General features: G+C 39.5%; 46 protein-coding genes and 3 pseudogenes (1 of these 49 only partly in view). 24 read left to right on the forward strand and 25 right to left on the reverse strand.

Features of this window, described 5'->3' with window-relative positions; all coding sequences use genetic code 11:
* The 3 genes in view from tauC to tauA are tightly spaced (at most 9 nt apart) and all read right to left on the reverse strand, a layout consistent with a single transcriptional unit that may run on beyond the window.
* Positions 1-610: the 5' portion of a taurine ABC transporter permease TauC gene (gene tauC, locus ACH63V_RS04220; RefSeq protein ID WP_044102059.1), read on the reverse strand. It extends 260 nt beyond the left edge of the window; only the first 610 of its 870 coding nucleotides appear in the window; it begins with the start codon at positions 608-610; its stop codon lies beyond the left edge, outside the window.
* A complete protein-coding gene (locus ACH63V_RS04225; RefSeq protein ID WP_086497183.1) occupies positions 607-1401 on the reverse strand; it encodes a taurine ABC transporter ATP-binding protein in 795 nt (264 codons plus the stop codon). The genes tauC and ACH63V_RS04225 overlap by 4 nt, the downstream gene beginning before the upstream one ends.
* A gap of 9 nt (positions 1402-1410) precedes the next feature.
* A complete protein-coding gene (gene tauA, locus ACH63V_RS04230; protein ID WP_081038546.1) occupies positions 1411-2451 on the reverse strand; it encodes a taurine ABC transporter substrate-binding protein in 1041 nt (346 codons plus the stop codon).
* Between the two features lie 442 nt (positions 2452-2893).
* Here tauA and ACH63V_RS04235 point away from each other — a divergent pair, with 442 nt between their 5' ends.
* Complete coding sequence (locus tag ACH63V_RS04235) at positions 2894-4078, forward strand: hypothetical protein (protein ID WP_396462837.1); 1185 nt, start codon at positions 2894-2896, stop codon at positions 4076-4078.
* A gap of 61 nt (positions 4079-4139) precedes the next feature.
* Here the strand turns inward: ACH63V_RS04235 and ACH63V_RS04240 are convergent, their stop codons facing one another.
* From ACH63V_RS04240 to ACH63V_RS04255, 4 genes are all read right to left on the reverse strand, one after another.
* Positions 4140-5606 (reverse strand): MFS transporter, encoded by a 1467-nt coding sequence (locus ACH63V_RS04240; RefSeq protein WP_396462838.1) that lies wholly within the window; start codon positions 5604-5606, stop codon positions 4140-4142.
* A gap of 194 nt (positions 5607-5800) precedes the next feature.
* Positions 5801-7192: an LLM class flavin-dependent oxidoreductase gene (locus ACH63V_RS04245; RefSeq protein ID WP_396462839.1), complete on the reverse strand. Its 1392-nt coding sequence runs from the start codon at positions 7190-7192 to the stop codon at positions 5801-5803.
* Between the two features lie 178 nt (positions 7193-7370).
* The gene (locus ACH63V_RS04250; RefSeq protein ID WP_206242397.1) at positions 7371-8666 is read right to left on the reverse strand and encodes an acyl-CoA dehydrogenase family protein; all 1296 of its coding nucleotides are present in this window, start codon (positions 8664-8666) and stop codon (positions 7371-7373) included.
* A gap of 134 nt (positions 8667-8800) precedes the next feature.
* Complete coding sequence (locus tag ACH63V_RS04255; RefSeq protein WP_396462840.1) at positions 8801-9619, reverse strand: hypothetical protein; 819 nt, start codon at positions 9617-9619, stop codon at positions 8801-8803.
* A 653-nt stretch (positions 9620-10272) separates the two neighbouring features.
* Between ACH63V_RS04255 and ACH63V_RS04260 the strand changes: the two genes are divergently transcribed.
* The 7 genes and pseudogenes from ACH63V_RS04260 (at position 10273) to ACH63V_RS04290 (ending at position 16600) form a co-directional block, all read left to right on the forward strand.
* Complete coding sequence (locus ACH63V_RS04260; protein ID WP_396462841.1) at positions 10273-11718, forward strand: cytochrome ubiquinol oxidase subunit I; 1446 nt, start codon at positions 10273-10275, stop codon at positions 11716-11718.
* Positions 11711-12718 (forward strand): cytochrome d ubiquinol oxidase subunit II, encoded by a 1008-nt coding sequence (gene cydB / locus ACH63V_RS04265; protein ID WP_396462842.1) that lies wholly within the window; start codon positions 11711-11713, stop codon positions 12716-12718. Before ACH63V_RS04260 ends, cydB begins: the two co-directional genes overlap by 8 nt.
* 14 nt (positions 12719-12732) lie before the next feature.
* Positions 12733-12867: a hypothetical protein gene (locus ACH63V_RS04270; RefSeq protein WP_000749813.1), complete on the forward strand. Its 135-nt coding sequence runs from the start codon at positions 12733-12735 to the stop codon at positions 12865-12867.
* Positions 12868-12960: 93 nt separating this feature from the next.
* Positions 12961-14379: a PLP-dependent aminotransferase family protein gene (locus tag ACH63V_RS04275; RefSeq protein ID WP_396462843.1), complete on the forward strand. Its 1419-nt coding sequence runs from the start codon at positions 12961-12963 to the stop codon at positions 14377-14379.
* Positions 14380-14395: 16 nt separating this feature from the next.
* A pseudogene (locus tag ACH63V_RS04280) lies at positions 14396-14548 on the forward strand (MFS transporter); the annotation flags it as partial.
* A 189-nt stretch (positions 14549-14737) separates the two neighbouring features.
* Entirely contained in the window at positions 14738-15568 is an 831-nt protein-coding gene (locus ACH63V_RS04285) for an oxidoreductase (RefSeq protein WP_396462844.1), read from the forward strand.
* A gap of 39 nt (positions 15569-15607) precedes the next feature.
* On the forward strand, positions 15608-16600 hold the full coding sequence (locus ACH63V_RS04290; protein WP_396462845.1) for an AraC family transcriptional regulator ligand-binding domain-containing protein: 993 nt from the start codon (positions 15608-15610) through the stop codon (positions 16598-16600).
* A 3-nt stretch (positions 16601-16603) separates the two neighbouring features.
* Here the strand turns inward: ACH63V_RS04290 and ACH63V_RS04295 are convergent, their stop codons facing one another.
* Both ACH63V_RS04295 and ACH63V_RS04300 read right to left on the reverse strand, forming a co-directional pair.
* Complete coding sequence (locus ACH63V_RS04295) at positions 16604-17197, reverse strand: GNAT family N-acetyltransferase (RefSeq protein WP_396462846.1); 594 nt, start codon at positions 17195-17197, stop codon at positions 16604-16606.
* A 42-nt stretch (positions 17198-17239) separates the two neighbouring features.
* Positions 17240-17875, reverse strand: coding sequence for an FMN-binding negative transcriptional regulator (locus tag ACH63V_RS04300; protein ID WP_396462847.1), 636 nt, complete (start codon positions 17873-17875; stop codon positions 17240-17242).
* Between the two features lie 114 nt (positions 17876-17989).
* Here ACH63V_RS04300 and ACH63V_RS04305 point away from each other — a divergent pair, with 114 nt between their 5' ends.
* Positions 17990-19480 carry a PLP-dependent aminotransferase family protein gene (locus tag ACH63V_RS04305; RefSeq protein ID WP_396462848.1) on the forward strand — a complete coding sequence of 497 codons (1491 nt, stop codon included), beginning with the start codon at positions 17990-17992 and terminating at the stop codon, positions 19478-19480.
* A gap of 7 nt (positions 19481-19487) precedes the next feature.
* Here the strand turns inward: ACH63V_RS04305 and ACH63V_RS04310 are convergent, their stop codons facing one another.
* Positions 19488-20177 carry an LrgB family protein gene (locus ACH63V_RS04310; RefSeq protein ID WP_004792992.1) on the reverse strand — a complete coding sequence of 230 codons (690 nt, stop codon included), beginning with the start codon at positions 20175-20177 and terminating at the stop codon, positions 19488-19490.
* A gap of 12 nt (positions 20178-20189) precedes the next feature.
* Complete coding sequence (locus ACH63V_RS04315; protein WP_202732552.1) at positions 20190-20621, reverse strand: CidA/LrgA family protein; 432 nt, start codon at positions 20619-20621, stop codon at positions 20190-20192.
* 110 nt (positions 20622-20731) lie between these two features.
* Here ACH63V_RS04315 and ACH63V_RS04320 point away from each other — a divergent pair, with 110 nt between their 5' ends.
* The 3 genes from ACH63V_RS04320 (at position 20732) to yghU (ending at position 23278) form a co-directional block, all read left to right on the forward strand.
* A complete protein-coding gene (locus ACH63V_RS04320) occupies positions 20732-21637 on the forward strand; it encodes a LysR substrate-binding domain-containing protein (RefSeq protein WP_343569506.1) in 906 nt (301 codons plus the stop codon).
* A 120-nt stretch (positions 21638-21757) separates the two neighbouring features.
* Positions 21758-22384, forward strand: a complete 627-nt coding sequence (yfcF, locus tag ACH63V_RS04325) for a glutathione transferase (protein WP_396462849.1) — start codon at positions 21758-21760, stop codon at positions 22382-22384.
* A gap of 33 nt (positions 22385-22417) precedes the next feature.
* Positions 22418-23278 carry a glutathione-dependent disulfide-bond oxidoreductase gene (gene yghU, locus ACH63V_RS04330; RefSeq protein ID WP_396462850.1) on the forward strand — a complete coding sequence of 287 codons (861 nt, stop codon included), beginning with the start codon at positions 22418-22420 and terminating at the stop codon, positions 23276-23278.
* Positions 23279-23315: 37 nt separating this feature from the next.
* On the opposite strand, the gene ACH63V_RS04335 is transcribed toward yghU, so the two are convergent.
* A complete protein-coding gene (locus ACH63V_RS04335) occupies positions 23316-24236 on the reverse strand; it encodes a LysR substrate-binding domain-containing protein (protein WP_396462851.1) in 921 nt (306 codons plus the stop codon).
* A 125-nt stretch (positions 24237-24361) separates the two neighbouring features.
* Here ACH63V_RS04335 and ACH63V_RS04340 point away from each other — a divergent pair, with 125 nt between their 5' ends.
* From ACH63V_RS04340 to ACH63V_RS04360, 5 genes are all read left to right on the forward strand, one after another.
* On the forward strand, positions 24362-25099 hold the full coding sequence (locus ACH63V_RS04340) for an SDR family oxidoreductase (protein ID WP_396462852.1): 738 nt from the start codon (positions 24362-24364) through the stop codon (positions 25097-25099).
* Positions 25100-25335: 236 nt separating this feature from the next.
* A complete protein-coding gene (locus ACH63V_RS04345) occupies positions 25336-25845 on the forward strand; it encodes a rhodanese-like domain-containing protein (RefSeq protein WP_396462853.1) in 510 nt (169 codons plus the stop codon).
* An 18-nt stretch (positions 25846-25863) separates the two neighbouring features.
* Entirely contained in the window at positions 25864-26805 is a 942-nt protein-coding gene (epsC, locus tag ACH63V_RS04350; protein ID WP_111853681.1) for a serine O-acetyltransferase EpsC, read from the forward strand.
* 257 nt (positions 26806-27062) lie between these two features.
* Positions 27063-27995, forward strand: coding sequence for a family 2A encapsulin nanocompartment shell protein (locus ACH63V_RS04355; protein ID WP_005304322.1), 933 nt, complete (start codon positions 27063-27065; stop codon positions 27993-27995).
* On the forward strand, positions 27970-29931 hold the full coding sequence (locus ACH63V_RS04360) for a family 2A encapsulin nanocompartment cargo protein cysteine desulfurase (RefSeq protein ID WP_396462854.1): 1962 nt from the start codon (positions 27970-27972) through the stop codon (positions 29929-29931). Before ACH63V_RS04355 ends, ACH63V_RS04360 begins: the two co-directional genes overlap by 26 nt.
* Positions 29932-30187: 256 nt before the next feature.
* On the opposite strand, the pseudogene ACH63V_RS04365 reads toward ACH63V_RS04360, so the two are convergent.
* Positions 30188-30278: pseudogene (locus tag ACH63V_RS04365) on the reverse strand (hypothetical protein).
* An 88-nt stretch (positions 30279-30366) separates the two neighbouring features.
* Complete coding sequence (locus tag ACH63V_RS04370; protein ID WP_192836781.1) at positions 30367-31005, reverse strand: LysE family translocator; 639 nt, start codon at positions 31003-31005, stop codon at positions 30367-30369.
* A gap of 91 nt (positions 31006-31096) precedes the next feature.
* Here ACH63V_RS04370 and ACH63V_RS04375 point away from each other — a divergent pair, with 91 nt between their 5' ends.
* A complete protein-coding gene (locus ACH63V_RS04375; protein ID WP_396462855.1) occupies positions 31097-32032 on the forward strand; it encodes a LysR family transcriptional regulator in 936 nt (311 codons plus the stop codon).
* A 76-nt stretch (positions 32033-32108) separates the two neighbouring features.
* Positions 32109-32228: a hypothetical protein gene (locus ACH63V_RS04380; RefSeq protein ID WP_396462856.1), complete on the forward strand. Its 120-nt coding sequence runs from the start codon at positions 32109-32111 to the stop codon at positions 32226-32228.
* 43 nt (positions 32229-32271) lie between these two features.
* Here ACH63V_RS04380 and ACH63V_RS04385 read toward each other — a convergent pair whose 3' ends face one another.
* From ACH63V_RS04385 to ACH63V_RS04405, 5 genes are all read right to left on the reverse strand, one after another.
* Complete coding sequence (locus ACH63V_RS04385; protein WP_000209982.1) at positions 32272-33138, reverse strand: cysteine ABC transporter substrate-binding protein; 867 nt, start codon at positions 33136-33138, stop codon at positions 32272-32274.
* 82 nt (positions 33139-33220) lie between these two features.
* Positions 33221-34081 carry a transporter substrate-binding domain-containing protein gene (locus tag ACH63V_RS04390; RefSeq protein WP_000476779.1) on the reverse strand — a complete coding sequence of 287 codons (861 nt, stop codon included), beginning with the start codon at positions 34079-34081 and terminating at the stop codon, positions 33221-33223.
* A gap of 30 nt (positions 34082-34111) precedes the next feature.
* A complete protein-coding gene (locus ACH63V_RS04395; protein WP_004747520.1) occupies positions 34112-34843 on the reverse strand; it encodes an amino acid ABC transporter ATP-binding protein in 732 nt (243 codons plus the stop codon).
* Positions 34844-34845: 2 nt separating this feature from the next.
* Positions 34846-35511: an amino acid ABC transporter permease gene (locus ACH63V_RS04400; protein ID WP_000418066.1), complete on the reverse strand. Its 666-nt coding sequence runs from the start codon at positions 35509-35511 to the stop codon at positions 34846-34848.
* A complete protein-coding gene (locus ACH63V_RS04405; RefSeq protein ID WP_001104469.1) occupies positions 35501-36160 on the reverse strand; it encodes an amino acid ABC transporter permease in 660 nt (219 codons plus the stop codon). Before ACH63V_RS04405 ends, ACH63V_RS04400 begins: the two co-directional genes overlap by 11 nt.
* A 64-nt stretch (positions 36161-36224) precedes the next feature.
* Here ACH63V_RS04405 and ACH63V_RS04410 point away from each other — a divergent pair.
* Positions 36225-36335, forward strand: a pseudogene (locus ACH63V_RS04410) (hypothetical protein); the annotation flags it as partial.
* A 109-nt stretch (positions 36336-36444) separates the two neighbouring features.
* On the opposite strand, the gene ACH63V_RS04415 reads toward ACH63V_RS04410, so the two are convergent.
* The 3 genes from ACH63V_RS04415 to ACH63V_RS04425 form a co-directional block, all read right to left on the reverse strand.
* Positions 36445-36729 carry a GNAT family N-acetyltransferase gene (locus ACH63V_RS04415; RefSeq protein ID WP_001025680.1) on the reverse strand — a complete coding sequence of 95 codons (285 nt, stop codon included), beginning with the start codon at positions 36727-36729 and terminating at the stop codon, positions 36445-36447.
* Between the two features lie 143 nt (positions 36730-36872).
* Positions 36873-37832 (reverse strand): response regulator transcription factor, encoded by a 960-nt coding sequence (locus ACH63V_RS04420; RefSeq protein ID WP_032018081.1) that lies wholly within the window; start codon positions 37830-37832, stop codon positions 36873-36875.
* The gene (locus tag ACH63V_RS04425; RefSeq protein WP_396462857.1) at positions 37829-41293 is read right to left on the reverse strand and encodes an ATP-binding protein; all 3465 of its coding nucleotides are present in this window, start codon (positions 41291-41293) and stop codon (positions 37829-37831) included. The genes ACH63V_RS04420 and ACH63V_RS04425 overlap by 4 nt, the downstream gene beginning before the upstream one ends.
* Before the next feature lie 195 nt (positions 41294-41488).
* Here ACH63V_RS04425 and ACH63V_RS04430 point away from each other — a divergent pair, with 195 nt between their 5' ends.
* Positions 41489-43105: a purine-cytosine permease family protein gene (locus ACH63V_RS04430; RefSeq protein ID WP_396462858.1), complete on the forward strand. Its 1617-nt coding sequence runs from the start codon at positions 41489-41491 to the stop codon at positions 43103-43105.
* 57 nt (positions 43106-43162) lie between these two features.
* On the opposite strand, the gene ACH63V_RS04435 is transcribed toward ACH63V_RS04430, so the two are convergent.
* Positions 43163-43618, reverse strand: coding sequence for an Lrp/AsnC family transcriptional regulator (locus ACH63V_RS04435; protein ID WP_000376211.1), 456 nt, complete (start codon positions 43616-43618; stop codon positions 43163-43165).
* Between the two features lie 156 nt (positions 43619-43774).
* Here ACH63V_RS04435 and ACH63V_RS04440 point away from each other — a divergent pair, with 156 nt between their 5' ends.
* Complete coding sequence (locus ACH63V_RS04440; protein ID WP_396462859.1) at positions 43775-44386, forward strand: LysE family translocator; 612 nt, start codon at positions 43775-43777, stop codon at positions 44384-44386.
* Between the two features lie 71 nt (positions 44387-44457).
* Here ACH63V_RS04440 and ACH63V_RS04445 read toward each other — a convergent pair whose 3' ends face one another.
* The gene (locus ACH63V_RS04445) at positions 44458-45069 is read right to left on the reverse strand and encodes a LexA family transcriptional regulator (protein ID WP_263613479.1); all 612 of its coding nucleotides are present in this window, start codon (positions 45067-45069) and stop codon (positions 44458-44460) included.
* Between the two features lie 285 nt (positions 45070-45354).
* Here ACH63V_RS04445 and ACH63V_RS04450 point away from each other — a divergent pair, with 285 nt between their 5' ends.
* Positions 45355-45591 carry a hypothetical protein gene (locus ACH63V_RS04450; protein ID WP_191014963.1) on the forward strand — a complete coding sequence of 79 codons (237 nt, stop codon included), beginning with the start codon at positions 45355-45357 and terminating at the stop codon, positions 45589-45591.
* Between the two features lie 63 nt (positions 45592-45654).
* On the opposite strand, the gene ACH63V_RS04455 is transcribed toward ACH63V_RS04450, so the two are convergent.
* Positions 45655-46866, reverse strand: coding sequence for a KGG domain-containing protein (locus ACH63V_RS04455; RefSeq protein ID WP_396462860.1), 1212 nt, complete (start codon positions 46864-46866; stop codon positions 45655-45657).
* A gap of 483 nt (positions 46867-47349) precedes the next feature.
* Here ACH63V_RS04455 and ACH63V_RS04460 point away from each other — a divergent pair.
* On the forward strand, positions 47350-47678 hold a 329-nt coding region (locus tag ACH63V_RS04460; RefSeq protein WP_396462864.1), incomplete at its 3' end, for a DUF6367 family protein.

The raw sequence follows: 47678 nt of genomic DNA on the forward strand, positions 1-47678 counted from the left end.
CATGCCAAAATACTTGTGACTGACTTGCTCCTAGCGACAATGCCGCACGTTCACGATTAAGCTGATGGCTTAACACACCATGCGCACTACTAATGATGACAGGCGCCAAAATCGAGAAGAAAATCAAAAGTACTTTTGTGGTTTCGCCAATACCGAACCAAATTACGAGTAAGGGTAAATAAGCTAACGGCGGAATTGGACGTAATAATTCAACCAAAGGATCTAGAACAGCGCGAACCCATTTGTTCAGGCCCATCCATAAACCTAGTGGTACACCAATTACAACAGCAGCAATCAAAGCTAAAAATACACGAGAGATACTGGCTGCTAAGTGTTGCCACAAAGTAGCCTTCATAAAGCCTTCTTGGCTGACCGATATAAATTTTTGCCAGACTGCCTGTGGGCTCGGTAAAAACAGTTCAGGTACGACATGCAAAGCAGTAATGAGGAACCAGAGTGCAACCACACTTCCCACACTAATTATGCTAACTGCCAAAGTGCGATGCTTCTCAAAAAATGACGATAGAAATGAAGCATTTTCTGTTTGCACATCTGGCTTAAGTTTTAGCCCTGCTTTGTCATATTCATAGACGTTATCTTTAGTACTCATGTGGTTAACGCCTCCTTACCGCTTTGTTTTTGTGCTCTTAAACTTTCAAACAGCTGCTCTCTGAGCTGAATAAATTGTGGGTCCGATTTAATTGAGCGAATAGACTCGCCCTGACGATATCGATTAGCAAAATCGAGATGTAGAGTTTCTACAATTTTGCCTGGATGCGCTGTCATTAGAACTAACTGATTGCTGAGCAATAATGCTTCTTCAATATCATGAGTAATTAAAAAGAAGCTTTTATTTTGTTGAATCCATAAATCGAGCACTAACTGCTGCATGTTTTCACGCGTAAAAGCATCTAATGCCGCAAAAGGTTCATCTAATAAAATAAACGGCGCGTGACTAATCAAAGCTCTGGCAATACCAACACGTTGTTTCATACCACCGGAAAGTTCCCAAATATTGGCTTTTTCAACGTGACTTAAACCTACAATTTTTAAAATTGCGTTCACTTGTGCTTCGATATCCGCGCGCTTTAAACCTTTTAACTGCAAAGCGAAGCCAACATTATCTGCAACATTCAACCAAGGAAGGAGTGCATGATCCTGAAACACGACAGCGCGGGTTACGTCTGGTCCATTTACTACTTCATGATTTACAAGCACATCACCTGAACTCGGCTTTTGAAAACCTGCCAAGATATTAAGCAAAGTTGTTTTGCCACAACCTGACTCGCCCAAAATCACGGTTAAAGAACCTTCTTCAATCGTTAGGTTAATGTCTTGTAAAACTGGCTTTTGCTGTTTAGGAAAAGTCAGATGAATATGTTTGGCTTCTAGTACACTCATGACAACTCCTTAAGGCTGCAAAAATGAAGAATTCACATTGCCTTTATAATCGGCTTTCAGTTGATCAACCTTGCCCTGACCTTTTAAGAACTTCGCTGTATCAAAAATATTTTGCGCGAATTCACCATCTAACGTTTGTTTTTGCTGAGCATGGTCAAGGTAAATGTTTCCACTTAATAAAAGCGGGATATCTTTTGGATCAGAACCTGTAAGCTGTGCAATTTTTTGCACGTTATCGGCATCTTTAACGTAAGCGGCTGGATCTTGATTATATTTTTCAAGCTGCTCAAGCGTAGTTTTAACAAAAGCTTTTAAGAAATCAGGATTTTTCTCTGCAAAATCTTTACGCACAACCCATAAGTCATAAGTTGGAGCGCCCCATTCACCGACTTGTTTCGAGTCAGTTAAAACCGTACCAGATGCTTTAGCTTTACTTAAAGCAGGTTCCCAAACATAGGCAGCATCAATATCACCACGTTCCCAAGCAGCTGAAATTTCAGGTGGACGCAAGTTAATAATTTTTACTTTATCTTCTGGAATGTTCCAATGTTTAAGTGCCGACAAAAGACTGTAATGCGTGGTTGAAACAAACGGTACAGCAATGGTTTTGCCAATTAAATCTTGAGGAGTTTTAATGCCTGATTTATTACTTACCACTAATGCTTCAGATCCACCAAGTTTTGATGTAATTAAGAATACTTCAATCGGTAAATCACGGCTTGCCGCAGCAGCAAGTGGACTTGAGCCAATATTGCCAAGTACGACATCACCTGAAGCAAGTGCGTTTACAACATCTGAACCCGCATCAAATTTTTTCCATTGAATGTTACGTTGACTATGTTTTTCATATTCCCCATTGGCCTGCGCAACTTTGCTTGGGTCAACCCCAGTTTGGTAGGCAATCACGACAGGTTTACTGTCGCGAACTGAAGCACTTGTATTATTGTCTTTCTTATTTTGCCATACGATAAATGCAACAATTGCTACAACCACAATTGCCGTGATAATCAACGGTTTGGTCTTTGTGCTCATAATTTCATGATCTTTCAATAATATAAGCTCATGGTATGCAGCTGGCTTTATAATGAAAAATAAAAAAATATGAGTTGCTTATCTATTTTTGATAAATAACTTTTTCATATAAGTTTTTATCTTTTGGTAAAAAGCAAATATCAAGCAAACTTACAGGTTAGCCATAAAATTAAAATACATATATATCAATAATTAAAAAGGATATTCAAAAAACACATGATGAGAAAAACCTGACATACCTACTCTAATTATTTTATCCTACTCATTTCGTCATTTTTATTTTTTGCTTATCGCATCCAGAGTTTTGCATCTAATTAATTTTCATTCTTTATATATAAAGTTAAGATGTTATTATCTTTTTATCTTAAAACTTCTGCAAAAATTAAGATTTGGACAAATCTTTTTCTGGTTTATACATGACGCAAATTTAATTTTTATTTTTAAGAGGAGAAAAATTCTTTTGTTTAAACATTCTCAATTTTTGAAAAAAACATTAATTACAGCGTCTTTAATTACATTTAGCCTTTCAAGTCATGCGGCTCTCACCTTTGGTATTGCTGAAGAAGGTCAACTTAAAGTAAGTGGTACTGTTCGAGCTAAATATGTTTATGACTTTGACTCTGATCCCACTACCAGTAAATTGTCCTTTAATGACGCGGTATTATGGCTGGACTACAACTCCCCGAAATGGATTGGCCGACTAGATTATCGGGTTTATGAATATTACGGGCGTTTAGGCGATGCCAATTGGCTTACCGATGCGTGGTTGGGTTATAAAATTAATGACAACAGTAAAATTATTGCGGGCTTAAACCCAGTTCCTTTTGGCTTAGGTCGCTTTTGGGGAAATACTTATTATTTAGGCATTGCCAATAGTGCAGGTTGGGAAGATGTACATAACCTTGGGGTAAAATATGATTTCAATGATGGAATCAATGAAGCACAACTCGCCTTTTATCCTACCGATGGTGGCACCTATAGAGGTAAAAGCAAAGACTCGAGTCGATTTAGTATCAATCCTGTCAATGCGGATGACTCAGTACCACAAGGCACCAATACTAAAGAAAAAAACTCGATTGTTGTTCGCGGTGCTCATACCTTTAAAAATGTCTTAGGCCAAGAAAATTTCTCTACCCAACTGGGCGCCTCTGCATGGTACTCCACCATTGAAAATAAACGTTCAGGGCAAGATGGCGATCGCCAAGTCTATTCAGTTTTTAGCAATACCAATTATAACCAATGGAATTTACAGCTTTTGGCTGGTTATCAAGACATTGATAATGCCGACACTGAATATAAAGATCACCTGACTTTGGGTGGTTTCGATTATTCATTTAACTCGGCAACCAAAGGTCAGATTTATTCAGCCGAACTGAGCTATTTATTTCCTCAGCAGTTTGGCCCAATTACCTCTGTTCGCCCCTACCTAAACTATAGTTCTTATCGAAAAGAGCAAGATGGCTTTAAAGATTCAACCCGTTTTATTCCCGGCATTGCCTTTAACTATCAAAAATTGACAGTACAAGCCGAGTTGCTGGTGGGTAAACACGATCCATATCTAGGAGACAGTGAAGGCCTTGCGGCTGGTGGAAGCAATGATAAATGGAATAAAAAAGCATTTGTAATTTTTGCTTATTACTTCTAATTCTTAAAACAAAGGCCAACAGATGTTGGCCTTTGTTTTTATCTAGATATCTACTTTTAATCTAGTCAATTACTGGTGAATTATTGAGAGGAAGTTCTGTTTTATCTTCATCAATCACATCGACATCTTGGGCGGTAGGCTCAAACTTAATCAGTAGCCCAATCACAATTAAAGGAATAAACGCAAAGATAGAAATAATAAGGTAAACATCAGTTTTATATCCCGCCATCCAGATCGGTAAAACAAACAAAGCAATTGCTTGAGCAACACCCGTTACTGCACGGTTAAAGCCGACCCCAACGCCACGAATCGAAGCTGGATAAGCCATGGTTGGATAAACCATCATTTGTGCCCCAGGCCCAAAGCCTTCAGCAAAAAGCCATAAACCTAGCATGCCAATTGCGGTGTAGAGTAAAAAGCTATTACCGGGTTCACCGATGAATGCTAAGGCAATAAGAGCTATAAACTGGAGTAAAAAGCCTGTAAGCAACACATGACGAGATTTAAATCTGCTAGCAACAAATACGCCTAACAGCCCGCCCGTAAATGCAAACAGCAAATTGAGTCCGAGTGTTGTAGTAATGGTCGTCAAGACATCGGTATGAAAGAAACGCGTTAAAATAGAAGGTAAAAAGAAGGCAATGGTGGTGTACTGAAACGCCACCGAAATGTGAATCACAATGGCCACAATAGTTCTTGGCAAATAGGTTTTATTAAATAAAACTGCAAAACCCTCGCGCTTTTTCTTTTCAGCAGTTCTTTCTACTTTTTCAACTGTAGCAACTGCATTAATTGCATAGGATTCTTGTAGAACTTTAGCTGCACCTTTTAAATCACCTTGGTTTGCAAGCCAAATGGGTGACTCAGTTAAATATTTACCGCGAATAAAAATGATGAGTAACGCTGGCACTGCTCCAAAAATTAAAGATGCTCGCCATAACCAGTTGCTATGCTCAGGGGGTAAAAGAAAATAAAGCGCCAGAACTAGACCAAAACATACCGAAGAAGCGGCATACCACATTGGGCACCATGCGGCTAAACGCGCTGCCTTGTTGCTACTTCCATTAAACTTGGAAAACTCAGATAAGTATGACATTGCCACAGGCAAATCAATACCAACACTAATCCCCATAATAAATCGGGCTAAAATCAAAACCCATACATTCGGTGCAAAGCCTGCGACAATTGCCGCAATGACAAAGAGCACCATGTCCGCCATGAAGACCCGATAACGGCCGATTTTATCTGTCAGCCAACCACCAATCAGGTTACCCACAATGGTTCCACAGACAATTGCTGAAGCCACCACACCCGTCATCACAGGGCTTAAAGAAAACTCTGAGATGACTTGCTCAATACCAAAGGACAGCGTTGTTAAATCATAGGCATCAATAAACACCCCAATTAGTGCCAACCAAATAACTTTATTCGATTTACCCTTCCCTGCAAATTTTGAAATTAATTGTGAAACATCATCGGGAGATTTAATTACATAACGATGGTTATGATCGAGTTCTTGTGTGCTCACTTAATAATTCCTAAACTTTAATAACAGGAACAAAATAATGATTATTCACATAATACAAAAACAAATTAATCTGATGTTTTAATCTAAATTATAGAATTATTTTTTCATTATTAACTCAGCAGTAAAACCGATATAAAAAGACAAAATAAAAGCTGATATTTAATCAGCTATTTATTTAAAGGTTTTCTAAAATATTAACTCGCCTCAGCAAGTTTTAATTCTTTTAGATTACGATATTTTGCACCGCGGTGATTTACAGGCAAATATGGCCCAGCACCAAATAGTTTTTCTCTTAATGTTCCTTGTGCATAAGAGGTTTGATATACCCCTCGTTTTTGCAACTCTGGAACAATAAATTCGACCACATCGGCAAAGGTTTGATGCGCCAAAATATAGGCAAGGTTGAAACCATCGACATCGGTATCATCAATCCATTGCTGTAGAGCATCTGAAACAGTTTCTGCCGAACCCACTAACACAGGTCCATTACCGCCTAAGCTGTTCCAATTTGCAATTTCTTCAATGGTCCAAACACGCTCTGGGTCTGCATTCACATAAGAATCTAATAAAGATTGAATGGCATTGGTTTGAATATATTCAACTTTGTCCGTTGGTTGATATTGTGAAAAATCGACACCAGACCAGCCAGACAGCAAGGTTAAAGCGCCATCGTAGCTTCCATAGCTTTGATATTCTTTAAACTTAGCCTGAGCTTTTGCATCGGTTTCATCAGTGACAATCGACAAAAGTGCATAAATTTTAACAGAGTACGGGTCGCGGCCTTCTTGAGCCAATTTCTGGCGAATACCCTGGACCACTTTTTTAGTGGCGATTTTAGATGGCGCTGCTATGAATACACACTCGGCATTTTGACTAGCAAACTTCTGTCCGCGTGAAGATGCACCTGCTTGGTAAAGTACTGGTGTTCGCTGCGGTGATGGCTCACAAATATGGATACCCGGTACAGTAAAGTATTTACCCTCGTGCTGAATTGGATGCACTTTTTTATGGTCAGCAAAGATACCGCTTTCACGGTCACGAAGTACCGAACCTTCTTCCCAAGAACCTTCCCAAAGTTTGTACAGGACTTCTAAATATTCATCGGCAATATCATAACGATTGTCATGATTAACCTGAGTTTTTAGGCCCAAATTTTTCGAACCACTTTCCAAATAAGACGTCACGATATTCCAACCCACTCGCCCTTTGGTTAAATGGTCTAACGTGCTAATACGTCTAGCAAAAGGATAAGGATGTTCAAAGGAAATAGAGGTCGTGACACCAAAACCCAAGTGCTTTGTGACTGCGGCCATCGCTGGTACAATCTGTAGCGGATCATTGACTGGAACTTGTACTGCACCTGTTAAGGCATGTTCAGCACTTTGATGATAAACGTCATAAATACCAAGCACATCTGCAATAAAAATACCGTCAAAAAAACCACGCTCAAGAATTTGTGCTAAATCTGTCCAATATTCTAAATCTTTATATTCAACAGATCGATCTTGAGGATGTCGCCATAATCCAGGAGATTGGTGGGCAATACAATTCATTTCAAAAGCATTAAAACTAATTTTCTTAGTCATAAAATATTCGCCAGCATTTTATTTATTTTTATACTAAAGCAATTTTTATGTTTTCTTTATAATATAAACCCCAAACAAAATATGATTTTATTCTAATAGGTTTTTATAATTTATTTCTAAAAAAACATAAATAATATTAAGCCACTAAAAATAGCAGCTTAATATCTAAAACTATAATTTATTGTTTAGCAACATTCCCTATTCGCCATTGATACGGAGGTAATGTGCCATTTACACTAAAATCACCGACAATTCGATTTTTAAATACTCTCGGGTTATGTGAAGATAAAGTTCGTACATTACGCCAGTATCGATCTAGACCTAAATCTTTATCTGTTGCAGAAGCACCTAAAGCGTCAAATAAAATCGTAGAAGCATTTAAAATTAGATCTGTAATGACCGTTTGAGACTGCGCACTTTCAAGCTCGGCAAGTGCATTTTGCTCTTCTTCAAGCTGCTCATTATTTTGAAATGCAGCTAAGTAAGCACGTTGTAAGCTTTGTGCGACTTTTTCAACAATCGCCCCTGCACTGTAAGCTGCACCACGGATTTGACCTACTACTTGTAAAATTTGCGGATCCTGTTTTACAAATTGAGCATTTGCATGCGTGTAGTTTCGGGTACGTTTAGCAACAGCTTGAGAAACATCATAGGTTGCAGCACGTCCTAGACCTGTAATGATTGCCAGTTGAACCAGTTGATAGTAAGCCGCTGAATATTTAAAACGGTCATCATCAGGTAAAATTTCAGTTTCATCGACCAATACATCATGGAAATATGCTGTACCGCTTGCGGTGAGTTGCTGACCAAAGCCATTCCAGTCATCAACAATTTCGACGCCTTCATCTTCACGGCGAACAACGACCGAGCCAGATTCACCCTTTAAATCTGTTACACCAACATCCACCCAGTCTGCATATAAACTTCCTGTTGTGTAATATTTTTTACCTTTAACGCGAATTTTTCCTTCGCTGTCTCGATATAAATGTGTTTCAAACTGATCAATTGATTCTTTCCCGCCTTCAGACCAGGCACTGCCTACTGTTTCCCCATTTGCAATTCGGCTAAGCCAACGCTGTTGAAACGCTTTGTCTTTACTTACCAACACATCTTCAGTGAAACCAAAATGCACACGCAAAGCTTGCGGTAAGTTTGAGTCCGCTTCAGCAAGTTCAATGAGTAATGCAAATAATTCAGGAATGGTTGCATCAAAGCCACCATGAGCTTTTGGAAGTCTTAAGCGCGTAAAACCAATATCTTTGAGCCATTGAAGTTGTTCATAGGGCAAAATATGCTGCTGCTCACGGATTAAAGCCCCTTCTTTAATACGGGCAAAAGTCGGTCTGAAATTTTTTGCCAACTCATCATAACGTTCTGAAGGTCCTTCACCCCACACGCGAGAAATGATTGAAGCCTGACTAAGTGCTGCATGTGTTAGTGAACCGAGATGATGCTCAAAATTTAAATTTGTCATGTAAGTAAAACCAATATTGCTTTGCTTTTACCATAAAATATTTATTTCACATGAAAACGATTATTTTTTTATAACTGTATTCATTCTTTATATAAGAGCCTAAACACAAAGATAAAAAGCTCATCTATCAAGTCCTAAGATAACTCTTTTTGTCTAATGCTCTGCTGGCTTTGCAGAAGTGTTTGTATATATTCTGAATAGACAGATAATTTTTCGAAAATATGCTCCGAATAGAACATATCATCAATTAAGTGCGTCATTTGACTGGCAGTAAAGGTGTCGCATAAACCAACCAGCGCTGCGTTCATTTGAGCGAATTTCGCGCATAATTTGACATAAGTTTCATCTTTATTTTTGAATAATAATTTCCGCATTTCTAAGCCATTGAGGTTTTTTAAGTCATCATCTTTTGTGGTTTTAATCCAATAAATTTTGACCTTTAAAAATTGCTCCAGTGCTTTTAAATGCTCGACATCTACATCTAAACTCGTAATTAAAAAAACTGTTGAGAGATCACTTCGGCACAGTGCCTTGATTAATTTTAAATAGAGAAAGTCTATCTCTTGTATATTTGTTAGCTCTAAATCGAGATATATTTTTAGACTCTCTAAAACCTCATCTACCTTAAACACGACCTTCTTGTCTGCTTGATAATATTTATTAAGAATAGAAAGCACAGGCGCAGTTGCAGGTGTTGTATAAATAGCTGCCTTGTTTAAGTTAGCAAAAATAAATGGTGAGAATAGATAAGCCAAACTGCTTTGCTGTGGCTCAATATGAGACTGAATTAAATAAACCGTTTGAGTTTTAGAAAAGTCTCTGAGTACTTTCGCTCTAAGTAAAGTTGCTTCAAGGTTCACATAAGTCTGTTCTAACTGATCTACTACCAATGTAGAAATAGACTGATTTTTAATAATTTTATGTAGAACATTTAGTTGAGAAGTAATAAACATTTTTTAACATCCAAGCTATTTTAGAAGCGCTACACTTACACTTAGGTCTTTAAGAAACACGCAGCAACCGGACCCTACACAAAACAACAATGGAAATAGAAAAGAAGAACATAATCATGTGCTTAAAAAAATCTAAAACAGCGTTCACATTGAGTCTTGAAGGTTGGTTTAGGTTGGCGGTAAATCCTGTTCATTTTTATTGTGAACTTTGGAGGAATGAATATATAGCTACAGATGATTGAAAAAAAACTATAGCACACCCTTGAAACCATACTGAACTGTTATAGTTTTATAAAAAATTTCTGTATCTACATATACAAATAGAGCGAGTGCATGATTAAGAAAACTTCTTAAGGTAGGTAGTTTTCATGAGACGATCTATTGCATATCGCCAGATATTTCATCAATGTTTCAATGCAACATGCATTTTTACAAATGCAACATCAAGCATAAACTTTGTTAACAGATTGAAAACAATCAATCGCTCTATTCTATTGAAATATCAAGCAATTATATTGCTTTACCCTGTTGGCATTTTACTTGCTAAGAACATTTATCACAGAAGTAAGTTTAATCGCCAGAGTACTTTTTTGCCTGAAAATAAGTATTTAACTCATTTAATCATCATCAGCTAGTTCACAGGGGGAAAGTTTATGAGCCTCGGTCTAACCGCTCTAGAATTAGCGCGAATACAATTTGCTTTCACAGTATCCTTCCATATTATTTTTCCGGCCACTTCCATCGGTCTTGCCTGCTTTTTAGCAGTGCTAGAGTGGAAATGGTTAAGAACCCAAAACCCGATTTATAAAGATCTATTTAAATACTGGATTAAGATCTTTGCCGTTGCGTTTGGTATGGGAGTTGTTTCCGGTGTCGTAATGAGCTACCAGTTTGGTACCAACTGGAGTGAATTTTCACGTGTAGCCGGAAGTATTACTGGTCCTTTACTTACCTATGAAGTCTTGAGTGCCTTCTTCTTAGAAGCAGGTTTCTTAGGCATTATGTTATTTGGTTGGGGGCGTGTTGGTCCTCGAGCCCATTTCTTCGCAACACTTATGGTTGCCATCGGAACATGTATTTCCATGTTCTGGATTTTATCTTCCAATAGTTGGATGCAAACCCCGCAAGGCTTTGCCATCGAAAATGGCATTATTGTGCCAAAAGACTGGTTGGCTATAGTCTTTAATCCATCCTTCCCTTACCGCTTAGCCCATATGGGTGCCGCTGCCTTCTTGGTTTCATCTTTATTGGTGGTGGGAACATCTGCTTGGCATTTGGTAAAAGGCCGTCGTGATGAACTGGTGAAAAAATCATTCTCGATGGGTTTATGGATGGTACTTGTGACTTCATGTTTACAAGTGGTGATTGGTGATAACCATGGTTTAAACACTCGTGAACATCAACCTGCCAAACTTGCCGCAATGGAAGGTCACTGGGAAACCAACCACAATGAACCTATGCCATTACTGTTATTTGCCATTCCAGATATGAAAGAAGAACGTAATCACTTTGAAGTCGGCGTTCCATATTTGGGTAGCTTAATTTTGACTCACAGCTTAGATGGACAAGTCACAGGTTTAAAAGAATTCGCACCTGAAGATCGTCCAAACTCAACCATCATTTTCTGGAGTTTCCGTGTAATGGTAGGACTTGGTGTACTCATGGTCACCTTGTCACTGATTGCACTTTGGCTACGTAAACGCGGAAAACTTTATGACACTTCATGGTTCCATAAATTTGCATTATTAATGGGCCCAGCAGGTTATGTTGCAATGCTGGCGGGTTGGGTAACCACAGAGGTTGGCCGTCAACCTTGGGTGGTATATGGCATTCTGCGAACAAAAGATGGTCTATCGCATACGGTGTCGGCAGATCAAGTTGGCCTCAGTCTCTTTATTTTTGTAGTGGTGTATACCATCGTTTTTGGTAGCGGTATCTACTACACATTAAAACTCATTAATAAAGGCCCATCATTTATCGATACACCAAATATCGAGTCTGGTGGTGTTGGACACTTTAAAACACCAATGCGTCCGCTCAGTGCAGTCGATGAAAATATTGACAGCAAACAAAACTCTAGGGAGAACCGTCATGATTGATCTTTCTTTAATATGGGTCGGTATTATTGGTTTAGGTGTCATGATTTATGTGGTCATGGATGGCTTCGACTTAGGAATCGGGATTATGTTTCCGTTCATTAAGAGTAGCCAAGAACGTGATGTCATGATGAATACCGTTGCCCCTGTCTGGGATGGTAACGAAACATGGATGGTACTCGGTGGTGCTGGTCTATATGCTGCCTTCCCACTGGTCTATTCAACAGTTTTATCAGCGCTCTACCTGCCTATTATTTTCATGGTGATTGCACTGATTTTCCGTGGGGTTGCTTTTGAATTCCGCTTTAAAGCTCATCGAACCAAACATCTTTGGGACTTGGCTTTTATTTGGGGTTCAGTTTTAACCAGTTTCCTACAAGGGATTATTCTGGGTGCCTATATTCAAGGGATTAAAACTGAAAATGGTATTTTTGCTGGCGGGTCTCTGGATTGGTTGTCTCCATTTACGATCTTTACAGGTATTGGCGTAGTGGCTATGTATGCCACTTTAGGCTGTGGATGGCTCATTTTAAAAACCGAAAAAGGCTTACAGCAACGTATGTATGAGCTTATGCCAAAGCTGATTATTGCATTGCTCATTATTTTTGGTGGCGTAAGTTTATATACGCCTCTGACTCATCCTGAAATTGCAGATCGCTGGTTCTCTTTACCAAATCTGTTCTATTTTAGTCCTGTACCTATTTTGGTCTTATTGTTTGTTGGTCTGATTTTATCAGCGTGTAAAAAGCAAGATCACGACCTCAAACCATTTGCATATACATTGGCCCTCGTTTTCCTTGCATTTACTGGATTCGTGATTAGTTTATGGCCATATATTATTCCGCCATCAGTCACCATCTGGCAGGCCGCAGCACCACATTCAAGCCAAATGTTTGCTTTGGTCGGTGCACTTATTTTGATTCCAATCATTATTGCTTACACCATTGTGTCTTACTGGGTATTTAGAGACAAAGTCCGTGTAGGTGATGAAGGCTATCATTAAGTATGGAGGGTTTTATGAAAAAGTCATCCGTTAAACTCAATCAAACCCAATGGTTTATTCTGCTATGGCTCGGTGGTTTTTTAGCCTTAGCTGTGATTGCGGGATTGTTTAAAGTGATATTGATTTATGCAGCCCCTTACTTAAAGTAATTCCATCCTTATAGACAAATGCCGTTTGTAGATTCTACAAACGGCATTTATTATTGATTCAGTGCATCTTTTTTTATCTCGTGCAGCTCATACATGTATAAATCAGAACAACTCGCCCATAGCATTCGCCAACTCATTGAGAGCGGTACTTTAAATGCACATGAGAAATTACCTTCATTAAGAGATCAGGTACAACGCTCTGGTTTTAGTTTAATGACTGTCATGAATGCTTATCAGGAGCTTGAATCGCAAGGACTGATTTATTCAAAAGAAAAATCTGGATATTTTGTTGCTGAGCAAATTGCTCTTAAACCACTCGAGCAATATTCTGTTGTTTCATTAAATTCTAAAATCGAAATTAACTCATTAGTTTTTAAATATCTTAAGTCAATTCAACATGAGTCTGTTGTGCCTTTTGGTTCAGCTTTTCCGGACAGTCAGCTTTTAGCTGCCCCCAAACTCATTCAAATTATGGGGCAACTTGCGCGTCAAAGACAAAGCTATGACCAAACAGCAAGTCTACCTCCCGGTAATTTAGCTTTAAGGAAACTGATTGCTCAGCGCTACTGTATGCAAGGCATACAGACAGACCCAGATGACATTGTCATTACATCGGGAGGTTTAGATGCACTGAACCTTTCCCTACAAGCAGTCGCTAAACCGGGTGACTATATTCTATTGCAACAAACCGTGTTTTACGGCGCTTGGCAAGCTGCCGAGCGTTTAGGGCTTAAAGTCATTACCATTCCTGAACATCCTCAATATGGTTTTGACCTAGAAGCTTTTGAACAGGTTATTCAAACCTATCCTATCAAAGTGTGTTGGCTCATGCTGAATGCACATAACCCGATTGGTTTTACCGTCAGTGATGACATTAAATATAAAATTGCCAAGTTGCTTCATGAACACCAAATTTATTTGATTGAAGATGATGTCTATGAAGAGCTTTTTTATGGTGGCCAAAAACCACTTTCAATGAAGTATTTTGACCAACAAAATCTGGTGCTTCACTGCTCATCTTTTTCTAAAACATTAGGTGCAGGTTTTCGGGTCGGTTGGGTTTATGCGGGTAAGTTTTCAGACCATATTCAACACTTGCAACTCATGAGTACCATTTCAGTAAATGCACTCATTCAAAATGCATTGGTTGAGTTTTTATCTCATCATCATTATGAAAAGCACTTGCGTACACTTAGACTTTCACTTGAGCGTTATAAAAAGCAGTTTTATCACTATTTAAAGCAGCATTTACCAAGCTCTTGCGAAGTGTATTACTACCCAAGTGGCTATTTTCTATGGGTCAAACTTCCTAGTACGCTAGACAGTATGCAAGTTTATGAAGAGTTGATTCAGCAAGACATTGGCGTTGTGCCAAGCCCTTTGTTTAGTGTTTTACCCGCACAGCAGCATTATTTGCGAATCAACTGTTCGTTTGAATGGAACACTAAAATTCAAAGCGCATTAGATCAAGTGATTAAAACCATTCAACAAAGAGTTGAGAACAATTCATAAGAAGGTATGGCCTCTTAAAATCAAGGCCCAAGCCATTAACGACATGACTGTTTTTGTTGTCGGCTTAATTTGTTCTTTTAGCGCAGGTGCTTTACTCGACTTATTTGGCTGGAAAGCAATGAATATGGCTTTAATCCCCTGGTTATTAATTGCCATTTGTTCATCATGATTAAGCAAAAAAATAAGCTTTCGCTTTATGTTGAGTTTATCTTTCTATTTCTAATAAATGATCTTTACTACAATTTGGCGCACTTTGATTACACATTGTCGCCATTCGATTTGGATAAATATCGTTCAAATTTCTATGATGCCTCTATCGAAAAGCAAGTTCCTTAAAACTTTAGTTGAGAGACAGAATATGAACACAGTTAAAGAAAAAATCGTTCTCATCACAGGCGCATCATCTGGTATGGGAAAAGCATTTACCAAAGCATTACTCAAAGAAGGTGCAACTGTTTATGCCGTTGCCCGTCGCGTTGATGCTATGCAAGAACTAAAAGCCCTTGGTGCTCATACATTAAAAATGGATATTACCAATCAGGATGATATCGACCAAGTTGTGAAGACTATTGAAAAAGAAACCCATGGCGTTGATATTTTAGTTAACTGCGCAGGCTTCGGCATGTATGGTGCTATGGAGGATACTACCCTTGCCGATGCACGCTATCAATTTGAAGTGAATCTGTTTGGTATGGCCTATTTAACCCAAAAGGTTCTGCCTAGTATGCGTAAAAAAATGCAGGGTCGAATTATCAATATTTCATCAATGGGTGGGAAAATTTATACCCCACTTGGTAGTTGGTATCATGCGAGTAAACATGCAGTTGAAGGCTGGTCTGACTGTCTACGTTTAGAGTTAAAATCATTTAATATTGATGTTGTTGTCATTGAACCGGGTGCTATCGCAACTGAATTTGCAGATGTAATGGTCCAACCTATGCTTGAACGTTCAGGGCAAAGTGCGTATAGCCATATGGCAGCCGCAGTTGCTAACTCAACAAAAACTACAGTAGAAAAAGGTGAACTTTCAGACGTGCAAGTTGTCGTTGATATGTTGATGAAAGCTGTTCATGCATCCTCACCTAAAACACGTTATGTGGGTGGCAAATATGCCAAACTGATGATATTTGTACGTAAATGGTTTGGCGACCGTGTGTTTGATCGTATGGTGATGTCAGTTATTAAATAAATGAAGTGACCCATATAAGTTTAATGTTGAGATGCTCAAATGAAATATGCTTCAAATTTTGCCCTAAATACCAATTGGAAGTTATTACTGAACGACCTAGGCATAAATATTGAAGATGCATTACGTTTGGCATCTCTACCGCTTGATTTGTTCAACCGTAAAGATGCAAGCCTTACGCCCGTTCAATATTTCAATTTTTGGCACGCAATTGAACAACTTGCTGGAATAAATGACTTACCTTTAAAAATCGGTCAAATGATTACAGTTGAGCTTTTTGACCCAGCGATTTTTGCTTGTATTTGTAGTCCCAACTTTAATATTGCGATACAGCGTCTATCTGAATTTAAAAGACTCGTTGGGCCAATGCAGTTACAAGTAGAAATTGATAACGACACAACAACACTAGAACTCAAATTTTATAATGTATCTACGCCAACGCCGCAAAGTCTTGCCATGTCAGAACTGGTCTTTTTTGCTCAATTAGCAAGAATATGTACAAGACATCCGGTTATACCTTTGAAAGTTACGCTGCCCGATTTACCTAATAATCTAGCAGACTACAAAACATTTTTTGGCGTACTTCCACAAAAAAGTGAACACATTTCGATTGTCTTTTCACGCCAAGATGCTGAACGTCCTTTTTTAACAGCCAATCCAACCATGTGGTCTTTTTTCGAGCCAAACTTGCAACGTAGTCTTATACAGCTTGATGAAGATGCAACAGTTAGTGAAAAAGTTAAAGCAATTCTTTTAGAAAACCTACCTGCTGGACTATGTACAATAGAAGATGTTGCTCAACGACTCGCGATGAGCAAACGTACGCTACAACGGCTACTTTTAGAAGAAAAAACTAATTTTAAAACGCTTTTGGATGCGACACGTCAATCTCTTGCCCAACATTATTTAGAAAAATCATCAATGAGCACGGGTGAAATTTCATTTCTATTGGGCTTTCAAGAGCACAACTCATTCAACCGAGCATTTAAAAACTGGACGGGTAATACTCCGCAAGAATATAGGCTTATGCATTAATTCCTATCGCGGTTTATTCAACATCCATTCCAGATTTTGGCGAACCGCAGGCCACTCATGTTTTAAAATGCTATAAACATGGGTGTCCCGCAAAATATCATCTTTCACAATTTGATGGCTTCTGAGTACACCGTCCAACTTTGCACCCAAGCGTACAATCGCGGCTTGGCTTTGAACATTTAAAGAAGATGTGCGTAACTCAACCGCAATACAGTTTAAAGTCTCAAATGCGTGGGCCAACAATAGCTTTTTACATTCAGTATTTACAGGCGTACGCTGTGCAGATTTTCTGTACCACGTCGAACCAATTTCTACACGGCGATGTGCTTCTTCAATATGCATTAAAGTTGTCATACCTAACACCCAACCTGTTTTTCGGTCTTCAATATAAAAAGGCAACATAGAACCAGAACTTTGTAAACCGAGACGTCTTTCAATTTCAGCAGCCATTTGTTCAGGTCTTGGCACACGGGTATACCAAAGATTATAGAGTTCCCCATCACAAACAGCCTCCGCCAGTGATTCAGCTTGAGTTAAGTCTAAAGGCTTTAAAATAACGTGCTCACCCACTAATTCAACAGGTGTAGTAAAAGACATCTTTGTCTCCTCAATTGATATTAAAGTTTTATATTTTCAAAATTATTTATTTAACTCAGCCACACTATACATAGCGTCTGCTATGGTTTGATGACCAGATTTCGATAGGCCATCTGCCGCGCCCAAAATGTCTTGACGTTCTTTGTTTTGCCCAAGTTTTGATTTGCCTCGCAGCTTGGTAATTTCAATCTCAATACCTACAATGGCTTTTAACATCGGTTCAAGATAGTCCTTTGGTGCATCGGACATTTTCCATGGTTCAGGTTGAGATGCTTCGTGGGTACGAGTTAAACGAGCCACAACACCACGGACATATCGTTCATCATCTCGAATGGTTACTTTGCCATAAGCATGCACAACCCTATAGTTCCATGTCGGTACTTGTCTGTGCTGTTCATGTTTGGATGGGTACCAGTTTGGTGAAATATAAGCATCGCCTGCTTGAAATACGACCAGTACCTCATCTCCATTTTTAATGTCCTGCCAGACAGGATTAACTCTAGACACATGCGCACGTAGTAAACCAAATTCCCCTTCGCTTGCCTGTAATTCGAATGGAAGATGATTTGCATCTAAGCCATTACTTCCATGCGTAAAAAGCACACCAAATGGATATTCGGTAATAAGAGAATGCAATACATCCAAACGGTTTTCTGCATAATCATCGGGGATATACATGGCTAAAACCTCACTGTAAATATCAGGGTTATTTATATTTTGTGTTGTAAATTTTCTGGTTTCTGTGGTTTATTAAAAAGAACCACTTTGTATTTTTTTAAGTAGACCAGAATTATGGCAAGAATGGCAAAAGTTGTTGAACTTCCGTCGATTGCAAAGATTAATAAAAGCCAAGGAAAAATAAGTGCTCAACTGACCCAAGCTTTGCGTGAAGCTGTACAAAGTGGTGATTTACAGCCCGGCGATCCGTTGCCTTCTTCACGAGAACTGGCTCAAACACTTGGAGTCGCTCGCGGAACGATTATCGAAGCTTACGATCAGCTTTTAGCTGAAGGCGTTTTTGACTCTCAAGCACGAACAGGCACCTATGTGTCTCATGCTTTAACTAAAAAAACTACGCCGCAACATTCTCAAAAAGAAACCACACCCAGCTCAATCCCTTTGACGAAGTCGGCACTTTCTTATGCCCAAGTGCTTAAAGAGTTTAAACCACTTCCTCACGCCCCTTTTGCAGTATCTGTTCCCATTGCCCGCACCCAACCGAGCGACATCTGGCGTAAGTTTGGTAATAAATTTAGATCACGGGGAGCAGGTGCTCCATCAGGTTATGGTGAACCTCAAGGTGTATTATCACTAAGAATTGCTATAGCAGACTATATACGACGGTCACGTTCTGTCCACTGCGAACCTGAACAAATTGTGATTACGCCCGGCATTCAACAATCACTTTATATTTGCAGCCAAATTTTATTTGAGGCGAAAGATGAAGTCTGGATAGAAGATCCAGCTTATCGGGGTACAACGGCTATTTTTGAGCATGCTGTACAGAATATTCGAATGGTGCGTGTTCCTGTCGATGAAGAAGGTATTCATGTTGAAACCGGAATTAAACTTTCTAAACATGCCCGTGCTGCTTTTGTGACACCGTCTCACCAATATCCACTTGGCATGCCGATGAGTCTAGCTAGACGCACTGCTTTATTGGCTTGGGCAAAACAGCAAAATGCATGGATCATTGAAGATGACTATGACAGCGAACTCCGTTATAACGGTCAGCCCTTCCCATCTTTACAAGGCATGGCACCCGACCAAGTCATTTATCTGGGTACTTTCAGCAAAGTACTATTTCCTTCCCTTAGACTTGGCTATGCTGTGTTACCTAAAGAATTGGTAGCACCTTTTTGTGGGCTTAGAGTCTTAATTGATCGACATCCACCTGCAGCTGACCAGCACGTTTTGGCTGCTTTTATTCAAGAGGGTTATTTGGAACGACATATTCGACGTACTCGAAATGTCTATGCAGAAGTTCGAGAATACATTATTGGCTTGATTGAAAAATATATACCTCAAGAACTGGCTTGGTTACAACCCGGCGATCAAGGCATGCATATGGTGTTATGGCTTGCTCACCATATTAATGATATTGACGTTGCAAGCTCGGCAGTCGATGCAGGTATTGCCATCAAAGCAATTTCACCGACATTTTCAAAAGAGCAACAACGTCCAGGTTTAATTGTCGGCTTAGGCGATTTTGAACCCGAACTGATGCAACAAGCCATAAAAAAACTATCAAAGATTATTCAACAATATGACAAGCCGACTTAGACAAAGCCTACAATAACAGCCATAGATGAATCGCAAATGGCCCAATCAGTACCATTAAAATACCTGCAATGACCATGGTTAAACTGGCAATCACCCCTTCTTCACTATTGCGCTGCTGTGCTCTGACTGTACCAAAACCATGGGCTGCATTACCAAAGGCCGCCCCATTTGCTACGTTAGAACGGATTTTAGTAATCGCTAAAATCGCATCGCCGCAAATCATACCGACCAAACCAGTAATAACGGTAAATAGTGAAACCAATGCTGCCGAACCGTGAATATCTTCCGCTAAAATCATGGCAAAAGGTGTTGAAATAGAACGTGCCATTAAACTGTTGGTCACTTCTGGGCTAAAGTGGAACCACTGTGCCATCTCATAGGCTGACATCACACCTACACTCATCCCCACAATAATCGCAATTGAAAGGACTCCAAGGTTTTTACGAATCGTTTCCCGATAACGATAAATCGGTACAGCAAACGCAACTGTTGCAGGCCCTAATAAATTAACAATCCACTGCGTATCTTCAGCATAAGTTTGATATGAAATTCCAAAAATCGTCATCAAAATAATGGTGAGTACAGGCACACTAATTGCGGGCGATAACCAAAGTTTCGGATTTTTCTGATAGATTCGCTTTGCTACAACATAAGCGACCAAAGTCCAGATGAGACAAAGAATTGACCAAATATTCATGTCGGTTGCTCTTTAGATATGCTTATGTTGAAGACGTTTTCGAGCCTGTAAATAAGCTTTCAAACGATTGTAATAGTGAATCGTCAGACATGTACTGAGCATGACCGAAATGGTCCCAACCGCAATGCTCAAAACAATTTGCCATCCTTCGGTCATAAACAAGGTTTTATACTGCACTACAGCGACCACAACGGGCACGAAAAACAGCAACAGTTCACCTAAAACAACGGTTGCTCCCATTGCTACCTGATCCATTTTGATAATTTTAAAGAACAGGCATAGAAGCAATAAAAACATACCTAAAATGCCTGCCGAGACAGGTACGCCAAGTTTTTGATGTAAGAGATATCCGACGCACCAAAATCCAGCCAAAATCAAAATTTGTTTAACTAAAACTAAAAGTGAAGGTTGTGTGGGTGTGCCAGAAGCAGATTCAGTACTCATTTTGCGAAATTAAATGGTTAACTACACCATTATGCTATCTTGGTTAAAGCTGCTAAATATGAATTATTCATGCTAATATCATTCCAAAATGGAATAATTTATTCTTTATTATGCTTTCTCTAAAATCACTTCAGTGCTTCGTTACACTGGTAAAAACTAAAAGTTTTACCCGTACTGCTGAAGAGTTGTATCTGACTCAACCGACTATTAGTAAAATATTACAGCAGCTTGAAGAGCAGCTTCAGGTACAACTGTTGGTTAAACCTGATCATGGACGAAAAAGACAAATTGAACTAACTGAAATTGGAGAGCGCATTTATCAACATGCACTCGAGCTTCTTCAGGCAGAACAAAACATCTTTCTTGAAATTGAAAACTATCAACAATTAAAAACAGGAACTTTAAAACTTGGCGTTCCGCCTTTAGGCTCTCAGCTCTTAACAACTGCCCTATTTGATTATCATCAGCAATTGCCAGATATTGAATTAGCTTTTATGGAGGTTGGTTCACGTGGTATTGAACAAGCTTTGCTTAACAATGAACTAGACGTTGGCGTTTTATTGCAGCCTTTTGATGAGCAAATCTTTAATAGCATTGAGCTATGTAACTACCCTTTAATGGTTCTTTTACGTCGTGATGCGACTTGGGCAACCCGTAAAAAAATAAATCTAGAAGAGCTACAACACCAATCATTTTTAATGTTTCCTGAAAACTTCTCTTTAAACAGTATTATTCTCGATGCCTGTAAGCAGCATGGTTTTTACCCAACCATTGCTTGCCGTACCAGCCAATGGCACCTTTTGGCAGATATGGTGCTACAGCGAATGGGGATTGCACTTCTCCCGCAGTATTATACCGACATGCTTGACCCTAGTTTATTTGCAGCAGTTCCACTCGAAAAACCAAATATTCAGTGGCACTTAGTCATGGCTTGGAAAAAGAATCTTCCTGTCTCACCAGCGGTACAGGCATGGCTTAGTATTGTTCGTCAGCATTTTCAGCACATTAAGCCCTAACCTTGAACACTGAAATGGCTTAATTCAAAAACCGATAAAGCTTTTCCACAAAAAAGCTACCCAATCTTGGATCAGCTCACTTAGACTAGATCCGATTGTTTTATGACATGGACAATAACAATGAATAATGAACATTTTAAGCTGTACACAGACTCACAATTTCTAAGTCCCTACGCTTTTACAGTTTTTGTAGGGCTACATGAAAAACAAATTCCATTTGAAATAGCGACCATCAACTTAGGCCAGCAAGGCCAGTTTGAAAAATCTTATGTAGCAAAGTCATTAACTGCCAAAGTGCCGGTACTTGAACACAATGATTTTGCCTTATCAGAATCCTCCGCCATTTTGGAATATCTTGAAGAGCTTTATCCAAACACATCTATTTATCCAAAAGATATTCAAGCACGCGCAAGAGCAAGACAAATTCAGGCATGGCTCCGATCAGACTTAGTGGCACTAAGAACTGAGCGTCCAACCGATGTTATTTTTATTCAGCCCAAGTCCACTCCACTTTCAGAAGAAGGTCTAAAAGCTGCGGAGAAACTTTTCTTTGTTGCAGAAAAACTTCTTGCGTCTGATGCCGAATTTCTTTTTGGTTCATGGAGCATTGTGGATGCTGAACTTGCATTAATGTTGCAACGCCTTATTCAAAATGGTGATGCTGTACCAGAACGTTTAAAAAACTATGCATTACAGCAATGGCAAAGACCGACCGTACAAAAATGGCTTGCCTTGCGACATAAATAAATCCTTATATTTACACCAAACATGAGATAAAAAATGAGTGATTCAAACTATATTCCTCCACAAGTTTGGCAATGGACTGGAGAAAAAACCGATTTAAACCAACCTACCTCAGGTGCACGTTACGAGCATACACTTCCAGTAGGGAAACATCCGCTCCAGCTCTATTCTTTAGCAACGCCTAATGGTCAAAAAGTCACTATTTTATTAGAAGAGCTTTTAGCTCTAGGACACCAAGATGCTGAATATGATGCATGGCTGATTAAAATCGGTGAAGGACAGCAATTTGGTAGTGGCTTTGTAGAAATTAATCCAAACTCTAAAATTCCAGCATTGGTTGACCATAGCCAAAACCCGCCATTAAGAGTATTTGAGTCTGGCTCAATTTTGCTTTATTTAGCTGAAAAATTTAAGGCTTTCATTCCAACTGATATTGCTGCACGTACTGAATGTCTTAATTGGTTATTCTGGCAAATGGGCAGCGCGCCTTACCTAGGTGGTGGTTTTGGGCATTTTTATGCCTACGCCCCTGTCAAAATTGAATATGCAATTAACCGCTTTGCCTTGGAAACAAAACGCTTACTTGATGTATTAGATCAGCATCTAGCAAAGCATGAATATTTGGCTGGTTCTGAATATAGCATCGCTGATATTGCTGCATTCCCTTGGTATGGTGGTCTTGTTAAAAACTGGGTGTATAACGGCGCAGAGTTTTTAGGTGTCGATCAATATAAAAATGTTCAGCGCTGGGCAAATGCGATTTTAGCTCGCCCTGCAGTTCAACGTGGCCGTATGGTCAACCGTACTTTTGGTGATTTAGCTACGCAGTTGCATGAACGCCATGATGCAAGTGATTTTGAGACCAAGACTCAAGATAAATTGCAGAATCAGTCTTAAAAATATCATTCAGTTTTTGACTCACCCGCAAGATATTTCATTTTTGCGGGTATTCAAAGTTGGCAAAATAACTCGTATATAACTCACTCAGCCAAGCGACAAAAACTCGTACGCGTGGCGAGAGCTGCCGATGCTGCGGATATAGTGCAGAAACTGACATCTTCGGGATTTGCCATTCAGATAAAACCTCAACCAGTTGTCCGTCTTTTAACTCATTCGCTACATGATAGCGCGGAACCTGAATTAGACCTGCCCCACGTAAAGCAGATAATACATAGTTTTCAGCATCATTTACCGCGATCCAACTTTTCAAAAAATAATCTTGTTTTTTTCCATTCACCATTAATTCAAATGGATAATTCCGCCCGCCTGATGTCGAAAAGAAATTAACGCAATAATGTGATAACAAATCTTCTGGTTGCTGTGGCATTCCATGTTTATTTAAATAGTCAGGACTTGCGCAAATGACTTGTGGCATATCGACTAAATGTCTAGCAATTAAAGTGGAATCATCCAAACGCCCCGCTCTCACCACACAATCTATCCCTTCCCGAATCAGATCAACTAAACGATCGCCTGTACTAATTACGAGTTCAATGTCGGGATACAACTCGTGAAATTGATCGATATTGGGTAAAACAATTTTAGTCGCATGTGCGCCTGATAAATCGACACGTAGTAAACCTCGGGGCTGTGCAATTACATTACGTAAAGATGATTCGGCATCATCGAGTTCCGATAATATTTGTGTACAACGCTCATAAAATGCTTGTCCATCTAGTGATGGTCTTACATGCCGAGTCGTCCGTTCTAGCAAATGGCACTGTAAATTACTCTCTAACTCCTTAATGGCATTACTTGCTGTAGCGCGTGGGATATTTAGCTGATCGGCTGCCTGACTAAAACTACCCAGCTCTACGATGCGGGTAAAAAGTTGCAAGGTATCAAATTTATCCATGGTGCTCGCTTTTAACCTTGTCTATTATTAATAAATATGGAATTATCTTATCCAGTTATCAAGATTTATCCCATATTTCTATATTATTAAAATAAGCCATACCTACTCAAACAGGCAATCTAAAAATGAATATTTCAAAAAAGACAGCTCTGGTTACTGGCGCATCACGTGGTATTGGTCGTGCTATTGCTGAACGCTTAGCTCAAGATGGTTTTTATGTGATTGTTAACTATTCGGGCAATAAGGTTCATGCCCAAGCCACTGTAGATCATATTATTGAGCAAGGTGGTCAAGCCTCTGCTATTCAAGCGGACGTCTCAAATGAACATGAAGTGAGTCGTTTGTTTCAAGAAGCTAAAGCCATTAACGGTCAATTAGATGTTGTGGTTCATAGCGCAGGTATTATGCCTATGGCAAAAATTACACCTGAAAGTCTGCCAGATTTCGATAAAGTAATTCATACCAATTTACGTGGTGCTTTTTTAATATTGGCGCATGCGGCCGAAACAGTTCCAGATGGTGGCCGAATTATTACGCTTTCAACCAGTGTAATTGCTAAATCTTTTCCAGCATATGGTCCCTATATTGCGTCAAAAGCAGGTGTAGAAGGTTTGGTCCATGTGTTAGCAAATGAGTTACGCGGCCGAAATATTACTGTGAATGCCGTTGCGCCCGGCCCGACAGGTACTGACCTTTTTTACAATGGAAAAACTGAAGAGCAAGTGGCAGCTATTGCAAAACTTGCTCCATTGGAAAGAATCGGAACACCTGAAGAAATTGCCAGTGTAGTTGCCATGCTAGCTGGCCCAGATGGACGGTGGGTAAATTCACAAGTCATTCGAGTAAATGGTGGATTTTCTTAATGTTTAAAACCATATGGATTATTATAATTCATATGGTTTTTACCAAATGTTAAAATCTATCAAACATATTATTAGAAGAACTTTATAAGATTAATTAATACGGTTTTATATAAAATATTTAGCTTGCTTATTTATTAAAAAAATATATATAAATAGATATTACTTATTTTTGCTTATATTTAAAAACGCGTAAATTGAACAATAACAATCTGAATCGAAGATAAGGAATTATTTAAATGAATGCCAAATTAAATACAGAAAACCCATCTGGTTTTATCTCTTCGAGTTCTAATACATCTTTGTCAAAAGACACTATTCTTAGTAAAGCACAGCAATACGCACAAGACCATGTACTTAATTTTAGTGGCAGTTTATCACCTACTGATGCATGGCAGCTCGTACAACAAGGCGAAGCTGTTTTAGTTGATGTGCGTACCAATGAAGAACGTAAATTTGTGGGTTATGTCCCTGAAAGTGTTCATGTCGCTTGGGCAACAGGCACATCGTTTAACCGTAATCCACGCTTTTTAAAAGAACTCGAATCAAAAGTTGGCAAAGACAAAACCATTCTTTTGTTATGCCGTAGTGGCAACCGTTCAGCACAAGCTGCCGAGGCCGCATTTAATGCTGGTTTTGAGCATATTTATAACGTTCTTGAAGGCTTCGAAGGCGATCTAAATGATCAGCAACAGCGTAATCAGAAAAATGGCTGGCGCATCCATCAACTTCCTTGGCAACAAGACTAATATTTTAATCAATTTTCAGTGAATCAAGGAAAGCTTGTGACTCAATGGAACATTAATGCTGTTGTACAAGGTTTACAACAAGCAAGGCATGACTGGCGTCAGCAGCAACACAGAACCAAAGAATTTGGGGGCCGTGAACTTCCATCTAAAGAAGCGTTAAAAGCCATTTTAGATGACCTATGTGGAATTTTATTTCCAATGCGTTTAGGCCCTGCTGACTTACGTCAAGAAACTGAAGATTCTTATATTGCCTATACTTTAAATCGGGTACTCACAGCCTTACATGCTCAAGTACAACTGGCTTTAAACTATGAAGCAAAACGTCATTTGAGTCATTCGAACACAGTCCAACAACCAGACGAACTTGCTCAAAATATTGTGCAGGATTTTGCCAACACCTTGCCCTCTATACGACGTCTTTTAGACGGCGATGTGCGTGCTGCTTATGAAGGCGATCCGGCAGCGCATAGTGTGGATGAGGTATTACTTTGCTATCCGGGTATATTTGCGATTATTCATCATCGAATAGCGCATCAACTCTATGCCCAAGTGCCTTTATTGTCTCGCATTATTTCCGAGTTGGCGCATTCTGCAACCGGTATTGATATTCATCCGGGTGCAAAAATCGGTAAAGGATTCTTCATCGATCATGGTACGGGTGTGGTGATTGGTGAAACTAGTGTTATTGGAGAGCGTGTTCGTATTTATCAGGCAGTGACCCTTGGAGCAAAACGATTTGAAACCAATGATGATGGTGGTTTGAAAAAAGACTATACACGCCATCCAATTGTTGAAGATGACGTGGTGATCTATGCAGGTGCCACTATTTTAGGTCGAATTACGATTGGTCGAGGGTCCATTATTGGGGGAAATGTCTGGCTTACACATAGTATTCCCGCAGGAAGCCAGATTTTACAATCACCACTGGAGTCTTATCAAAAAAATCCAGAATTTAAATAAATCGTATTCACAATTTTATATATAAGAGTTTTAACCAATATATTAAAAACATGAATTTGGTATATATAAATCAGTTTATTACTTATTTATATTAAATTTTCATAAACATATGCTTATTCATAATAAGTGAACTGTATTCATTTATTTATACCTTATTCATATTTTGAAAATCGAATATTTAATTCTAATCTGTTAACACGATAATTTAAAAATTTAACATTTTATAACCAAGCCACTGTAATAAGGAAAAATGATTCATGGCGAAAAATACTGACAAAGCACAACTTGCACTGGGGGACCACGCAGCCCGTCAACTGGCCAATGCAACCAAAACTGCTCCCCAACTTTCTACAATTACTCCCAGATGGCTGACTCACTTACTTCAATGGCTTCCTGTTGAAGCAGGTATCTACCGCTTAAACCGTGTAAGTAATACCGATGATATTCAAGTCGCTTGCACACAACGTGATGAAGCAACTTTACCTCAAACTTTTGTTGATTATGACCCAGAGCCACGCGAATACTTTTTAAATGGTGTATCTACTGTTTTAGATGTACATACACGTGTTGCTGACCTTTACAGCAGCCCACACGACCAAATTAAAGAACAGCTTCGTTTAACGATTGAAACCATTAAAGAACGTCAAGAAAGTGAGCTTATCAATAACCCTGAATACGGTTTACTGGCAAGTGTGACAGATGACCAACGTATATCGACTTTAAATGGCCCACCTACTCCAGATGATCTTGATGATTTGTTACGTAAAGTCTGGAAAGAACCGGGATTTTTCCTAGCACACCCTGATGCGATTGCAGCATTTGGACGTGAATGTACACGCCGTGGTGTACCACCTCCAACGGTTAGCTTATTTGGTTCGCAATTCATTACATGGCGTGGTATTCCACTCATTCCATCAAATAAAATTCCTGTAGAAGATGGCAAAACTAAAATCTTGCTGCTTCGTGTTGGTGAAAAGCGTCAAGGGATTGTTGGTTTATTCCAACCAGGTCTTGCTGGTGAACAGTCACCAGGGCTTTCAGTACGCTTTATGGGAATCAACCGTAACGCGATTGCGTCGTATCTAATCTCATTATATTGCTCACTTGCAGTATTAACAGACGATGCTTTGGCAGTGTTAGATGATGTGGAGGTGGACAAATATCATGACTACCCAGTTAACTACAAGTAATCTGCAAGGTAGTCCAACGGGACCTGAAGTGACTGGTGTTAACCCACCAGCCAACTTCCCTGATGAGTCCACCATTGCTCGACTTGCTAATGAGTTTTTTTCAGCAGTGCCAAGCTCAAGCAGTTCGACTTCTTCATCGGGCCTTAACTTGGACTTACCTGTCGGAGCGCCACCTCACCCACCGCAACCGGGTGAACCATTTTCTGCACTCAGTGGTCGTGCGCCCAATATCGCCTTTCAGAAAAGTCTCAATCCGGAATATCCTGAGCATATTCCAAATTTGCCAGACTACCCTGAACGTCGAATTGTAGCGTCTGCGCCTGTGGTGGGTGGAGCTAATTTGCCACGCCCACCATTTGAACCACATTTGCCACAAGCTGCTCATAGTGAACCCAATGTGCCACGCATTGAACCAAACTTACCCACTGGTACAGGTGAATCACCTTATTATTTTTTAAATGATTTTTCTGCTCCCAATGCAGCAGAACCATCTGTTAAAGGTGTTGAAGATAATTATTCGGTTGCACAGTCTTTTCAATTGCCACATGGTGACCAGCTGAAATCATTGCTGACGGAAGATCGTTTTGCAACGAACACGCCTCCCCAAAGTTCGGCAAGCTCTGCATTTTATTTTTTAGACTTGCCTCAAAGTGGACAAAGTTATAGTCACTATCAACCATCGCAACCCACTTTTGTAGCAAGTAGTGCTCAACCATTCGATGTGCATGCCATACGTCGCGATTTCCCAATTTTACAGGAACGCGTCAATGGCCGCCCTCTAGTTTGGTTGGATAATGCTGCGACCACACAAAAACCGCAGCGCGTGATTGATCGGATTGCTTATTTTTATCAGCATGAAAACTCAAATATTCACCGTGCTGCCCATGAGTTAGCGGCTCGTGCAACCGATGCCTATGAGCATGCAAGAAATGTAGTTGCCCGATTTATTGGTGCACCCTCTTCTAAAGAAATTATCTTTGTTCGAGGAACAACCGAAGGCATTAACCTGATTGCAAAAACATGGGGTGAGCAAAATATTGGTGAAGGTGATGAAATTATTGTTTCTCACTTAGAACACCATGCCAATATTGTGCCTTGGTATCAACTCACTAAAAAAACTGGAGCTAAATTAAGAGTCATTCCTGTGGATAACACGGGCCAGATTATTTTAGAAGAGTTGCCAAAACTGATTAATGAACGCACTAAACTGCTGTCAATTACTCAAGTTTCGAATGCATTAGGAACAGTCACACCTGTTGCTGAAGTCATTAAAATTGCGCATGCCAAAGGTGTACGTGTTTTAGTTGATGGTGCTCAATCTGTTTCGCACATCCCTACCGATGTACAAGCTCTCGATGCAGACTTTTTTGTGTTTTCTGGACATAAAGTGTTTGGACCGACGGGTATTGGCGCAGTCTATGCAAAACCAGAGTTGCTAGAAAGCATGCCTGTTTGGGAAGGCGGCGGTAACATGATTCAGGATGTTACCTTCGAACAAGTAGTTTACCAACCTGCACCAAACAAGTTTGAAGCTGGAACTGGAAACATTGCCGATGCTGTCGGATTAGGCGCTGCGCTTGAATATGTCGAAAGTCTAGGCATTCATAACATTGCTCGCTATGAACATGATCTACTCGAATATGGTCAAAATGCACTGAGCAGTGTGTCTGGTTTACGCTTGATCGGAACAGCGCATCACAAAGCCAGTGTTATGTCCTTTACCTTACAAGGCTATTCAACTGAACAAGTCGGTAAAGCTTTAAATCAACATGGTATTGCGGTACGTTCTGGGCACCACTGTGCACAGCCAATTTTACGTCGTTTTGGTGTAGAACAGACCGTGCGTCCGTCTTTGGCTTTTTATAATACGACTGAAGAAATTGATTTATTGGTGTCAGTGTTACATCAACTGACGCGTAATAGGCGTACGAGCTAAATTTATTTAAAAAAGACTGCTTTTGAGCGGTCTTTTTTTATGGATTATTTATTAAAACTACTTGAGCTCAAAAGTTATATATGAAGTAACAAGTCAAAGTAGCTATCACAGAGGAGTCTTATTATTTTAAATTCAATTTCTGAATTAGCATTCGGCTCGAGCTAAAAGTCATTAATACTCTAGACAATTTAAAGTAATTATCACAGCGGAGTCTTGTTATTTTAATTTCGATTCCTAGATTAACCTTCGGCTCGTGCTAAGAGTCATCTACAGCCTGCCCATAATTTATAAAAATAATGTTTTTGCAACTTCTGTAGATGACAAAGTTTTTTGGTTACTTTTTCCAAAAAAAGTAACAGAATTAGCTACTTTCTTCCGATGAATAAACGGTAAGACTCCGTCGCGACAGTCCATCCACTTATAAAGAAAACTAACTTAAACAAACAATCCCCAAATCAATCTCAATGCAATCCCAATTAATAAAACTCCCATTACCCGCTCAAAGTAAACCCCAAATTCCAAAAACCGTTTACGTACAATAGGCTGTGCAAACAGTACACTCACCACCATAAACCAGATGGCATTGACCATACACATCCAGACCCCATAAAAAACCTGAACTTTCATTGGTGTAGCCGTACTTACAATCGTCGTAAAAATTGCTAGAAAAAAGATGGTGGCTTTTGGGTTTAACGCATTGGTAAGAAAACCCATCGTAAAAGCTTTAAACAAACTCGGAGTGTCACTGTCTGCTTGGCCATTAATCTCAATATTGGTATTCGGTTGGCTACGTAAACACTGCCATCCTAAATATACTAAATAAGCTGCCCCCGCTGTTCTGATCAGTGACATGAGCCATTCGCTTTGTTGAATTAAGAAACCAATACCAACCAGTGTATAAAACACATGCACTGAAATTCCGACACCAATACCAATTGCGGTTAGACATCCAATTAAGTAGCCATAACGTACACTTTGTCTTACCGTAATCACAAAATCTGGTCCTGGTAAAATCACCGCCATAAAATGAATAAGAGCTAGCGTTAAAAACTCATGTCCATACAACTGCCACATAACAATTTAGTTTCCTGAAAATCACAGAAAAGATTGTATTGCGATTTTTTAGACGCGATAATCCAATCAAAATCCAAATAACTTTTGCCTCATGAGCACAAATCAAAGTCTGGTTCTGTTAAATGAAATGGCGACTTTCGTTAAGGTTGTCGAGTCGGAAAGCTTTTCTGAAACTGCACGCCAGCTTGGTACAACACCTTCTGCTGTGAGCCGCGCGATTGCTCGATTAGAACGTGCTTTAGGCACCCGCTTACTCTATCGGACCACACGGAAACTTCGTTTAAGTGAAAGTGGACAACAGGTTTATCAACGTTGTTTAGATATGGTGAATGCTGCGCAAGCAGTCATGGAAAGTTCGGGGCAATTTCATGTTGAACCCGAAGGTATTATTCGTATGAGTGTTCCAAAAGCTGTGGGGCATTTTATGATTCATCCGCATTTACCCGAGTTTTTAGAACGCTACCCGAAAATTGATATTCAAATGCTTTTAGAAGATCGTTATGTAGACCTGATTGATGATGGCGTTGATCTAGCGCTTCGAATTACAGAGCAACCACCGGGTGGCCTTATGGGCCGAAAGCTCATTGATATTGATCACTTGGTTTGTGCCACACCTGAATATTTGGTAAAGCATGGCACACCGAACCACCCTCATGATTTAAAGCAGCATGAATGTATTTACTTAGGTGAACAAGCCAGTGACTCAAAATGGAAATTTCAACAAGGAAATAAATCGATCAGTGTGGCTGTGCGTGGTCGTTATGCAGCAAACCATACGGGTGTGCGTTTGAGCGCCGCATTACAGCATTTAGGTATTGCAAGCTTGCCGTACTTCGTTGCACGCCATGCTCTACAACAAGGTACCTTAGTTCAGGTTTTACCAGATTGGTATTTTAAGACCTATTATAGTGGTGGGCTGTGGTTACTTTACCCACCGACACGGCATGTCCCACCTAAATTGAGTGTGTTTATTCAATATTTGGCAGATAAATTAGCAGCAGAGCCGACTTTATTTAAGTTAAAGTAATATAGAGTCAAGGAATTAGCACGATGGAATCCTACCTTTTAACCTCTAAAGCAAGCAGCTAATTCTGTTACTTTTTTTGAAAAAAGTAACCAAAAAACTTTCTCATCTACAGAACCTGACCACTGTTTCCATCTATAAAAAATATTGCAAAAACATTCTCTTTATAAATTATGGGCAGGCTGTAGATGAATCTTAGCTCGAGCACAGACTATCTAGAGTTCAGATCGTTATTAGCACGATTACTCAACTAATAGATCTTTTGGATTAATTGTATCGCCATAGACTGGTTTCAAAGTTTTTTCATAAGCTTGATGAATCACGCCTTCTTTTGCCAATTTCTCTAAATCTTGGTTCAACCAGTCCAGCAACTCTTTATCACCTTTTTTCACTGCTGGTGCAATTAAGTCCTGCTCACCTAAATTGGTAATGCCAACAGTGTAATTTGGATTTTCTTTAGCCCACGCTAAAACCAGCAAGTTATCATGGGCAAGCGCAGCACCACGTCCATCTTTTAAAGCATCAAAAGTTTCAGTGTTTTGCTCATATTTTTGTAGTTTAATTTCAGGATGAGTCTTGGTGAAGAATGAATCAGCCGTTGTACCTTTGTTTACCAATAAAGTTTTATCTTTAAGTTGAGCCACATCGGTAATCGGATGGCTTTTAGGAGAAACCACACCTAGTGCCACTTTTAGGTAAGGCTTAGCAAAATCGACAACTTCCTTACGTTCTGGCGTAACAGTAAAGTTGGCAAAAATAATATCTACTTTATTTGCTTTTAAATATTCAACACGGTTAGCCGCTTCAGTTAAAACAAACTCAACTTTGTTTTCATCACCCAGTAGATCTTTCGCAACATGCTTAGCAATTTCTACATCAAAACCTTGATTTTTACCTTGAGCATCTAAATATCCAAATGGCGGTTTATCACTAAATACGCCAATTCGTACCACACCATTCTTTTTGATCTGTTCAATACTTGACGTAGTTTGTGTGGTATCAGCCGTTTTTTCAGTAGACTGAGTTCCTTTGTCACATGCAACCAAACCTAAACTCAGTAAAGACGCAGCTAAAATATGCTTTACGTTTTGAAATGTTAATGTTGTCATTATTTCACCCTCTCGTTCTTGTAAAAGTCTTATTTAGAATCGCAGCGCCTACTTTTAGGCACTGCTCTAGTGATATCGAAAATTATTGACCTACATCTAAAAACACATTCGGATTGACCGAGTCACCGTAAATTGGCTTCAAGGTTTCATCATAAATTTTCTTGATTTCACCGCTTGTTCTGAGCTGCTTAATTTCAGTATTGAGCCAATTCAATAATTGGGTATTGCCCTTTTTAACTGCTGGTGCAATAAACTCTTGATCACCAATAGACTGAATACCTGCAACATAACTTGGGTTTTTCGCGGCCCATGCCAAAGCATAGGTACTATCTTGTGAAATCGCGTCACCACGACCATCTGTTAAGGCTTTAAAGGCATCCGAGTTTCTTTCAAACTTGAGTAAATTCACTTTTGGATAATGCTTGGTAAAGTAGGTATCCGAACTTGTGCCTTTATTTACAATTAAGGTCTTACCTTCTAATTGAGCAATGTCGGTAATCGGCTTGGCTTTAGGCGAGACAATCCCAAAAGCACCTTTTAAATAAGGTTCAGCAAAATCTACAACTTCCTTACGTTCTGGCGTTACTGTAAATGTCGCGAACACCACATCGGCACGGTTCGATTTTAAAAACTCCACCCGATTTGAAGCTTCAGTCACAATAAACTCAACTTTCTTTTCATCACCAAGCAAGTCTTTGGTCACCCTTTTTGCTAGAGCCACATCAAAGCCCTGATTATTCCCCGCACTATCTACATAACCAAACGGCGGATCATCTGCAAAAACGGCAACGCGTAGAACCCCATTTTTTTTGACTTGTTCTAAAGAATGGTCTTCTTGAGCATTACTTGCCTGTTCAGTTGATGGTGTTTTACTACATGCAGTTAATAAAACCCCAGCAACAGCAAAACTGCTTAATATTTTTATTGAATTACGTTTAAACATTCACTTCCTCATGATTCAAATAATAAAAATTTAGTACGACAAAATATTTAAGAAAGCTTTCGCTCGTTCTGTTTTCGGCTGTTCAAAAAATTCTTCTGGTGAAGCCTGTTCAATAATCTTGCCCTTATCCATAAAAATAATGCGGTCAGCAACCTTACGGGCAAAGGACATCTCATGTGTCACAATCAACATGGTCATTCCTTCATTCGCCAATTTCAGTACTACATCGAGCACTTCCCTAACCATTTCTGGGTCAAGCGCAGCGGTAATTTCATCAAGTAAAATCACCTGAGGTTGCATGACCAATGAACGGACAATGGCAATACGCTGTTTTTGTCCACCAGAAAGTTGTCGTGGATAATCAAGTTTTCGCTCAAACAGTCCCACTCGCTTTAGCAACTCATCTGCTACTTGTTCTGCTTCATCGCGGTGGCGTTTTTGTACTTTGAGTGGTCCGAGCAAGATGTTGTCAATGACGTTCATATGCCCAAATAGCTCATAGTTTTGAAAAACCATGCCAATTTTTTGACGAGCATTAGTCCAGTCCACATCTTTACCGAGCACACCTGAGCCAGTTAAACGAATCTCGCCACCCTGAATCGGTTCTAAGCCGTTAATACAGCGCAATAAGGTACTTTTACCACAGCCCGATGGACCTAAAATAACAACCACCTCTCCTTGTTCTACATCCAGATCAATGCCCTGTAAAATATGACTTTGTGCAAATGATTTCTGTAATTGTTGTATCGATAACAAAGGCATAATTACTCCCAGACCTTTTCTAAATGTGCTGCCAAACGAGATAAGGGATAGCAAATCAGAAAATACAAAATAAAAATAAAGCCATAAATCCAAAGAGAAGCGCTCGGCACGGTCAACAGCGAATTTTCAATAATTTGCTGGCCAACTTTAATGACCTCAACCACACCAATCAGGACTGCCAAAGAGCTGGTTTTCACCATTCGAGTAAACAAATTAATCGCGCCTGGTGTTACTCGTTTTAGACTTTGCGGAAAAATGACGTAGATCAAAGCTTGAACGTGGGTAAGTCCGAGCGCATAGGCCGAATCGCGTTGATGCTGATCAATCGAAGTAATGGCTGCACGAACCAAATCGCCCATTTCTGCCGTACCCCATAAAACAAATACAACAACGCACACCCACATTGCTGAAAACTGCCAGTTAAACCATGTCGCAAAGCCGAAATAAAACACAAATAGCAAAACTAAAATTGGAATGATTCGAATAGCTTCTAAATACAGACGGCACAGCGCTTTAACGACAATGTTTTTAGAAGTCATAATGACGCCGAAAACTGTGCCAAAAATTGCAGAAAAAAACACCGAAATAAAAGCAATTTTTGCAGTTGCCCAAAGTCCCCACATTAAACGTTCGAGGTGACTCGCTTGAAATAGATAATCAAGTTCCATGGCTCACCTTCCGACTTCTGTGCTCCAGATAACTGGTTAAAATAGACACGGGCAATAAAATAATCAGATAAGCCATGATAAGTAAGAACAAAGCTTCGGTGGTTTTATAGTCCATACCAATTAAGTCTTTGGTGACAAAAAGCAGCTCAACAACAGCAATGGCACTCACCACAGAACTTTCTTTAATTAGAAATAGGCAATTTGCCCCTATTGCCGGAATTGAAATGGCAAGCGCTTGAGGGAAAATGACATATCTAAAAATTTGAATCGGTTGTAGACCAATACTTTTTGCAGAGTCAATCTGCCCTTTTGCAACAGATTGCAAACCGGCTCGGAAAGCTTCGGCCATATAGCTTCCACCTAAAAAAGTCAGTCCGATCACACCGCAAGTGAAACCATCGATTTTGATACCGAGTTTTGGCAAACCGTAATACAAAAAGAACAGTTGAATTAATAAAGGGGTATTTCGAGATAACTCAATATAGAACTGGGCAATTCTATTTAGCACCCGCACGCGATATGTGATTAAAATGCTGCAAATCAGCCCTACAATAATCGCCAAAATAATGCTGATAATTGAGATTTTCAGCGTGGTCAAAGTTGCAGAGAAAAATTGCGGCAACACACTATGGATATACTGCCAGTTCAAGGAAAATTCCAACAAATAATATTAAAACGTTATAAATATTTAGCTTTCATCAGCCATTAAATATTTGTGTAACGAGTTTATTTTTTTCCCAATTGGTCTAAAACTATTTTTATTAGATAAGCTTTTCTATAAGTTTGATAAATTCGAACTGGCAATCGAAAACCTTCAAATCAGTTGGATACAACTGCTTAAAACATATTCACTAAAACAAAGATGAATAATAAAATCAATAAAAAATCGGACACCAATGCCCGATTTTTATTAAATGATTTTCAATTTATTGCTTATTTTCTAAGTACATCACCAATACTTGGGTCTTTATCAAAAACCGATTTAGCATATGGGCAAAGCGGAATTACTTTTACGTCTTTTTCACGAACAAAAGCTACCAAAGCATCAAGTAATTGGCGACCTACGCCTTGTCCACGATAATTTTCGTTTACATCTGTGGCATCAATAATTAGCATGCTTTCGCCTGCCCATGTATAAGTCATTTCGCCTGCAACAGTTTCACCATCAAGTAAACTAAAGCTGCCGTGTTTTGTATCATCTTTTTGTTGAATATTCACAATGAATTCCTCATATTACAAATCGTATTTATTTAAAAATGACTTTGTATAATCTTTATCTATAAGAACAAATTTAACTGTAAAAAAATAGCCTATTTTTAGCAGCGAGTCTGTATGCTTTTTAAATACAATCTTCACTTAAATTAGTGAAACTCTTGCACCAAGCTATTAATATGCGCCACCGCAGCAGTTCGGTTTTCAACGCAAAGTTTTTCAAAAACATGCTCTAAATGTTTATTCACTGTCCGTGGACTCAGCTCCAAAATTTCTGCAATGTCTTTATTGGTTTTTCCTAACAACAACCAGTGCATGACTTCTGCCTCACGTTGAGTCAACTGCGGGCAATATTTCAAAATATCAGCCATTTCTAAAGCTGGCGTAGAAGTCTTGATTTGTATCAGATAATTTTTTGCCACACTTGGCTCACTTTCCCACGGTGTAAGCAATAAAAGCTGTAATTGCTGAGATGGTGTCGAATAAGAACAGCTGGTTAATTTTTTTGGGTCTTTTTCATGTTCCAAATCTGAAAACCAAGCTTTTAAGCCTGCTTCAAAACCGTCTAATTCAGGTAAATATTGATTTAGTAGATCACTAGCCTTTTGGGTTTTCCACACAATTTTACCGTGAACATCTAGCGCAAGAATGGCTGTTTCCGTTGCATCAATCACCTGTTTTTGTTGCTGCAATAGTTTGGCATGTGCCAAATGTGTTTTTACCCTTGCTAATACTTCTTCAATATTCAAAGGTTTGGTTACATAGTCCACCCCACCGACCTGAAAACCACGCACAATATGCTCTGTCTCAGACAAACCTGTCATAAAAATAACGGGAATAAACTGCGTAATTGGACTCGCTTTAAGCTGTATGCAACTTTCAAAACCGTCCATATGCGGCATATTGCCATCAAGCAAAATCATATCCGGTAAGCATCGGTGTGCAATTTCAATTGCACTCAATCCATCGGTTGTGACAAGCACGCGATAACCTGCCTGATCCAGACTTTCATGTAACAAGCCTAGATTTTCCGGCACATCATCCACAATCAGAATAACAGCCTGCTCGTTTGGCGAAGCTTGCTGAAAAGAAACATGTTGCGTACTCATTGCTTATCCTGAATCAATCGTTGCGCGTGTTTTAAATCAAACTTTCGAATAGCCTGTTCCAGCTGTTCCCATAACTCATCATGCTCCGGAAAATTTTGCCGGCATTGCATTAAAGTCTGTTGAATTCCACGAATGTACCCCTGTCCAATTAAATCATTTAACTGTTGCAAGCTTTGCGGTAAATCAAGCAGATCATTATTTTCCAGTTGTTTGACTGGTGTATGAACAGCAGCTTGCTCTTGCTTATATATATTTAAATCGAGTGTTTGAACTTCATTATTTTCAAGGAGTGTCTCTGATTTGGAATCAATCCACACCAAGCCCAACTTGTCTCCAATTTTACTCAGCAATAAATTGAGATCGATTGGTTTTAGCATAAAGTCTTCACTTAAGACGGCATCTTGTGGATTGACTTCGCGCTCTCCTGCATTGGCTGAAATAATTAAGATCGGCACATTAGTAATATTATTCTGACGTAATAACCGCGCAGTTTCCCAACCGCCCATCAGAGGCATATTTAAATCCATCAAAATCAGGTTCGGCTGAAAAATAGGTACACGTCTTAAACAATCAATGCCCGACTCGGCTTCTTCAATCATAAATCCCAAAGGTTTGAGAAAATTAGCGACTAGGCCTCGGTCCACAGCTTCATTATCGACAACCAAAATTCGTTTTCGCTCGCCTTGATAGCCTGTGATTTGGTTGGAGTAAACATTAGAAATTGGATGAACTACTTCTTTTGAAGGTAAGTAAAACTTAATCTTAAATTGTGAACCCTGATTGAGCTGACTAGTCACAGATAGTTGGCCGCCGAGTAAATCGACTAATAATTTTACAATGGGTAATCCGAGTCCTGTTCCGGTAAACCCACCTTGAACCACATTACTGCCCCGTTCAAACGGGTTAAATATTCGCTCTAAATCGGCCTCGGCAATACCACAGCCTGTATCTCTAATTTCAAAATAAGCCGTTTGAAAACGATACTCGACTTTCAAAGTAATTGTGCCGCTCGTCGTAAACTTTAAAGCATTGCCCAGCAAATTGATGAGCACTTGCTCTAAGCGTTTTTTGTCGGTACGGACATAGTGCGGTAGGTTCTCTCCAATTTCATAAATAAACTGTAAATTCTTCTGTTCAAACTGTGGCTGAAACATTTGAATAATTTGTTCAATAAAATTGGGGAAATGAACGTCTACTACATTTAAAGAAATTTTGCCTGTTTCAATTCGTGCTAAATCTAGTAAACCATCAATCAGTGAAGTCAAATGCTGTCCACTACGGCTAATCACCCCGAGCGCCATTTTGCCTTGTTCTGAAAGCTGTTCTTGTTTTTGAAGTAATTGGCTATAGCCTAAAATACTATTTAGAGGTGTTCTTAGTTCGTGGCTAATGCCAATGACATAACGGCTTTTTGCGTCATTGGCCCGTTCTGCTGCTATTCTGGCATCTTGTAAGTCTTTTGAAGTGACTTCATGGGCAGCAATTTCATCAATCAATAATGCTGTTTGCTGATGCGTTTCGATTTCGGCATTACGACGGCTTTCATCGTTTAAGACGAGCCACCATGCAGCAACACTCATCAATAAAAATAGAATAGTGTAAATTTTCACAAACAGTGTAAAGAGCTGTGGAACGGCTGCGGTATTAATGGTTTCTAAGTAGGTTTTTTGCTGGATATAAACCAGACTTAAACTCACTGCCAAAACGATCGACAGCCCCAAAGTCAGCAATAAATACAAACTGACCCTGCTATTTAAACGGCTAGCCCAGCGTTCTGGTAAATAATGCCAAATGGCTTTTTTGAGCTGTACCGACCAACGTGCATCGGGTTTACATAAATCGTGGCAACGTGCCTCAAGTGAGCAGCATAAAGAGCAAATCGTACCGTTATAGGCTGGGCAACCCGCCATATCAGCAAGTTCATAGTCCCTTTCACACACGACACAGTTAGCAACTGAAGTTGCCTGAATTTTTTCAGGCTGGCGTGCAATGTAATATTTGCCTTTAGTTAAGTAAGCAATAACAGGAACACATAACACCGCACTCCCCAAAGCAATAAAACTCGCCAATCCTTTTGCCATGAGACCGAAAAAGCCCAAATAACTCAGCATCGATAACACTGAGGCAATCAGTAAGGCGCCCACACCTACGGGGTTAATGTCGTATAAATAAGCACGGCGAAATTCAATTCCCTTCGGGCTTAAACCTAAAGGTTTACAGATAATTAAATCGGCAACAACAGCACCAATCCATGCCAAAGCAATATTGCTATATAGCCCCAAAATGCGTTCAACCGCATGGCTAATTCCCATTTCCATCAAAACAATGGCAATAAACACGTTAAAAAGAAGCCAGACAATTCGCCCCGGATGACTATGAGTCAAGCGGGCAAAAAAGTTGGACCATGCCAGTGAACCAGCGTATGCATTGGTCATATTAATTTTAATTTGCGCCAAGCAAACCAGTGCTAATGTGAGAATTAAAGCAAGCTGAGGATTTGGAATAAATTGTTGATAGGCAACCCAATATAAATAAGTCGGATTGTCTAGTTCAGAGACAGGAATAAACAGCTGAAAAGCCAACACCATCAGCAGCATGCCCATCAAAACTTTTAGAAATCCGAAAATAATCCATGACGGACCACCTAGAAAAACGGCAAAACGCCATGCAGTTCTGTTCTTTTCTTTTTGCGGTAAGAAACGTAAATAGTCGGCTTGCTCACCAATTTGGATCACAAATGAAAAAATAAGAGTGCACGCCGCACCAAAGTAATACAGATTAAAATCAGTTGAGTTTGAAACTGCCCCAACAAAATGCAGACTATTACTTAAAATTTGTGGTTGTTTCCAAAGTACAAAAAACCACGGTAACAACAGCAATAAGAGCCAGATTGGTTGTGTGATCGCCTGAACTTTATTAATAAAACCAATGCCTTTGACTACTAAAGGCAAAATCACTAAGGCAGAAATTAAGTAACCAATAACTTGCGGAATACCTAAAGCAAGCTCAAGTGCCATTGCCATAATTGCGGCTTCAAACGCAAGCAAAATAAAGGTAAAGCTGGCATAAATTAGAGATGTAATGGTCGAGCCAATGTAGCCAAAACCTGCACCACGAGTAAGCAGATCGACGTCTACATTATATTTTGCGGCGTAGTAACTAATCGGCCAACTGGTTAAAAATATAATGGTACATACGACAATTGCTGCCCATAATGCATTGCTAAAGCCATACTGCCAAAGCATGGTTGCCCCAATGGCTTCCATCGCCAAAAAGCTAACTGTAGAAATTGCAGTATTGGTTACCGTCCAAGGCGACCATTTTCGTACTGAGGTAGGTGCATAGCGGAGTGCATAATCTTCGATACTTTCATCTGCCACCCAAATATTATATTCACGGCGTGTTTTGATCACACGTTGTGGCGCTTGTTGGGGACGTGAAGTATCTGGCATAACACTCATGTTTTGGATAGGGCTGCATTAAACCCAGCAATCCTTATGCCAAAAGTCATTTATCATGGCGATTTTTTCTAATACGCACATATACGCAAAATAACGTATTTTCAATTTTTCCCAAAAATCACACACTCAAAACCATCAAAAAACAATGATCAATATTTGTGTTGATTGACCGAAAATGATTGGGAGATTGATGTTATGAGTGTATCTGAACATCCAAATCTGGACACTGTGCAAGGTGCAGATTCACAAAAAGCAGTGAATGAAACCTTAGAAGATTATACTTTACGTTATGCTCCACACAGCTTTCGGCGCTGGAGTCCCAAAGTTGTTGCTATTACTGCACTTGGTGGTATTGCCTATCTTGCTGACTTTTCTATTGGTGCCAGTATTGGTATGTCTTATGGAACAACCAATGCTGTTTTCTCCATTTTATTTGCAGCGATTATTATCTTCTTAACCGGCATTCCTTTAGCCTACTACGCAGCTCGCTATAACATCGACCTTGACTTGATTACCCGCGGTGCAGGTTTTGGTTATATCGGTTCGGTCCTGACCAGTATCATTTTCGCCAGTTTCACCTTTATTTTCTTTGCCCTTGAAGGTTCAATCATGGCGCAAGGATTATTGCTCGGTTTAGGTATTCCGCTTTGGGCAGGTTACCTCATCTCAACAGTTATGGTCATACCGCTGGTGATTTACGGCATGAAAGCCTTAAGTAAATTACAAGTCTGGACTACCCCGCTTTGGCTCGTTCTGATGATTGGTCCTGTGGCCTATCTGATTTATCAAGAACCAACCTTAGTTAGCCAGTTTGCAACTTTCACTGGTAATGAAGGTTTTGCAACCATAGATATGGCAGCAATCATGTTAGGTGCTGGTATTTGTTTATCGTTAATCATGCAAATTGGTGAGCAAATTGATTACTTACGCTTCATGCCTGCAAAAACGAAAGAAAATAGCAAAGCATGGTGGGCAGCCGTTATTTCAGCGGGTCCAGGTTGGGTGATTTTAGGCGCAATTAAACAAATTATTGGGGCATTTTTAGGGTTCTATTTACTCACTAAAATACCGGGCGTAAACAGCACTGAACCTGTTCAACAGTTTAATGCAGCGTTTCATGACATGCTTCCGGGCTGGGCAGCTTTAACACTTGCAGTGATTTTGGTAGTTATTTCTCAAATTAAAATTAATGTGACCAATGCTTACTCTGGTTCCCTTGCGTGGACAAGTGCCTACACACGTATTAGCAAACATTATCCGGGTCGTATTGTCTTTGTGATGGTGAACTTGGCAATTGCGCTTGCTTTAATGGAAGGCAACATGTTTGCGGTACTGGGTAAAATCTTAGGATTCTATTCAAACTTTGCGATTGCTTGGGTTGTGGTTGTCGCAACAGACATTTCAATCAACAAATATGTTTTAAAACTTTCACCGAAAGAACCGGAATATCGTCGTGACATGCTATACAACGTAAACCCTGTCGGTATGGTTGCGTTCCTTGTATCAGCAGGCTTATCAATTGCAGCATTCTTCGGATTACTGGGTAGCTTCTTGGCGCCTTACTCACCGCTTATCGCACTTGTACTTGCCTTTGTATTAACACCAATCATGGGCTTATTAACCAAAGGAAAATACTACATCAAGTCACACGATGACGGCATTAAAGAACCACGTTATGATGCTGAAGGTACTCCTGTAGCAACTGTTTATCACTGCCGCGTATGTGAGCAAGGTTATGAACGTCCAGATATTATGTTCTCTCACAAACATAACGGTACGATCTGTTCTTTGTGTAAAACACTCGATGCTTAAATATTCTTAAAACTAAAAAAGAAGCTTTAAAGCTTCTTTTTTTATATCTGATGATTCTTAGCCAATCGGGAATAAACGTTCAGGCACTACATCTTTCATTACAATGGTTGAGATGAGCCTTTGCACACTTGGAATAGCAGATAATTTTTCATCGTACAAACGCTGGAAAGCAGGTAAATCTTTAGCCACCACATGCAGCAAATAGTCTGGCTCACCAAATAATCGCTGCGCCTGAATAATTTGTGGAATATCAATTACGGCATTTTCAAACTTCTCGACTGCCTGTTTATCGCCTTCTTTAAGCGTAATAAAAACAATCGCTGAAAATTCAAAACCGACTAAATTCGGGTCGAGCTCTGCCCGATAACCTTTGATAGCTCCTGACTCTTCTAAAGCCTTCACTCGTCTATGACAAGGTGAAATGCTCAAACCGACTTTTTCTGCCAATTCAGTAATAGATAATCGGCCATTCAATTGCAATTCAGCAAGAATCTTTTTATCTGTGCGATCCATTTAGAAAAATTTACCCCAAATGAGTGTGATATGAGCAAACATTTAAAAGCACATTCTAAATACATGAGCATATTATTTTCAACAAGCTCGAATAAATAGGGATTTTTTCTAAACCACGAGTGAAACCTTTGGAAAATAGTTTGCCGAGATAAGCATATGGCTTTTAACATTTTTATTGCATTTTGGAGTGTCTCCATTCTTTTTATTATTACGCCAGGGGCAGACTGGGCCTATGCCATTTCGGCAGGGATTAAAGGCAAAGTCGTCGTACCCGCTGTTGCAGGTATGCTATTTGGGCACTTTATTACGATTTTATTAGTAGCAGCTGGTGTTGGTCTGCTTGTAGCAAATAATCCAACTGCTCTGATGATCCTAACAATTGCAGGTTCTGCTTATTTGTTATGGATGGGAATAAACTTATTACTTGTCCCTCCAACTCCGAACGAGTCTGGTTCTGAAAAAGCTCAGTCATGGTTGAGATGGGCTACCAAAGGCGTTTATGTGAGTGGCTTAAACCCGAAGGTTTTCTTACTCTTTTTAGCGCTGCTTCCTCAATTTATTGACACTACTGCTTCATGGTCAGTGACAACACAAATTCTTGCCTTTGGTATTGTTCACATGATTAGCTGCGCGATTATTTACCTAATGGTGGGTTATGGTTCAGAAGCTATTTTGAAAACCAGACCACAAGCAGCTCAATTAGTTGGCCGTTTTTCGGGTGGCTTGATGGTTGTTATCGCAACATGTTTATTGATTGGGCAAATTTAAAAGTCATTGAGCAAAAAGTTACTGGCCATCATTTCTGGTCAGTAACTTAAATAGTAAAATATAAGAAAAATTTATCTCATTCGTTTGAGGTTATAAGTCACCACTCCCCAAATCACCAGTTCTTGCCCCTCTTCAATATAAATATTTTGATAATCAGGATTTTCCGCTTTTAGCCAAACTTTAGGCGGCTTAAATTGACTATCAATCATTAAGCGCTTAACAGTGAAATCATTGTCGATGAGTGCAATTACAATATCACCCGATTTAGCGGGAATACTACGGTCCACAATAAGCGGATCATTAATATCAATTCCAGCGTCTAGCATGGACAATGAATTGGCTTTGACAATAAACGTGGCATTTTCATTTCTAATTAAATATTCATTTAAATCGAGTGCTTGCTCAATATCATCTTGTGCAGGCGAAGGAAAACCTGCCGCAACACGTTCTGTTGCTAAAGGAATGTGGTAAATTTTATCGTTATTCGGGTGAACCTGTTGAACATTAAGTTTTGAGTTAAAGTCGGTTAAATTATTGGTTTTGACATTATTCAGTAACCAATTTTTGATAAAGTTAACTTGAGACTCAGGAACACGAATCACTTTGGTGGGTTCATTGAACTGTGCCTTACGGCCGGCATTTTCCCGCGCACCGCCATGCTCGAATTCTTTTTTCTTTGGCATACCGCCTCCATCTCACCGTTCAAATCCTACACAAACAATGTAACTTGAAAAAGTTACATTTTCAAGTTGACGAAATATTTTTTTTGCATAACAATAAATTTCATGATCAGATTTTAATCCATTTTACTTTTAACAGGGATGCTAAAACGAAAATGGCAATTTGAAGAGAATCAAAACCCATTGTGAAATAGTCCTTATTACTGACTGTTTTGATTTTTATCAAATGAAATTCTGAACACTTAAATATGAGTTAGATTCAGTTTTTTTGGTATGGAGACATGCGAAATGAAAAATCAACGTGATGCAGTTTTAGGTTATGCAAATGAACAACATGCTTATTTTATCCGTCTTATTGAAAATGATGCGGTATTAGGCGAAAGCTACGGAATTTTCTGTGAAAATCCGGAAAGTGAAGCAGCCGAAAGTATTATGACGACACTATTTTTAAAGAAATCTTTTTGGATAAATGGCTCAGAATTTACAGATATTGTAAAAGGTTTACAGCCCCTTACTCACTCATAAGTTTATAAAAATCATAAAAATAAAGGAGGCATAATGCCTCCTTTATTCTCAAAAACTGTCTGCTTAAGACGTAAAGCGTCCATACGCATCGCGTTTTTGATTACGAGAGTTTTGTCCACGACCATCTGAACGGCCACGGCGATCATCGTCGTCATCGTCATCATAACGGCTACGACCACGACCTCGGCTACTTGAACGGCCACGATCATCATCTTCATCGTCGTCATCACGGCTGCGACCACGGCCTCGGCCACTTGAACGGCCACGATCATCATCTTCGTCATCGTCATAACGGCTACGGCCACGTCCTCGGCCACTTGAACGACCGCGATCATCATCCTCATCGTCGTCATCACGACGGCTGCGGCCACGACCTCGGCCACTTGAACGGCCACGATCATCATCTTCGTCGTCGTCATAACGGCTACGGCCACGACCTCGGCCACCTGAACGACCGCGATCATCTTCATCGTCGTCATCACGACTGCGACCACGTCCTCGGCCACCTGAACGGCCACCGCGATCATCATCTTCATCGTCATCATAACGGCTACGGCTACGGCCACCTGAACGGCCGCGATCATCTTCATCGTCGTCATCACGACTGCGACCACGACCTCGGCCACTTGAACGGCCGCCGCGATCATCATCTTCATCGTCATCATAACGGCTACGGCCACGACCTCGACCACCTGAACGGCCACCGCGATCATCATCTTCATCGTCGTCATCACGGCTGCGACCACGACCTCGGCCACCTGAACGGCCACCACGATCATCATCTTCGTCGTCATCATAACGGCTGCGGCTACGGCCTCGACCACCTGAACGACCGCGATCATCATCTTCATCGTCGTCATCGCGGCTGCGACCACGACCTCGGCCACTTGAACGGCCGCCACGATCATCATCTTCGTCGTCATCATAACGGCTGCGGCTACGGCCTCGACCACCTGAACGACCGCGGTCATCATCTTCGTCGTCGTCATAACGGCTGCGACCACGACCATTACGATCATCATTTTTATGACTTAAAGCACCAGCTTCACGAGCCTCTTCTGAGGTAAATTCATGTGCGTTACCACTGGCATGTGCAGCTCGTCCAGCTTCACGAGCTTCTTCTGAAGTAAATTCATGTGCATTGCCACTTGCATGCGCAGCACGCCCACCTTTACTGGCTATTTCTCTGACTCTTTCAGGATCCATACTTGCAAATCCACGATTTGAAGTACCTGAACTATTGTTATCTTGATCTTCATATCTAGTATTAGCCATAGTTATATCTTCCTATATTAAAATTATAGTCGCTACCGCTTTTACTTAACGGATAAATTTAAGATAAGAGATTTAGAATATTTTTATACCGATGCTATGTTTCAATCTTTTTAAATGTATATAAATTAAAATAGAGTTAAATACACTAAGATGATTATTTAAATAAAGATTTTATCAATTAAAATATTTATAAATTATTATGCACTTTTACCTTTTAAATACTCATCATACTTATTATTACTCAAACCTACATAACAATATATTTTTACAAATGCATTTAAAAATCCATTTTAAATAACATAAACTTTCAGAATGTACAAATCAATAAAAAACAAAAACATCTTCTCTCTTGAAGAAACAAATCAAAAATACAATTAAAATTATTTAAAAACAATAACATAAATGATTACTTTTCTAAAAACAATTCACTTGAGCGAACAAAATCAAGATTTAAAATTAACATATAATATTTATGGGAAATGAATCATGCAATTAACTCAAACACAGCCAACTCTACAATATATCCATATTTCTGTACCTGAAATTTTATTGAGTAATATACAGCTTAAAAACTCTTGGCAGAATTATAATCAAGACTGGAGCTACAGATTAGACCCGCCTCATGCAAGTCACCCTTTCCAAAGAGACTTATATATTATTAAATCAAAAGATATTGAAAAAGAGGATATAAAAGAGCTAGTAGATAAAGTAGCTTCAAAAAATAATAAAAATAAATATAACTTAAAGACAATAGTAGAAGCAGAAACTTTAATAAAAGAAATTTTAGATTTATCTAATTATATACCTATAGA

This window comes from Acinetobacter sp. ABJ-A23_2 (genome assembly GCF_044538765.1).
Classification (GTDB): Bacteria; Pseudomonadota; Gammaproteobacteria; order Pseudomonadales; family Moraxellaceae; genus Acinetobacter; species Acinetobacter nosocomialis_A.

What these genes read in the sequence shown, in the direction of transcription:
- ACH63V_RS04335 (WP_396462851.1), bottom strand. Translation starts at nt 24,236, where the DNA reads ATGGATAAATTTGATACCTTGCAACTTTTTACCCGCATCGTAGAGCTG.
- ACH63V_RS04450 (WP_191014963.1), top strand. Translation starts at nt 45,355, where the DNA reads ATGAAAAATCAACGTGATGCAGTTTTAGGTTATGCAAATGAACAACAT.
- ACH63V_RS04245 (WP_396462839.1), bottom strand. Translation starts at nt 7,192, where the DNA reads ATGACTAAGAAAATTAGTTTTAATGCTTTTGAAATGAATTGTATTGCC.
- ACH63V_RS04435 (WP_000376211.1), bottom strand. Translation starts at nt 43,618, where the DNA reads ATGGATCGCACAGATAAAAAGATTCTTGCTGAATTGCAATTGAATGGC.
- ACH63V_RS04345 (WP_396462853.1), top strand. Translation starts at nt 25,336, where the DNA reads ATGAATGCCAAATTAAATACAGAAAACCCATCTGGTTTTATCTCTTCG.
- ACH63V_RS04440 (WP_396462859.1), top strand. Translation starts at nt 43,775, where the DNA reads ATGGCTTTTAACATTTTTATTGCATTTTGGAGTGTCTCCATTCTTTTT.
- ACH63V_RS04340 (WP_396462852.1), top strand. Translation starts at nt 24,362, where the DNA reads ATGAATATTTCAAAAAAGACAGCTCTGGTTACTGGCGCATCACGTGGT.
- ACH63V_RS04385 (WP_000209982.1), bottom strand. Translation starts at nt 33,138, where the DNA reads ATGACAACATTAACATTTCAAAACGTAAAGCATATTTTAGCTGCGTCT.
- ACH63V_RS04270 (WP_000749813.1), top strand. Translation starts at nt 12,733, where the DNA reads ATGAAAAAGTCATCCGTTAAACTCAATCAAACCCAATGGTTTATTCTG.
- ACH63V_RS04355 (WP_005304322.1), top strand. Translation starts at nt 27,063, where the DNA reads ATGGCGAAAAATACTGACAAAGCACAACTTGCACTGGGGGACCACGCA.
- ACH63V_RS04375 (WP_396462855.1), top strand. Translation starts at nt 31,097, where the DNA reads ATGAGCACAAATCAAAGTCTGGTTCTGTTAAATGAAATGGCGACTTTC.
- yghU (WP_396462850.1), top strand. Translation starts at nt 22,418, where the DNA reads ATGAGTGATTCAAACTATATTCCTCCACAAGTTTGGCAATGGACTGGA.
- ACH63V_RS04300 (WP_396462847.1), bottom strand. Translation starts at nt 17,875, where the DNA reads ATGTATATCCCCGATGATTATGCAGAAAACCGTTTGGATGTATTGCAT.
- ACH63V_RS04395 (WP_004747520.1), bottom strand. Translation starts at nt 34,843, where the DNA reads ATGCCTTTGTTATCGATACAACAATTACAGAAATCATTTGCACAAAGT.
- ACH63V_RS04370 (WP_192836781.1), bottom strand. Translation starts at nt 31,005, where the DNA reads ATGTGGCAGTTGTATGGACATGAGTTTTTAACGCTAGCTCTTATTCAT.
- ACH63V_RS04455 (WP_396462860.1), bottom strand. Translation starts at nt 46,866, where the DNA reads ATGGCTAATACTAGATATGAAGATCAAGATAACAATAGTTCAGGTACT.
- ACH63V_RS04360 (WP_396462854.1), top strand. Translation starts at nt 27,970, where the DNA reads ATGACTACCCAGTTAACTACAAGTAATCTGCAAGGTAGTCCAACGGGA.
- ACH63V_RS04425 (WP_396462857.1), bottom strand. Translation starts at nt 41,293, where the DNA reads ATGAGTGTTATGCCAGATACTTCACGTCCCCAACAAGCGCCACAACGT.
- ACH63V_RS04275 (WP_396462843.1), top strand. Translation starts at nt 12,961, where the DNA reads ATGTATAAATCAGAACAACTCGCCCATAGCATTCGCCAACTCATTGAG.
- ACH63V_RS04305 (WP_396462848.1), top strand. Translation starts at nt 17,990, where the DNA reads ATGGCAAGAATGGCAAAAGTTGTTGAACTTCCGTCGATTGCAAAGATT.
- ACH63V_RS04285 (WP_396462844.1), top strand. Translation starts at nt 14,738, where the DNA reads ATGAACACAGTTAAAGAAAAAATCGTTCTCATCACAGGCGCATCATCT.
- ACH63V_RS04400 (WP_000418066.1), bottom strand. Translation starts at nt 35,511, where the DNA reads ATGGAACTTGATTATCTATTTCAAGCGAGTCACCTCGAACGTTTAATG.
- ACH63V_RS04295 (WP_396462846.1), bottom strand. Translation starts at nt 17,197, where the DNA reads ATGTCTTTTACTACACCTGTTGAATTAGTGGGTGAGCACGTTATTTTA.
- cydB (WP_396462842.1), top strand. Translation starts at nt 11,711, where the DNA reads ATGATTGATCTTTCTTTAATATGGGTCGGTATTATTGGTTTAGGTGTC.
- ACH63V_RS04320 (WP_343569506.1), top strand. Translation starts at nt 20,732, where the DNA reads ATGCTTTCTCTAAAATCACTTCAGTGCTTCGTTACACTGGTAAAAACT.
- ACH63V_RS04260 (WP_396462841.1), top strand. Translation starts at nt 10,273, where the DNA reads ATGAGCCTCGGTCTAACCGCTCTAGAATTAGCGCGAATACAATTTGCT.
- ACH63V_RS04420 (WP_032018081.1), bottom strand. Translation starts at nt 37,832, where the DNA reads ATGAGTACGCAACATGTTTCTTTTCAGCAAGCTTCGCCAAACGAGCAG.
- ACH63V_RS04445 (WP_263613479.1), bottom strand. Translation starts at nt 45,069, where the DNA reads ATGCCAAAGAAAAAAGAATTCGAGCATGGCGGTGCGCGGGAAAATGCC.
- yfcF (WP_396462849.1), top strand. Translation starts at nt 21,758, where the DNA reads ATGAATAATGAACATTTTAAGCTGTACACAGACTCACAATTTCTAAGT.
- ACH63V_RS04290 (WP_396462845.1), top strand. Translation starts at nt 15,608, where the DNA reads ATGAAATATGCTTCAAATTTTGCCCTAAATACCAATTGGAAGTTATTA.
- ACH63V_RS04310 (WP_004792992.1), bottom strand. Translation starts at nt 20,177, where the DNA reads ATGAATATTTGGTCAATTCTTTGTCTCATCTGGACTTTGGTCGCTTAT.
- ACH63V_RS04430 (WP_396462858.1), top strand. Translation starts at nt 41,489, where the DNA reads ATGAGTGTATCTGAACATCCAAATCTGGACACTGTGCAAGGTGCAGAT.
- ACH63V_RS04250 (WP_206242397.1), bottom strand. Translation starts at nt 8,666, where the DNA reads ATGACAAATTTAAATTTTGAGCATCATCTCGGTTCACTAACACATGCA.
- ACH63V_RS04225 (WP_086497183.1), bottom strand. Translation starts at nt 1,401, where the DNA reads ATGAGTGTACTAGAAGCCAAACATATTCATCTGACTTTTCCTAAACAG.
- ACH63V_RS04255 (WP_396462840.1), bottom strand. Translation starts at nt 9,619, where the DNA reads ATGTTTATTACTTCTCAACTAAATGTTCTACATAAAATTATTAAAAAT.
- ACH63V_RS04390 (WP_000476779.1), bottom strand. Translation starts at nt 34,081, where the DNA reads ATGTTTAAACGTAATTCAATAAAAATATTAAGCAGTTTTGCTGTTGCT.
- ACH63V_RS04315 (WP_202732552.1), bottom strand. Translation starts at nt 20,621, where the DNA reads ATGAGTACTGAATCTGCTTCTGGCACACCCACACAACCTTCACTTTTA.